This window comes from Caulobacter sp. ALps2 (assembly GCF_058681635.1).
This window is the reverse complement of record NZ_JBZWKE010000002.1, coordinates 171,566-229,236: the sequence shown is the minus strand read 5'-3', so window position 1 is coordinate 229,236 and position 57,671 is coordinate 171,566. Positions and strand designations below refer to the sequence as shown.

Genomic DNA, 57,671 nt, shown 5'->3' with positions numbered 1-57,671 from the left:
CCCAGCAGGCTGGCGCCCAGGATCACGCGCCGCTGCTTTTCATAGAGCGTGGGCCAGATGACGAGATTGGCCACACCGCTCTCGTCCTCGATGGTGATGAACATCACGCCCTTGGCCGAGCCCGGCCGCTGGCGCACCAGAACCAGCCCGGCGGTCTGGATGAAACCGCCATCGCGCCCTTCGCTGACCGCGCGGCAAGGCTTGCGACGCTGACGGGTCAGGTCTTCGCGCAAAAGCGCCAGCGGGTGGCGGCGTAGCGACAGACCCAGGTTGCCGTAATCCTCGACGATCTCGCGGCCCTCGGTCATGGCCTTCAGCTGCGGCGCCGGCTCATTGAGTTCGGACGCCTCAGGCTGATCGAACAAGGGCAGGGCGGTGTCGCGCAATGCCTTGATCGCCCACATCGCCTCGCGCCGGTGGAGGCGAAGGCTGGGCAGATAGGCGTCGGCTTCGGCGAGCTTCCCCAGCATCCCGGGCTTCAGGCCCGATCGACGCCAGATGTCGTCGATCGAGGCGTAGGGCTGGTCTCCGCGCGCGGCCACCAAGGTCGCGGCCTCTTCATCGACCAAGCCTTTGATCATCCGCAGACCAAGGCGGACAGCCAAGCGATCCTCCCGGCCCGTCGGCTCCAGGGTGCAGTCCCATCGCGAGCGATTGACGCAGACGGGCCTGACCTCCACCCCGTGCTCCACCGCGTCGCGCACGATCTGCGACACGCCGTAAAATCCCATCGGCTGGGAATTGAGCAAGGCGGCGCAGAAGGCGTCGGGGTGGTGGCACTTGAGCCAAGACGAGGCGTAAGCGAGCAGCGCAAAGCTCGCCGCGTGGCTTTCCGGAAAGCCGTAGGACCCAAAGCCTTCGAGCTGGGAGAAGGTCTTCTCGGCGTACTCCTGCTCGTAGCCGCGAGCCACCATGCCGCCGACGAGCTTGTCGCGAAAGTGCGTCACCCCGCCGGTCATCTTGAAGGTCGCCATGGCGCGGCGCAGCTGGTCGGCCTCGCCCGGCGTGAAGCCCGCGCATTCGATGGCCACCCGCATGGCCTGTTCTTGGAAGAGCGGCACGCCCAAGGTTTTGCCCAGCACCTTCTCGAGCTCGGGCGTCGGGTAGCTCACCGGCTCCAGACCTGCGGATTCCGACGATGCCGCCCACCTATTCCGAGATGATCGCGCCCACCATTCCGAGATGATGCCGCCCATCCGAGGGGTCTTCGTTGGTGGGTTTATATAGGGGGCTGGTCTAGGGTTAAGGTCAAGTCTGGGATGGCGGCGCGGAGCGGCGCAGTGACTCGCCGCTGAGTTCCAGGCGGTGGGCGTTGTGGACCAGGCGGTCGAGGATGGCGTCGGCATAGGTGGCCTCGCCGATGACGGTGTGCCAGTCGGCGATCGGCAGCTGGCTGGTGACGATGGTGGAGCGCCGGCCGTAGCGATCCTCGAGGATTTCGAGCAGGTCGTGACGGGCCTGAGCGCCGAGGGGCTCCAGACCCCAGTCGTCAAGGATGAGCAGCTGGGCGGCGCCGAGGGTCTTGAGGCGGCGGCCGGCGCTGCCGTCGCCATGGGCGAGCGCCAGTTCATCGAAGAGCTTGGGCACGCGCACGTAGAGGACGGAGCGGTTGTCGCGGCAGGCCTTGTGACCGAGCGCGCAGGCCAGCCAGCTCTTGCCGACGCCGGTTGGCCCGGTGATCACCAGGTTGTCGTGGGCATCGATCCAGTCGCCCTTGACGAGACTGGCCAGCAGCCCTCGATCGATCCCCCGGTGGGCGCGGTAGTCGATGTCCTCCGGGACGGCGTGATGGCGCAGCCTGGCGTGACGCAGGCGCGCGCCGAGCCGCTTGTCCTGGCGATGGACGGCCTCTCGCTCCAACAGCAGGGCCAGCCAGTCGGCATGGCCCAGGCCGGCGGCCTCGTCATTGGCGGCAAGCTCGTGGAAGGCCTTGGCCATGCCGTGAAGGCCAAGGTCGTGCAGTTGATCGAGCGTGGGGTGGATGAGCATGGATGTTCTCCTCAGTGGTAGTAGCCAGGACCGCGGATATTGGAGTGGAGGATGGCCAGGTCTTGATCTTCCCCCTCGCGGGCCCGACGGACGGGTTGACCGTCGAGCCGGTTGTCGAGGATCGATCTGACGGACCCATAGGTGCGCGCGCCGACCTGCAGGGCGCGTAGGCATGCGGCCTCCAGACGGGCCGGCCCGAAGGGCTTGGCCAGGCGCACGATGCCAAGACAGGTGCGGAAGCCCTGCTCGGGATGGGGGCGATGCTCCAGGATCAACAGAGCATCACGACCGAGGGGCCGATCCGCATCGCCTCCCGGATGATGCGCTCAATGGTCCAGTCGCTGTAGCGGCGATGACTGGAGGGCATGTGCTCGATGATGGTGGTGTGCTTGCCGTCGCCGCTGCCGCGCATGTGGGCGGCGATCCGCTCACCCTTGAGGAACACCTCGACCGTCCGGGGCGTCAGACGCACCTCGACGCTGGCCCGGGCGTGGCGATAGGGGACCGAGTAGTAGTGGCCCTCAACATCGACATGATAGTCGAGGCCGACCTTGCGCAGGCGCCACTCGGCCAGAACATAGGGCTCGGCCGGCAAGGGCTTGAGCCGTGGGGCGCCGATCTCCTCGAACAGTTGGCGACGGGTGCGGCCGACGTAACGCAAGACGCGCTGATCGTTGAGCCGGACTAGCAGCTCGGCGATGGCGGCGTTCACTTCGGCCAGGCTGTGGAAACGTCGATGGCGCAGCCGCCCCAGCAGCCATCGCTCGACGATGCGCACGGCGGCCTCGACCTTGGCCTTGTCGCGTGGGCGCCTGGGCCGCGCCGGCAGCACGGCGGTGTCGTAATGGGCCGCCATCTCGGCGTAGGTGCGGTTGACCTGCGGGTCGTAGAAGCAGGCCTTGATCACCGCGACCTTGGGGTTGTCGGGCACGATCAGGCGGGCCGCCCCGCCGAAGTAGGTGAAGGTCTGGGCGTGGGCGTCGATCCAATCGGGTAGGGTCTCGGTCCAGCTGGCGTGGGCGAACGACAGGCTTGAGCCGCCCATCACCGCCACGAAGATATGCGCCCCTCGCGTCCTGCCTGTCCGTGGATCGACGATCACCGGCACGGTGTCGCCGGCGTAATCGACGAACAGCTTGTCGCCGCCCAGGTGGGTCTGGCGCATGGTGACTGGAAGGCGCGCCTCCCAGCCCCGGTAGAGGTCGCAGAACCGGCTGTAGCGATAGCCGTCCGGGTTGGTCTCGATATACTCGTCCCACAGGATCTGCAGGGTGACGTGCTTGCGCTTCAGCTCGCGGTTCAGCGCCGCCCAGTCGGGCTCCCCCCGCCGCCGGTGACCCTGCTTGGTTCCGGCTTCGCCGTAAAGAAGCGTCTCAAGATCGGCGTCGGTCAGGTCCAACGGCAACGGCCACGCCAATCCAGACCTCTCAGAGCGCCGGAACATCTCCCGCAGTGTCGAGGGCGCCACCCCGGTTCGTCGCGCCACCTCCCGGGTCGCCAGGCCGGCGTCCCGGCTCAATCTCAACATCTCGCGCACGCGGCGCATGGCGATCCTCTCCGTCGGCATCGGCCCCTCCAAAAAGGAGGAGCCTAGAGCCAACGAAGACCCTCACGGCCCGCGCCCTGGGCGGCATCATCTCGGAATGCCGCGCGGGGATTAATCGGAACGGTGGGCGCGATCAGATCGGAATGGTGGGCGGCATCAAATCGGAATGACGGGCGCGATCAGCCCGGAATCCGCACTGAGGCCCTCTTTGCTCGCTGTGGGTCGATGTACCGCTGGCTCGCGACGGCGGCGGCCATGGTTTCAGCGATCGCCGTGGTGTTGTCATCCACCATTGTGAACGTGGCTGTCCCGGCGATCATGGGGCAGTTCGGCATCGATCAGACCCGGGTGCAGTGGCTCGCGACTGGTTTCCTCGCCGCGATGACGGTCACCATGCTGCTCTCTGCATGGTGCGAGCGCACCTTCGGTCATCGGCAAACCATGATGGTGGCCCTGGGCGTGTTCCTGTTCGGATCGGTCCTTGGCGGGCTGGCCCCGGATGATACGGTGCTCATAGTCTCCCGGGTGATCCAGGGCGCTGCAGCGGGTGTCATCCAGCCGCTGGCGATGGTCGTGATGTTCCAGGTGTTTCCCCCTGACAAGCGCGGCGCGGCTATGGGCATCTTCGGGATTGGCGTGGTGCTCGCCCCGGCGCTGGGGCCGTGGGTCGGCGGACTGCTGATGGATAGCTTCGACTGGCGGTTCCTTTTCTATTTGGGGATTCCCTTCGGCCTCGGCGGCATCACGCTGGCGAACCTTTTCCTGCCCGATCGTGATCCTGCGGCTGCGAAGGCCCGACTGGACTGGCCGGCCCTGGTGTGGCTCAGCGTGGCGCTGCTCGCGTTGCTGGAAACCATGTCCAGTGGACAGCGCCAGGGCTGGGCCTCCACGCCCGTCCTCGCGGGGTTTGCGATCACGATGACCTGCGCGGCGGCCTTTCTTGTCTGCGAAAGTCGGATTCCGCATCCGCTGCTCGACCTGCGGGTGTTCGCCAGTCCCCCCTTCGCTGCGGCCGCAGCGGTCAGCTTTGTGCTGGGGGCCGAACTGTACGGCACGACCTATCTGCTCCCGGTCTTCGTCCAGCAGATTCAAAACTTCACCCCAACCCAAGCGGGTCTGCTGCTGATGCCGGCCGGCTTCGTCCTGGTCATCGTCTTTCCCGCCGCAGGCATGATGAGCGACCGGCTGTCGCCAGGATTGCTGATCGGGGCGGGCATGGCGATTTTTGCCTATTCGTCGTGGCTAACGGCCCACGTGAGCGCCGACACAGCCTTCTGGACGCTCGCTTGGTGGACGGTGATTGGCCGCATTGGCATGGGCTTTGTGTTCCCCTCGCTGAGTTCTGCAGCTCTCAAGGTGCTGCCGCTGGAACTGTTATCCCAGGGCTCAGGCTCGATGAACTTCACCCGGCAATTGGGCGGAGCGCTTGGCACGAGTATTCTGGGCGTTATCATTGAGCGACGAACCGCGTTCCACGGCGACGCCCTCGCCGCGACCCAAACGTCGGATAATTCGACTACAGGCAACTATCTCATGGAAGCCGCGCGAACCGTCCACGCGATGGGACTCGGGCCTTTGGAGCAACTCCCGGCCGCCGGCTGGTTGCTGGGGCAAGGAGTTTACTACCAGGCGGCGGCGGCCGCCTACCGAGACGGGTTCCTGATCACGGCTATGGTCTTCGCTGCGGCCCTCGCGCCGACGTTCGTTCTTCATCGTGCTTTGAGCCGCGTCGCGGGGCGATCCCTGACAGGATCCGGTTCGGCTTCGGGGGGCGAGGCCTCGCGGGCGACGAAGGTATAAGCCCGGTTCCGGCTAGATGATCGGCGCCAAGCGCGAGGCAATCCTCTCGGCAGTCATCGACCTCATGAACCGGCCGGACCCGAAGGTGTCGCTCGTCCGGATCAAACCGCTGGATCTGTTGGGCGACCCCTCCGACCGTCAGCGCGCCGTAGGGATCGGCGGCGCTCCATCAATCGCCTTGTCGCCGATCACAACCAGTAGCGCAAACCTTTCGTCTTGAGCGCCGCAGACAAGGTCATCGTACTCGCCGCAATGTCCACCAAAAAATGGAATCAATCCAACATTCTAACGCTTGCTGCATTAAGTGTAAAAAGGCGGCGCAGTTGGTTGCTGCGCCGCCTAAGTATACCGCGCCCAGGAGGTAAGCACTAGGGCACGGCCGAGGGAGGCGGGAAGGTTGTGCCTTGCGCCTCTTCCCCAGGATAAAATAAAATATCGCGCATATCAACTATGCATTCGCTTAAACGATCGATATTTTCCCATATATAATATTATGGCGGTACATCTATTTCCCGCAATGCCTAAAATGGATAGTAACGGGTCACGATCACAAAATGATCGGCGGGAATTATCTCGGCAGGGTTAGTTAAGATAAATTTAGCAAGTGTTTTATTAAAAGTTATATTTCGATTTCTGGGGTTGAAGATGTTTAGTTTGTACTATCTCCGGAATTATAAATTCCGTTCTAGGGTTGGTGGTCCAGGCTTTCTAGAAACTCGACAGCAGCGTTGAGAAACGCGTCGTTGCGGTCCCCCGCCACCATGTGGGACGCGCCTGCGACATCGGTGAACTTTGCATTCGGCAGTAGGGCTACGAAGTTTTCCGCCGCTTCGAGAGATACCAATTCGCTCAGCCTGCCCCTGATAAGGTGCACCGGAAGCGTTAACCCGGGTAGCCGGGCTTGGAATGCGTCGGTATCCTGCGCGGTTCGTCCGCGATGGACGCCGGATACAAAGCCGGGATCCCAGTGCCAGCGCAGTCGTCCATCATCACATTGCCGCAGGTTTTTGGCAAGTCCAGATAGATCCTTTGGTCGCGGACGGTGAGGCAGATAAGCCGCGATAACCGCAGCGGCTTCTTCAAGGCTGCCAAAACCTTGCGCGACATGTGCTCCCATGAACTCCATTACTTTGGCGGCTCCGTCCGAGTCCATGCTCGGAACGATGTCGACAAGAGTGATTGAGCTGAAACTCCCAGGCGCGACCTCGGCCTCCGCGTAGAGTCCGGCAAGGCCCCCGAGAGATGCGCCGATAATCGCCGTACGCCCAGGCATCGTCCCCACTACATCTACGAGATCCTCAGCGAAGCGGTGAATCCTATAATCGCCTGTTGGCGACCAGCCACTGTCACCGTGGCCGCGCAGATCGAGCGCGATAACTTCCCACTCTCGATCCGCGAGCGCCGACGCGGTCTTTGCCCACGCATGGCGGGTCTGGCCGCCGCCGTGCGCTAGGATCACAGAGCCGCGGCCTCTAGCACCATAACGGTCGGCAGCGAGGACTATGCCGTCGCTTGTTTTGAAAGCGACTGGGGTAGGTCTATTCATATGTGGTTCCCACGACTTCACCCTTCATGCGTAGCATGTATATAGAATCTAAAAACACATATGTGTTGAAAAGCGCGGCAAGAATTTTGTGGCCCGGCGGGGTTCGTGGTGCAATCCGTTGCGAGCTAGGTTCGGTTGGAAGCCCGCGCGAGCGGGGCCTTTACTGACAAAATCGGCGTAGGTAACTATCCACCTTATAGTGGTTCAATCCGGTAAGCCGGGCCGGTAAATATGTTACATTCCTCTATATTTGTGAGATAGTCTCAGTATTTTCAATCCCACCGAGTACCGACTATGTGGGCTTTGAATGTTAAGCGGCGTTCAAAGATTATGTCGGATCTCGCGTCCATATTGGATATCAATCATTTTCGTCAAGTATGCTGGGTGACTGCTTTAGGTTCACGCTCCGATCAGGGCCATGGCCAAGCGCCTTTTCGCAATCCAGTCTTTTTTCCTCGTCGGCTTTTGCTGTCGTCGGCCCTTTCTCCGCCCATGCGCTCATCCTGGGGCGGGGCCTCGACAAGTCGATGTCCCAGCTGCGGTGCCGTGAGTCACCGCGTTTACAGCCGCTACATCCGCCGCCCATTCGACCTCCAGACCGCCGGAATCCGTGACGCTGCGGGTGCAGGTTAGGTGATTTCGGTGTAAGGCGGTGCTTTGCGGCAGGGGTATCTTCGCCGGGCAGTTCGATCCGGCGGTGTTGGCGCGGTGGCGCGACAAATAGGACGCTTGGGCCTGGGCCAGGAGCGAGCTTCGCCAAGTTGGCCTGTTTTCATACAATTAGAGCATAAATTTGTAGTTTTGCTAATATTTTAGTCGGAATTGGAATTCTGCAAAAAGGATTTTCGGAAACGTTACCTGGATTTATCTATTTGGTGATGGGTCTGGTCGGCAAGGCGCCCGAGGGCTTCTCGCAAAATCCGGATCAGTTCGGGGCGGCGGCCGCGGAAGAGGTTCTTTGGGGCGGCTAAGCCTATCGCTAGAGGCCGCGTTTGAGTCCTGATAGCGAGAGGGATCGCCAACATCGCCGCTTGGGCGTTGACCAGTCCGGAGTTGAAAGCGTACCCGCGCGCGGCGACGAGGGCCAGATCTGCTGCGAGTTTCTCCGGACGGGGTGCGCCCTCGTCGCTGTCCCAGACCGAAAGCGCCTGAGCTATTAACCGCGGTTGGCGATCCGTGGTCTCCATCGAAAGCAGCGCACTTCCCACGGTCGATCTTGCAAGGCATAGTCGAGTTCCCGCCTTAAGGTGGTACCGGACCGGAGTTGTGCCTTGGATCGCGCGCACATAATGGCAATAGCCGCCGCTACGAGCGCCCAGCACAACTGTCATTTGAGTTGCCTCGGCAATTTCGCGCATCTGTTGTTGGATAAGTCGTAACGACAGAGTCTCATCCCCCACCCAGTTACCGAGGAGTGAAACCCGGATGGACGGGAAGAAAGTCTTGTCTTCTATGGAATATTCTAGGTATCCAAGGTCGGTGAGGCTGCGTAGTAGAGCGCCGGTGCTGGAATGAGGATAGCCCAGAGATAAGGCGACGTCCTGGATATGCGCAGGACGGCGAACCTCGTCGAAATACTCAAAGATTTCCAGCGTCCGAGCTGCAGATTTTACGATAGACGGGTCGGGCTTTTGCATAGGTTGCTTCTAGATCACGAATGAATGACCGCATAAACGGCACGTCTCGGTCGTCTTGTGTGATGTGCTTCGTGCGAGCGAGTAGACTTCGTCTTGCGTGGCCATAGCCGAGTTTCTTCGTCTGGAACCAAGCTTCACCAGGCTCGTTTCGTTGCGTTGACGCGTGTTCACAAACGCCGCGCGATGTTTGAACGAGGACTCAATGCCCGCTTCGCTATCGATTGTTGCCTCTGGTCAGATGGTGGCCCTGCCCAGCCCTTCCGTTGCCCAGGCGCAATTAGAGGCCTCTGACCCGAGTTCAAAGAGCCGAGCTGAGAGTCAACGTCCGCTTACGTCTCCCGAAGAAAGCCGTGACAGCCTTAGGGGAGCGGTGACGACGCCCCTAAGGGATGTAAACCTCATCAAAACCGACATTCCTCCAATCCTATTGCAGGCGGTAATCAATCCTTACGCGCGATCAGGCTTGCGTAGTTGTGCGGCGCTTCGCAAGCAAATAATAGATCTCAACCAAGTGCTCGGAGACGACTTCGACTGACGTGACCCCCTGAAACTCCTCCAAAAATAACTAGAGTCCGCCCCAGGAAAGGGACGGACGAATGAAACGGTCACGGTTCACGGAAGAACAGATCATCGGAATCTTGCGGGAGCAGGAGGCGGGCGTGCCGGTGGCCGACCTGTGCCGCAAGCACGGGCTCAGCTCGCCAACCTTCTACAAGTGGAAGGCCAAGTACGGCGGGCTGGACGTGTCGGAGGCGCGGCGGCTCAAAGCGCTGGAAGACGAGAACGCCAAGCTCAAGCGAATGCTGGCCGACGCGATGCTCGACAACGTCGCGCTGAAGGATCTGCTGGGAAAAAAGTGGTGACGCCCGCCGCGCATCGGGAGGCTGCAGCCTATCTGCAGTCGGCCTACGAGATGAGCGAGCGGCGGGCGTGCCGGGTTCTGAGCGTGGATCGGACGAGCGTGCGCTACCAAGCCACGCGGCCCGACGACGGCGTCCTGCGCGAGCGGCTGAAGGCCCTGGCCCAGCAGCGCCGCCGGTTCGGCTATCGCCGGCTGCACGTGCTGCTGCGGCGCGAGGGCCACGCGGTCAACAAGAAGCGGGTCCAGCGGCTCTATCGCGAGGAGAAGCTGACCGTCCGCCGGCGCGGCGGGCGCAAGCGCGCGATCGGCACGCGGCGGCCCCTGGAGGTCCCGCTGGCGCCCAATCAACGCTGGAGCCTGGACTTCGTGTCCGACCAGATGACCGACGGCCGCCGCTTCCGGATCCTGACGGTGATCGACAACTGCACGCGCGAGTGCCTGGCCCTGGTGGCCGACACCTCGCTGTCGGGCCGGCGGGTGGCGCGCGAGCTGGACGCCATCATCGCCCAGCGCGGGCGGCCGGACACCATCGTCAGCGACAACGGCACGGAATACACCTCCAACGCCATCCTGGCCTGGACCGACGACAGCGGCGTGGGCTGGCACTACATCGCCCCGGGCAAGCCTCAGCAGAACGGCTACAACGAGAGCTTCAACGGCCGGCTGCGCGACGAACTGCTGAACGAGACCCTGTTCCGGTCGCTGCCGCACGCACGCGCCGTGCTGGAGACCTGGCGGCGCGACTACAACGAGCGCCGGCCGCACTCCAAGCTCGGCTGGATGACACCCAGGGAGTACGCCAGCGCCTTCTGCGGAGAGGCCGGCCGGCACGCTGCGCAGGCTGATAGCTCCGCGCACCGGCCTCTTGCCACCCACCAAAACCAAGGTTCAAATCAACCCAGGACTCTCGTTATGGCTGGATGAGAAATGGGGGTCACGTCAGATGAAGTGGAAGGGGCCGCTTGTCATTAAGTCTCGTCCTGGCCGAGTGCCCGCTGCCGCGCTATTCGTTAAGCCGTCGGACCGCTATACGGAGGCCTGCGGCGCCCGCAATAATCATTGCAGCGCCCACGCAGCCAACAATAAAGCTGATCATATCCTCCACTCCTTCTCGCGTGGCTAGATAACGCCGTCCAGAATGATCGGTTCATGAGCTCGCTGGCCTTGCGTAGCGGAAACGATGCGGGCATGCAGATCCGATGCCGCCCCTGACACTCTCGCAGAACGACTTTCGCCGCCTTGCTACGGTGCTCCGTACGTTGGCCCCTTCTGCCGCCCGGCCCGGTCTCAGAAAGCTAGGGCTGTTACGCGGAGGGGTTACCGACGACACGAGCGACGCGACATATGAGGGCTTTGTTACGGCGCTTGAGGCGCTCGGGCCCACATTTGTTAAGCTTGGGCAGATCATGGCGACCCGCTCGGATCTGCTCCCCCCCGAGTTGACCGAAAGGCTCGGCAGGCTGCACGATAGCGTCGCTCCGGTTCCCTTCGAACAGATACGTGAACAGCTGGCAATCGATCTTGGCGGAACGCCCGAAGATATCTTCGCTGAATTTTTCCCCACCCCAATCGCCGCCGCTTCAATAGCGCAGGTCTACGCCGCGCGGCTCACGACTGGTGAAGAAGTCGTCTTGAAAGTTCGCAGACCCGGTATCGGGGCTATCATGCGCGCGGACCTGCGGCTGCTCGCGGCCGCAGCGCGTGTCGTCGAGCGGCGCGCGCCGGCGCTTCGTCGCCATCAGCCCGTACGTGTCGTCTCCGAACTGAGTGAAGCTCTCCTGGAGGAGATCGATTTTCGAATCGAGGCGCGTAATCAGTCTGAGGTGCGCAAACGAGCGACGGTCTTCCATGTGCCCATAGTCCATGAGCGGTTTACCACTGAAAGGACCATGGTCAGCACCCGCATCCGCGGTCGCAGCCCTAACGCAATGTTTCGCAACGAGGAGCCTGCGTTGGCGCGTGCGTTGGCGCCCGAAGCGGCCCGGGGCCTACTGGGCATGATCCTGTTGGACGGGGTGTTCCACGCTGACCCTCATCCCGGAAATGTTCTGGTGACGCCAGACGGTCGTCTGGCGCTATTGGATTTCGGCTCGGTCGGACGCCTCTCGGTCAAGCGGCGAGAGCAGGTGCTAGTGGTCCTCGGCTCCCTGGTGGATGCCGATGTCGCCGCAGTGTCCGATGTATTAATGGAATGGGCTGGCCGCTCCGGACCGCCTCCGACCGGCCTTGAGCAAGGTATTGAGCGCTTCTTTCTGCGCTATGCAGCCGACTCCGGGCGGCCGATCCGGCTTGCGGAGGCTATTGGCGAATTCCTCTCCATCGCCCGCGACAACGCGCTGACCTTGCCGCCTGACCTGTTACTCCTGTTGCGGGCTCTCGGCATCGCGGAGGGACTGGCGAGGACGCTCGACCCCGAGCTGGATGTTGTCGACGCGATTGCGCCGGTGGTGGTCAAGGCCTTCGCGTCAAGGTTTGCGCCCAAAGCCCTAGCCACCCGCGCCTTCCGTGCATTCAAGGAACTCGATCAGATTTTGGCGACCGGGCCAGAAGCGATAAGACGCGGCATCGGCCGCCTCAGCCGAGACGGCCTCGTCATACGCGTCTCAAGTTCAGAATTAGCGGACTTGCCTCGCGCCGTGAAGCGGGCCGGCGAAAGCCTTTCTCTCGCGGTAGTCGTCGCGGCGCTCGTGGTCGCCGCCGCCATCGTAACGGTCGCGAACGGCGGCCAAGTCGCCGCGCCCGGACGAACCGCGATCCTTGTCGTTTCAGGGGTGGGTTTGGTGGCTTTCGTGGTCCGCTTGCTTAGGCGTGACTGACGCCTCACGCACGGGGACGCGCTTTGCTTCGCCATGCACCCAGGCGATCTTGACCAAGCTGACAGTTAGAATGCCGTCCTCAAGCGTCGCTGTCACCTTGTCCGGGTCGACCGGCTCTGGAAGATCGAAAGATGAGTCAATGGGACCCCCGATACCCCCGGACCGTCCCTGACGGCCCCCGGCCCGCAAGCGCAAACGCCTTGGGGTAACATCCAAGCGCAAATCCTGGAGGGCATGCCCAGGGACGTCGACCTCGACGGTTACGTCCTCAATCGTCTCCGCGACCGTAAAAGTCGGAGCCTTCTCAGTCGTAGCCTCGGCCGATGGAAAACCGCGCTTGGCCTCTAGCCTGCGTCCAACGCTGCGAAGGCCGCGGCCAATCAGGCTGTCGTATTCCAGCCGCGCGGAAAATGTCCTTCTGCCCAATTTTAACGAGACGTCGCCTATCATAATAAACTCCTCAAACCACTTCAGCCGGAGATTGCGCGCCGGATGGCGGCAAATTCATGGCGCGTAGAGAACGGTTGTGGGCGGGGGCGGATCCAAGCCGTCATCGCCTGCATCGTCCTTAAGCTGGCGCAGCCGCTTCATCTCAGATGGCATCAAGCTGGCGTATTTCTTGCGCCAGACGTAGAATGTCGCCTCGGAAATCCCGCCTTGCGGCAGACCTCGCCAACCGTGGCGCCCTCATCGACCTGACGCAGGATGAACGACACCTGCGCCTCACTGAACTTCGACCTCTTCATGGTCGCTCCTCACCATGTGGCCCTTGCCGCAAAACGAGAAAACTCTAGCTCAAACCGGTCCAGTTTTTCAGGAGCAGGTCAACCAACGGCGAGAAGGCCTCTCCGGCGCTCGTCTACTGGAACCGGGTGCCGGGCGAGCCGTCCGATGGGCCATATGGGGGGGAGCGGCAACGGTCCCAGCGACGCGTGCGTCATGCGCAATCTGACGACTTTAACGCCGACGCAGGACCATTAAATTCGGATGGAGGCGATAGTGGGTGAGATTGTCATGGACCGAAAATCAGTCTGGCAAGGTCCCCGGCGACATCTTGCATGATCGAGAATGGCGCGTGTGGCTGCAGCGCAACAGACCTTTTCGATCTTTTTACGTGTAAGGGTTTTTTCTTGCCCTGCCCACCAGAGGCCCTTAGTCGTGGGATGTCATTTCGAACAGTCGTTCGAATGCATCTAAAACGTAGCTGCGGGCGATCAACCGCTCGCGGCATAACAAACCAGGTGGGAAATGCGCATTACCCAGGTGCTTTGCGGCACGGCGTCCGCAGCCGTGCTCGCCGGCCTGTCCGTCGCGAGCGTCGCGCAGGCCCAACAAACCGAAACGATGACCGTCGACAGCATCGTCGTCACCGCCCAGAAGCGCGAGCAGAACCTGCAGGACGTGCCGGTCGTGGTCACCGCCGTCGGCGCCAAGCTGCTGCAAGACACCGGCGTCAAGGACATCAAGGATCTGACGATCCTGACCCCCGGCCTGACCGTCACCTCGACCACGTCGGAAGCCTCGACCACCGCCCGCGTGCGCGGCGTCGGCACCGTCGGTGACAACCCCGGTCTGGAAAGCTCGGTCGGCGTCGTGATCGACGGCGTCTATCGTCCCCGCAACGGCGTCTCGTTCGGCGACCTGGGCGAGATGGACCGCATCGAAGTGCTGAAGGGTCCGCAAGGCACCCTGTTTGGCAAGAACACCTCGGCCGGCGTCATCAACATCGTCACCAAGGAGCCCGAGTTCGGTTTCGGCGCGTCTGCTGAAGCCACCCTCGGCAACTTCAACGCCCACGGCCTGTCGGCCTCGGTGACCGGTCCGCTGTTTGGCACCGAGACCCTGGCCGGCCGCCTCTATGTTGCCGCCCGCGAGCGCGACGGCTACAATGATGTTCTGACCGGCAAGGGTCCCAGCAAGCGCGACCAGGACCAGGACCAGGGCTTCTACACGATCCGTGGCCAGCTCCTGTTCGTGCCCAATGATGAAGCCACCTTCAAGCTTATCGGCGACTACACCAAGCGCGACGAGAACTGCTGCGGCGCCGTGCAGATCCGCACCGGCCCGACCGCGCCGATCCTGAACGCCCTGGCCGGCGGCGTCGCCTTGGCCGCGACCGCCAAGCCCTATGATCGCGTCGCCTATTCCAACCGTGGCGCGCCCTCGTCCATCGAGGACAAGGGCATCTCGCTGGAAGGCAATATCGAACTGCCGATCGGCGAACTGACTTCGATCACCGCCATCCGCAACTGGCGCACCGACAACGGTCAGGACAGCGATTTCTCGACGGCTGACCTTGCCTATCGCAACAAGGACGGCACCAACTACAGCGAGTTCACGACCTACACCCAGGAACTGCGCCTGGCTGGCAAGACCGGCAATCTGGATTGGCTGGTCGGCACGTTCCTGGCGGACGAGCGACTGGATAACAAGGCCAACTTCCTCTATGGCAATGACTACGAGCAGTATCTGGGCCGCCTGCTGTCGCGCTCGGCCGCCAACCCTGCCGGCATCGCCAACTTCATCTCGCTGCTGACCGGTCGCGCGCCGAACACAACCTTCACTCCGGGCCAGGGCCTGTACGACAAGTACAATCAGCGCGCCAAGACCATCGCGCTGTTCACCAGCAACACCTACCAGTTCTCCGACGCCTTCAGCATCACCGCCGGTCTGCGCTACAGCATCGACAAGAAGGACTTGGACACCTACCAGACCACGTCCGATGGCGGCGTCGGCTGCGGCATCGGCCTGTCCACCGCTGGTCAGGCCCGCATCGCCGGCATCGTGGGCGCAGCGGCAACCCCAACGGTGGTCGGCAACCTCTGCCTTCCCTGGGCCAACCCGCTGTTCAACGGTCGCGGCACCCACCAGAAGCGCACCGACAAGGAATGGTCGGGCACCATCAAGGCCGCCTATCGCTTCTCGCCGGAAGTGTTCAGCTACGCCTCTTACGCGCGCGGCTATAAGGGTGGCGGTTTCAACCTGGACCGCACCCAGTCGTCGAACGGCCTGCAAAGCGGCGGTCAGGGCGTCGTGCCGATCTACGACACCTCGTTCGAGGGCGAGTTTGTCGACAGCTACGAAATCGGCCTGAAGAACACCCTCTTCAACCGCACTGTCCTGCTGAATGCCTCGATCTTCTACCAGAAGTTCACCGACTTCCAGCTGAACACCTTCCTGGGCACCTCGTTCGCCGTGGCTTCGATCCCGGAAGTAACCTCGCAGGGCGTCGACGCCGACTTCCTGTGGTTCACCCCGGTGCGCGGCCTGACCGTCCAGAGCGGCTTCACCTACGCCAAGACCGAATACGGCAACCAGAAGATCCCGAACGATTCGACCAACGCCCTGGCCCTGCTGCCTGGTCAACGTCTGTCGCTGGCGCCGGAATATTCGGCCTCGGGTTCGCTGACCTATGAGCGTCCGGTGGGCGACAACCTGAAGGCCCGCTTCAACATCGGCGCCAAGTACTCGTCGGAATACAACAGCGGTTCCGACCTGTTCCCGCCGAAGTTGCAAGAGTCCTACACGGTCGTGAACGCCCGCATCGGCGTCGGCACTGCGGATGACGCCTGGACCGTCGAACTCTGGGGGCAAAACCTGTTCGACGAGGGATATACCCAGGTGGGCTTCAACGCCTTCCTGCAAGGCTCGTCGGGGCTCAGTGCCGCCCAGGCAACTTATGTGCCGGCCAATGACACGATTACCTATGACGCCTTCCTCGGCGCGCCGCGCACCTACGGCGTGACGCTGCGGGCGAAGTTCTAACCGGGGGGATCCAGGGACCCGCTCTCCAAAGCGACCAGGGTCCTTGGCTTTCGGATGAGGAAAGGGCGATCCGGGCAACCGGGTCGCCCTTTTTGTTTGTGCGCCCAGCGTGGGCGCTTTCTTGTAGGTGCAACTCCCATCGTCAGTTGATCATAGGAGCGAAGTGAAGCGGAACTGCGGAAGGGCGACCGACCGTGGGGAGGAAGCGGGGAGCGAAGCTGCTGACCAGGGCGAGCGGGCAAGCACTCCCTCAGAGGTTGATTAGCGAATGCCCCGGCCTAGTCTCGCTGGCGGATAAGGCTCTGCATATCGGATAGGATCAAGCTAGAGCCGTCTTGCTGGCGGCGCCCACGCCGCCGACGTTGGAAATGACCCGCGACTGTCGCCAGCGCTATCACTGTCTCACAGGGCGCTGCCTGGACATCTATCCAAGGTGAGGTGGCGCCGTAGCCTCGCTCGGCCCAATCCCGCGCAAGATCCTGACTTGGCCAGACACCCCATGACACGCATCACGCCGACACGCGCAGACCATTCGTCCCGGCGTCAACAGCAGTCGCCGCAGGTCCTGTGCGCGCCAGGGCAAAGGCGTAGCCTGGCCATCGCCAGCAACGCTGCAACTCCCCGCTCAAGACCCCTCCGGTGCCCCATCCCGCGCCTCAGATGATCCTGCAAAGCAAGCGCGGGCGACCACCCAAAACCGATAGGCGGGCCTGGATCCGCGTCTTCAGCTTCGTGGCCTGTGATTTGCGCTCCGCATAGCACGAGTCGCTGAACTCCCGGGTCGCCGCGTTCTCCGCGGCCTTGACCGAGCTGAGCAGCGTGGCGACGAGGTTGTCCTGAAGCGCGTAGTACTGGTGAGCGACAAAGGCGATGAGATGCAGGCGCCGGTCCGCAGCCTTTCGGCGGCGCAGGTCATGAGGGTCTGATTTCATGACGGCCAGGGCGTAGCTGCGTGAGCTATTCTGATCCCAGCCCAAGATCTCGATCACCGGTTCGAGACGTTGGAACAGCTTCGACAGATCCGTGTGGTTGGCCAGCCGCGCCTTCACCGCCATGGGGCGAACGGATTGGGAGTTTTGCTTCAGGACCGCCAATCGGCTGCGCGTGATCCCATCGGTCTCCTCCTTCTCGTCCAAAAGCAGATCGATTTCGGCGGCGAGGTCCTTGGGCAGATGGGCCTCAACCAGAGCCATCTGGCGGGCCCGAAATTGGCCGATGGCGGCCTGAATCAAATCCTGCAGGCTCCGGTAACTCGGAGACGCGATCCGCTCCGTCGCCAAGTGCTCGACCGCCGCATAGAAAATGACCCTTGGTTTCTCGTGCGCCCTGACCCTTTGATCAATCAGCCGGGTCAGACGTGGCTCGTCCTGATCGTCCAGGGTCCGAAATCCGGCCAAGCTCTATGGCCCGATCGTGGCGTTGACGCGTCCTGGCGGCATAGGCGCCGCGTTCGAACACCTCGGAGCCATGGCCCAGCCGGGTGGCGACGTAGGCGATGTCGTTGTCGTGGAATTTCTCAGGAGCAAAGCACCGCCGGCTCTGACGGAAATAGCCGGCGTTCAAACAGAAGCCGATTTGGTGGACCGGATCGCGCAACTGCTCGGCCTCCCGTTGAAAGCCGACCGGCAGGTCGAAGGCGGCCTTGCGCTGGGCGGCGTTCATCAGCGGCGGAGTGTCGAAGGCACGCTGCTCGGCCGGCGACAGGATTTGCATACGAGGCATGGACGGTGTCTCTTTTGATCTGTTGCTTAGGTTTGCTATCCTTTATTTATGAGACGGTTTTTGATACAACTATCGGCACGCCCGCGTCGGCTTTCGCCGCTGTCACACAAACGACCGTATATGAAACGCCCATGAAGCTCGGATATGCGCGGATTTCCAAGGCGGATGGATCGCAGACCCTGGATTTGCAGACGGATGCGCTCGCCGTCGCCGGCGTCACTCCTGAACACGTCTACAAGGACGAGGCGTCGGGAAAGCGCGACGATCGTCCTGGCTTGGAAGCCTGCCTGAAGGCGCTCCGCGAGGGTGACACATTATATGTATGGAAGCTCGATCGCCTCGGCCGTGACCTGAAGCATCTGGTCACAACGGTTCGTGGCCTCTCGGAGCGCGGCGTCGGGCTGAGCGTGCTGACCGGCCAAGGCGCCAACATCGACACAACCACATCCAGCGGCAAGCTGATCTTCGGCATCTTCGCCGCGTTGGCCGAATTTGAAGGCGACCTCATTCGCGAGCGCACCATGGCCGGTCTCGCTGCCGCCCGGGCTCGCGGCCGCAAGGGGCTCACCTCAAGGTTTGTTCGCCAGAACACGCTTTGAAGAACGAACCATGAATATGGGCTATGCGGCGCGGTAGAGCCTGTCGGCGGGATCGTTGAGAGGCCTGAACCCGCCTGCGGTCGCGGCGTCGGCCCAGAGATAGTCGCCCGTCAGGCCGATATGGGCCCAACTCATTGGCGACAGGTGCGCCAGAAGCTCAGCTGGCGCGGCGACCTCCCTGTCCTGGAGATGCTCGACGGCGCGCTGCATATATAATGTGTTCCAGAGCGCGATGGCGGCGATCACCAGGTTCAGCCCCGAGGCGCGGTGCTCCTGGTTGTGCAGGGTGCGATCGGCGATCCGGCCTTGCTTGTGAACGAACACCGCCTGGGCCAGCGCATGGCGGGCCTCGCTCTTGTTGAGGCCAGCCTGGCAGCGCCGGCGTAACTGCGGGCTCTCCAACCAGTCCAAGGTGAACAACGTCCGCTCGATCCTGCCGACCTCGGCGAGGGCCATGTCCAACCGGTTCTGCCGCTTGAACGCCGACAGCTTTTTGAGCATCACGGACGGCGCGACGGAACCGGCCTTGATTGACGCGGCCAGCCGGACGATGTCGTCCCAATTTTCCTCGATCACATCGACCCGGATAGGGCGGCCCAGCAGGGGCTCGAGGATCTTGTGACGCGGCTTAGCGCCGATGATAGCCAGGCGGCGATCCTGCAGATCGCGAAGGCGCGGCACAAACCGATATCCAAGCAGATGACACAGGGCGAACACGTGGTCGGTGGCCCCGCCGGTGTCAGTGTAGTGCTCGCCGCCGCCGCGACCGATCAAGCCGTCGAGGACGTAGGGCGCCTCCGACGAGGTGGCCGATAGCACGCGGGTGTGAAACGAGCCGTGCATGTCCGACAGGTGGGTGTAGATCCGCAAGCCGGGCTCGGGCCCATACTTGGCGTTGACCTCGCCGGCCCCGCCGCGCCGCCGGCCGGAGCGGAAGAACTGGCCGTCGGACGACGAGGCCTGGCCGTCGCCCCAGTGGCGGGCGAACGGCTGAGCGTGGTGGACCTCGATGATCCTGGCCAGCGCCGCCTTGTAGTTCTCCTCGCTCAGATACCAGCTCTGGGTCCAGGCGAGCTGAGCGTAGGTGACGCCCTGGCTGGCGTTGGCCATGCGCTCAAGGCCCAGATTGGTCGCGTCGGCCAAAACGGCGGCCAGGATGCAACTGGGGTTGTCGTGGACCTTGCCCGACCGCAGCTCGCGGAACATTGAGGAGAAGCCTGTCAGGGCGTCGACCTCTCGCAGCAGTTCGGTGATCCGGACGCGGGGCAGCAGCGCGTCGATCGCCCGGTCCAGCGAGCGGGCCTCGTCGGGCGCGTTGGCCTTGACCGGCGTGACCGACAGCTCCTCGCCCTTCAGCGTCACCCCGACCAGGTCATCCTTCGCCAGCCGCCTGGAGAATACGGCAAGCCGTTGGTCCAGCAGGCCGGCCCGTTCAGCCAAATAAGCGCCCATCTCGACATTGACGGGCAGCGTCTCGGCCTCGGCGGCGACCTCGTCCTTGGGCAGCAGATAGTCGGCGAAACGCTTGTAGGAGCGCGAACCCTCAATCCAAACATCGCCTGAGCGAAGGCGATCGCGCAGTGTGGCGGCCACGGCGGTCTCGTAGAGCCGCCGGTTGATCGGGCCGCCGATCGGCTTGACCAAGGCCTTCCAGTGCTTGGACGCGAACGGCAGTGGCGCGTCGTCAGGGATCTCGCGCCGGCCGGACAGATTGAGGTCGCGCAGGATCTCCAGCGCCTTGAGCAAGGGCGCACCGCCAGTTCCAGCCCGAAACCGCATGTGCTCCAGGAAGGTCGGGACGAACCGCCGCAGCGCCCCGTAGCGGTCGGCGGCGCTGACCAACGGATCCTCGATCGCTAAAGCGGCCAGCGCGTCAACCTTGGGCTTGGCGGCCAGCACCTTCCACCAGCCGACCTGGGCGTCGATCCGGTCGAGCACGTCGCCGCCATCGACCCGGGCCTGATCAACGGCGCCGATCACGCCGCTGAACAGACGCATGATCTGGCTGACCTCGCGGCTGCTAGCCTGGTACTTCCGCTCGCGGCCGCGGCGGCCCTTGGCGAACAGCGAGCCGACCATTTTGTCGAACATATCGACGGCGGCATCGCTCAGGCGGCTTTCCAGGAAGATTAGTTGCGCCACGACGGTCGCGCGGCGTCGGCCAACGCTGTACCCGCTCAGCAGGAAGGCCGGGGCGACCGCCCCCTCGCGGGCGTATTGCTCGAAGCGGTGCTCGTGGATGCTGCTGGTGATCGCCGGATCGATGGCAATGGCCCGGACATAGGTCAGTCGCTCGATGATGCCAGCCATGCTGGCGGCGCTGGGCGATTCCGGAATTTCCCGCAGCCAGGCCAGCGGCGATTTGCGCAAAGTCGGATCGTTGATCAGCAGTTGGTCGATGCGTTCGAACTGAGACAAGGTGATCGAAGCAAGCAGATCGTCGGCCGCGTTGCGCCTTGCCTGGGCGCGGCCAGCCAGGCCGATGCGCTCCAAGGTTTCCGCCGGGGGTAGGATGATCCGTTGCCGGCGCAGCTCCGAGATCAGCGCCTCGACGATCGGCCCTCCCTTGTCGGTAGACCGCGCCGCGGCGCTGGCGGTTTGCACGGCATGGCGAAGATCGGTTCGGTTGAATGGCCGCAAGCCCAATCGGTCGTGAAGCTGTCGAACATGGGTCAGGCGGGTCTGCGGTCGCCGAGCATAGTCATCCAGCGCCGACGGCGCGACGCGGACCTGGTCGGCCAGGAAACGCAGCACGGCGGCCGGCACGGTCTCGCCCAGACGCCACCCGAACCCCGGATGGCGCAACAGCGCCATTTGCACCGCGACCCCAAGCTGATTGGAGGCGCCATGGCGCGCCTCGATCCATTCAAGGTCTTCGGCCGAGAAGGTGTAACAGCGCGCCACCTCCCGGTCCGTGACCGGAGGCTCGAACAGCCGGCGCCGTTCATCACCCGTGAGCAAGCTTCGCCGCGCTATGGGAATGTCCCCGCCGCTTCTGCGGCGGCTCACAATTCGTGAAAAAAGAGACGCTGACCAGCCCTAATAATATCAGCGGCTTGCGTGTCTCAGATTATAGTCTCAGAATCAGGCCCATGATTTGTGGATATGCACGGGTTTCGACCGACGGCCAGAGCGCCGCCGCCCAGATCGCCGAACTCACGGCGGCTGGCTGTGAGAAGGTGTTCAGCGAAATTGCATCTGGAGCCACGACTGACCGCACCCAGCTTAAAAAGGCGATTGCGTCGCTCGGCGCCGGCGACGTGCTTGTGGTCACACGCCTGGATCGGCTGGCCCGCTCCACCCGCGATCTTCTTAATGTGCTGGCCGCGCTCGCGGACAAAGACGCGCAATTTCGGTCAGTCCGCGACACCTGGGCTGACACTACAACCCCGCATGGCCGCCTGATGCTCACCGTCCTAGGCGGTCTCGCCGAGTTCGAACGGGAGCTCATCCGGTCTCGAACCAGCGAAGGACGGGAACGAGCAAAGGCCCGGGGCGTGAAGCTGGGGCGTCGCCACAGCCTTACTGTAGCGCAGCGCGCCTTTGTTGCGCAGCAACGTGCCAATGGCGAAAGTGTTCGCCACCTGGCTAGGGTTCTAGGTGTCAGCAAGGCGACCATCGGCCGTATCCCTGCGTCAGAGGCATAGGCTGGGTCCGCTGCAGGGCAATGGCCAAAAGTTCAGACTTGTTCACCGTTTGTGCTTTTAACCGAGGTTTAGCGCACAAACCTTGAGGTGAGCCCCAAGGGCGGGCGCCAGTTCGAGCTGACCAAGAATCAGATCCGCCTGGCGCAATCGGCGATGGCCAACCGCGACACCCACGTCGCCGACCTGTGCGCGGAGCTCAAGGTCAGCCGCGCGACGCTCTACCGATACGTCGGCCCCTCAGGAGAGCTTCGAGACCACGGGCGAAGAGCGCTGGCCGCTTAAATCCTATGTCGCATTTGGGACCTTTGCGGGGATAGACCCAGATTTGGACCGACCCATACAAGACCAAAAACAACCCCATGATTTCCGATAATGTTAATTATGCGTTTTTCTAACTATTTGTTTTGTATGGATATTAGGGCGCCTTAACTGACTGAATGCCAAGGCCCTCTCTCACTGCACGGCTGGCGCTACTGCAACCGTACCGGCCAGGCCGGACGCTGCAAGCGCCTCTGGTCCCATCATCATCTCATAGTGGGCCTGATGGTGGGTGACTTCAAATATCCGGCGAAAGACGTCCAGGTAACGCGCGATCACTGCGTCGTCCGCCGAGATATACAGGTCGTCGTTGAAGCTATGCGACCCGTCATTCACCCAAGAAAATAGCGAGCCGCAAATCTGCTGGTCGCGCCCGTCGAACAGCTCGACTATCTCATCCTTGTCGAGGTTGCCGAGAATTTTGAAATAATTTTCAAGGATCCGACGAAGAGTATTCTGAAGGGTAATCTTCGAACGCTCTGGCGATCTAACCTCCTGCCACAACAACTCGTAGGAGGTGCTGATCGGATTGTGGTTATAGCCAACGACGACGGATTCATCGTTTAGCTTCCTGACGATCCAGAACGTCTCATGGGCGCGGCATTCCTTCCCCCGCTTTGGGTCGAAGGAAACTTCCTTATGGAAATAGATATTGTGTGTCAGTACGAATACTTGCTTGATTAGTCCATCACCGCGGCAAGCCTCGTCAATAACCCGCTTAATTAGCGCGCTGACGATAAACAGTACATCGCTATCTAGGCTTGAAACCGGGTCATCAAAAACTATGATCCGCTCGGCATTCATTCCGCTTGTGGTCACGCTTCCGCGGATTAAGTGATAGAAATAGAGGAACGTGATGAAGCTGCGCTCACCTTCACTCAGGGTGGCCGCAGCTTCGCTCCCGTCGCCCCGAACAATTTCATATAAATTTTGATGCTCGCCGGCGGTCGCTAGGCGAAAGCCGGTGAAACCGAACGACTTAAGTATCGCGTTGATCTCGGTGACAGTCGGCTGAACGCTCGTGACGCCCTTTTCGAGCTCCGCCAGGTGGGCCTTGGCTTGGGCTAGCGCTTGCCGCTTGCCCGTCAGGCCCGAGTTCAAGCCCGTCACGGCTCGATCAAGGGCAGTTTTTGATGCGGTGTAGGTGGTAAATTCGAGCTTCGCGTCCTCGAGGAGGCACTTCCAGATCTGCGAGATCAGCGTTGCGCGTTCGTTTGTGAGATTGTCGACCATCGCGTTGTGAGCGGCGACTTCCACGTTGGCCGCTTCAATGGCGCCGAGCAGGGACGCCAAAACGTCACCCAGTCCGTCTAGCGTAATCTGAGCGCTAGCCTCCTTCCGCTTCCGCTCCAACTGGCGAAGGTTCAACTCCACCTTGCCTTTGAAGCGGTCGATGTTTGCCTGAAGGGCTGGCGTATCGAGATACCGATTTCCGGATACAACGTGGCCTTCAAGCCGGTCCAGAATCACTTTCGAAAAAGCTGCATACGCATCACGGGTACGTTCGATCGCCTGAAGGTCTGCGAGGTACGTCTCGTCAAAATACTCGTTTAGCTTCTGCGCCAGGTCATCGGCGATGTCCTGTTGGCAGAATGGACATTGGCCGCCGGATTCATTGATGTAGGTAAGTCCCTGCCGGACCCAGTCGCTATTGCCCAGCCTGCGGATTAACGCCGCAATGTCGATGTCGTCCTTTCCGACGACTTTTTTCGCGAGCACCGGCGTCTGTTCCAGGCCCAAGAGTTCGGCCGAGTCGAGGGCCTCAAGGGGCGCGATGCGCTCGAGGCCCTTTGCAAACACCGTCAGGGCGCGTCTTTTTAGATCGTCCAGCGCGACGACGCTGGCCGAGTTTTGCGCCCACTCGCCGAGGATTTTGTCGCAGAAGCTCGTCCTAGAATTACGAAAGCCCGTGAAGGCATCCTGGAAGTGAGGGTCGTGGGTGGTCTTGATGCTCCAGCACTTCTCTTCGAAAGCGGCGCGGAGCTGGCGCAGCTCGCCGAGTTTTCCCGAAGTTTCGTCTCCCAGGGTGCCTCTGAGGCCCTGAATTTCCTGGGTCAAAGACTGCACTTGCCGTGTCGCGACCTCGATCGCGGTAATGGTCTCCGCTTGAGCCTCCCCCAGGGTGAATATCCCCGGCATTTGGGCTGCAAAGTTGCGGTCAGCGAAATCACTATTGTAAACTAGACATTCGCGAGGGGCTCCGCCGCTCCAGGTCAGCTTGCATGCCTGCCGAACGTCGGGGTCCGCAATAACCCGAGAAATCGTCGTCTTTCCGGAACCGTTCGTCCCGAAAACGAAGTTTATGGACTTCAGATTGTCTAGGACTTGGCCAGCGGCTGAGTAAGTGGCCTCACTGGCGACTTTGATTTCTTGAAGCATCACTTCCCCCTGTGCGCACCGGCTTTCCAGCTCAGCCCCGCGAAGTAAATCCCGATTGCTCAAGCCAGAAGAGGTTCTCAGCGACGCGTGTCACTTCTCGCAGCTCTTGGTCGTCGCAATCCTTGAATAGTGCCTCGGCCAAGGTCAGCCGCTTATCGAACGATACCCTGCTGAAATTGAACGACGGATGGGCTGCGAGGATGGCCGCCTTCGCGGCGATCTCGGCGTTGGCGGCTTTGGCGCCCGCCTGACCTTGGGTTTCTGCATCCGCCCGTGCCGCATCGAGCATCTCGTCAACGGCCTCATCAAACGCATCATGCCAATCGGCTGACGCGACGGCCGTGTGCAACACGCCATCGACCATAAATGCGGCCAAGGTTGTACATATTTCCCCGGCCCGATCCGCCACTCGCCGGTGAGCCGCTTTCAGCGAAGCCGGGAGTTTCTCAACCCCCAATTCGGCCAGCGATTCTGCGGCGTCGTTGATGGCCTCTTCCGGATCGAAGGGGACCTCGATCATATATACGGCCTTCGGCCGGGCGATCCCCAACAACCGGGCAGCGTCCTCTTGTCCAAGTCGGATCATCGGGACTGAAAGGCGGTCGACCTGCTCGGGGACTCCCTCAACCAGACAAGCCTGCGCCGCCTCCGCGGCCCCGCGAAGCGCTGCCGCCAAATCTACTGCTGCATTTCCTGTCATCGCCGTCCCCTATAGTCCGACCCGTTGGCTGATGACGCTTCCCTGCGGCTGGCGGACCACGTCGAAGCCCATCGGGATCTGCTCCTTCACGGCCTCGACGTGGCTTATGACCCCGACCGCGCGATCCTGGCCCACCAAGTCACGCAGGGTATCAAGGGCGACATCGAGGGTCTCGTCATCGAGGTGGCCGAACCCTTCATCAATGAAGATCGCGTCGAGTTTGACGCCGCCGGCCTCAGCCTGGACGACATCCGAAAGCCCGAGTGCTAGCGACAGAGATGCGAGGAACCCTTCCCCACCGGATAGCGTATGAGCGTCGCGCTTCTGATCGGTGTGGGCGTCGTAGACCTCGATATCCAACCCTGCCCGGGCCCGGCCGTCGCCTCCTTCGTACTTCCGTAACAGCGAGAAGCGTCCGCGCGACATGCGCGCAAAGCGCTGGTTGGCCGCTTCGAGCACCAGGTCGAACGTCGCGGCGATAGCGAAATCGCGCAGGCGCAGGCGATGGGCGTTTCGACCATCGGTCAGCTGGGCCAGCTCACCGAGGACACGATACCGCTCCGTGGCCTCGGCGAGTTCTGCGGCGAGGCGGGCAACAAGGGCCTGAGTGGCTTCAAGCTGCGACAACCTCATCGTGGTCGTGGTGAGGAGTTCCTCAGCCTTGGTTAGAATCGCGTCGGCGTCCGTCAGCGCGGCCGAGCTGGCCTCCAAGTTGGGGCGATCCAGACCAGCAATGGCCGCAACGGCGCGGTCCTTCCGATCTTGCGCGGCGGCCAAGCCAGCGACGTGCTCGGTGATCGTCGAGGCTAGGTTCTGGATGTTGGGGATATCTGCTTTGGCCGCCGTGTAAGCAGTATCACTCAGCCCAGCTGTCGCCTTTGCGGCCACGAACGAAGCCCGCTGCGTATCGCGCGCCGCGGTCAGCTCCTTCACCCGAGCCTCAGCGTGGCCGAGCCCAGAGCGTGCGGCCTGGGCGGCCTCACTAGCGCGCCGCTCGTTCTCGACCGCCAATTGGTGCGCGTCGTTCAACTGGTCCCGGTGTTCGATAGCCGCATGGACGCGAAGGGTGACCGCCGCAGCGTCGCGCAGATCTTCGGGCACGTCCGCGAGCGACGCCGCCAGCGCGGCTGCCGCCGAAGTCGCCGCCTTATCAGCTGCGACATGCTGATCGCGAGCGGCGGCGAGCGCTGAGGTTGTCGAGGCCAGGTGCAGTTTGGCGGCATCGACGGCGGCCTGGACCGTGGCAATGTCCGGGCCCGCCTGCAGTGCTTCGAGTTCTGCATCCGCGGCGACGATGTCTGCCGTGAACGCAGTGACATCCCGCTCAGGCGCCTTCAGCGCCGCCAACGTAGAGACGGCCTGCGTCCATTCGCCGTCAGCCCTCGCCGCGACCTGCGCGGCCTGACGTTCGTCCGCGTCCGCGGCTTCTCGCGCGCTGCGAGCTTGGCGCCACGCGGCGTCGAGGCCGAGACCCTCGCCGACCCCACCGGCAGGCAGAGGGTGCTCCGTGGCTCCACAGACCGGACATGGCGCCCCATCCTCGAGTTTTGCTGCCAAGTGCGCAGCCTGCGCCGAAGCAAGTGCTTCTTCGGCAGTAGATTCGGCCACCCTGCAGGCCGCGAGGACGCCGGCCAGTCGTTCATGGTTGGCCGAAGCGGCCGACCTCGCGGCGGCGAACTTCTCGCCAGCGCCGGTGGCGTTCGCGAACTGAGCGGCCTCTTCCCGCGCCTGTCTCAAGAGCTGCAGAGCGCCCTCAATCTGCGAGATCCGCAGCACAGTCTGCTGAACGCTAGTGAGCTCCGCGTTAGCCGCGCCGTTCGCCTGCTCGGCGACATCATGGTCATCGGCCGCCAGCTTGAGAGCGGCCTTCGCCTCTAGAGCGGCTTGCGACGAGCTGCGCGCCGCCTCTCGAAGCGGTTCGGCGCCGGCCACACGCTTCTGCACACCCTCGAGTTGGGTCACCGCCGCGATAGCGGCGTCCCGTACGGGTTGACGGGCAGCGGAGGCTTGCAGGCCTGCCATCGCCTCAGAAAGCAGGCGCGCCGACTCACTCGCCTGGTCTGCCGCGAGAGTCCGGGCTGCCACGCCGGCGGTTAGATCATTGTCGGCCTCATTGGCCCGATCATCGGCGGCGACACAGGCCACAGCGCGCTCAGCGGTCGCTTTGCGCAGGTTGAGGGTGTCAATCTCGGGCGCGCGGGCGAGGACCCCATTAAGGCCGTCCAGCGCCGCGTCGTGTTCTGTGAATCGATCCTGGATCTGCTGAGCCGCTTGCAGCGTTGCGCGGGCCGTATCCCGGACCCCGCGCGCAGCGTCGCGGCCCGCCGTCTGTACGCCGACATCGGCCGTTAGGGTTTCGATCAGGGCCGCCAGCGCATCGGTGTCGGACACGGCATGGGCTTGCAGAAGCCCGTTGATCGCCGACCTGCCCGTCTCAACTTCATTACGCAGCTCAGAGGCTTCGGCCTTCAGCCGTTCAACAAAGCGCTCGTAGAGGGAGACGTCGAACAACCCCCGCAGCACAGTGGAGCGCTGGTCGCTGGAGGCCGTCAGCAGCTGGCGGAATTGTCCCTGGGGTAACAGCACCACCTGACGAAACTGGGCGGCGCTATAGTTCAAGATCGACCGCATCCGATCGGCCACGACCTCGACCTTGCGTTCCTCCATCACGACGCCGGGGTTGTCGGCTTCGATGTCATCGACCTCAATGTCGGTCGCGTCGTAGAGGGCGGCCCAGTGCTGGCGCTCGACAAGGGCATCGCCCCGTTTGCCTCGGACCGTCTGACGCGGTCGCCGCACGACATTATATCGCTTGGCCCCGACCTCGAAGATCAGGCTCACCTCGGTCTCAATATCGGGCGTGGCATGGTGTGAACGCAGGTCGTCGCCTTGCCGCTCCTGGCCTGACGATTCTCCGAAGAGTGCGAAGCAAATGCCATCCAGGATCGAGGTCTTGCCCGCTCCTGTTGGTCCGTAGATGCCGAACAGGCGAGCGCCCAACGCCGGGCGGAAATCGACGGTCTGCGTGTCGGGGAACGGTCCAAAAGCCGTCAGGCGCATTTTGATCGGGCGCATGTCAGACCTCCTCGCTCTGGAGGTCGGTCAGGGCCTCGTCGATCATGCCCGTCTCGACGTCGTCAGGCCCCCTCCCGCGCACCGCATCGAGAAAGCCGGCCACCAGCTTCACCGGGTCTTGCCGATCAACCGCCGCTGCGCCGGCGCCCGGGCCGACAGCGGCGAGGCGGTTCAGGCGTTCCAACTGCAGCACGTGGGGATAGACCGCGCGCAACTGACCGATGGCATCGATGAGTGCGCCCTCGTCGGTCAACACCGCCTTGATCAGAGCACCCGCCCCGAGCGCGTCAGGCGCGCGCCCGGCCGCGACCAGGTCCGCCAACTTTCCGGTCACGACCCGCAGCGGACGCGGGCTGACCAGCGGAAGCTCGGTCACTCTAGCCACTCCGGCGGCGTCCAGCTCCACCAGGCTCAGAGTCTTTAGCTCATCAGCCTCATCGAATCCGAAGCCCATCCAGGAGCCGCAGTATCTAATGTGAGCGGCGCCGGCCTCTTGTGCGCGATGAAGGTGACCTAGAGCGACGTAGGCCGCGCCATCGAACATCGCTGACGGGACCGTCTCGATACCGCCCACCTGAGCCAAGGGCCGCTCGGTTTCGGTGATCCGTCCCCCTTCCACAAAGGCGTGGGCCGTCACCACCCATCGCGCGCCTGGCGGAACATGCAGGCGGGCCTGCGCCAGTTGGGCTGAGAGGGCGTGGGCGCAACTGGCGATGCCGACATCGTCGAACGCCTCCCTCGCCGCGAAAATCTCGCAGTACGGCAGCGCCGAGAAAGCCACCTGCCCGTGCTCATCGCTCAAGACCAAGGCGTGGGGTCGGTCTCGCAAAGGGCCCCGGATCAACACGCGCCGCGGATCCTGCAGCGCCGAGTTGAAGCTAACGCGGTCGGGGGCGTCGTGATTGCCCGCGATCGCTACGATCGCAGCGCCGGTCTCGGCGTAAACGCGGGCGAGGAAATCGTTGAACAGCTGAACCGCTTCTTTGCGCGGCACCGCCCGGTCGAAGAGGTCGCCGGCGATGATCAGCACGTCGACGCGATGTTCGACGATCGCTGCGAAGACCTGGTCGAGGAGCTGGGCCTGGTCGTCGAGGAGGCTCTCCTGCGCCAGCGTCCGGCCCAGATGCCAATCTGATGTGTGCAAGATCCGCATCTGAAGCCCAACCTCCCGTCTATATAGTTTCTATATGGACTAGAGCTTGGCCGTCAACTAGACTCTCGGCATGTCGTCTCCCACGCCGCGATACGCGTATGAAGCTAGGCAAAGGTTTCTCGACGGACTTCTCTTTTGGGAAGGCCGGGTCAATCGCCGCGACCTGATCGACACGTTCCGGGTGTCGCAGCCGCAGGCGGCGCTGGACCTCAAGGCATACCTCGCCGCCCTGCCCTCAGGACAGGTGATCTACGATACTCGCCAAAGACGATACGAGGCCGCGTCGACGTTTGAACCGCTGTTCGGTCCGCCCGCCCTCGAGTCCTGGCTGGAACGGTCACGGCAGGCTGGACTGGCGGTTGAAGTGCTGCCGACTTTGGACAGGCCACTCGATGTCGGCCTGATGGCGCGGCTGTACCGGGCCATCCGGGATCGCAAGACAATCCATGTCGCCTACCAGACCATGCGACGCGCCACAGCGGAGGATCGGTCGATCACGCCTACAGCGTTCGTGTCAGACGGTCAGCGCTGGCATGTTCGGGCCTACTGCCACCTGCGCGAAGACTTCAGAGACTTTGTCCTTTCGCGGATCGCCATGGCGCCGAACCAAGCTCAGGCGGAGTCTGCAGCCGTCGATCTGCCGCTCGATACCGACTGGTGCTCTTGGGTGACCCTCACCCTGGCGCCGGCCGCTCACCTTGAGGAAAACCAAAAGCGGGCGGTGTGCTGGGACTACGGGATCGACGGCGAACTGTCGGTCACCGTCCGGCGGGCTCTTGAATTCTACGCGATGCGTCGCTGGGGCCTCGATCGGCCGGAAAGCCGCCTAAGCGTGGTCGGGCGCACTGAATCTGCTCCAAACCCGGAGGATCACTCGTGAGCTCGGCAACCGCCCAACAGGCCCTGGCGACCGACTGGCCGCGGATGATCCTTCGCCGCGTCGATCCCACGCGCAACATGTCGAGGTTCTGGTCGGCGCGACTCCAGCCAAGCCTCTTTGACGAGGTGCTGCTGGTGCGCAACTGGGGGCGCATCGGCTCGCGGGGCCAAGAGAAGTCCTACTGGTTTTCAAGCAGGCAAGCCGCCATAGCGGCGTTCAATAAAATAACGGCCGCTAAATGCCGCCGCGGTTACGCCAGCGACGAGGAGTGCAGAAGCTCTACATCTGCGGCCGTCGGATACGCCCGTCGAAGCGAAGGACCTCCGAGACACCAGGATGCCGGCGCAGCCTAATGCCCAGCCGAACCATGGTTTCGCTACCCTTCGTCAGGAGTCTCGCCGTGTACGGCCTCGGGTGATGGGCCCGCGTAGTCACTGGATTGTTCGACCGCCGCCAGCGGGGCTTGAATGGTCTTTGTACGGCGCGGCTTTGAGGTTGGCGTCCTGGCATTCCGATCGCCTGAAAGCTCAACAACGACCGTCTTGGCGAGCTCCGGCCAAAAGAGCTTCAAACGACGGGACAGGACCGACAGCATCCCGGCCTCGGAGTCGATGTTGGACAGGGCCGCGGCCGGTGCGACTTCAAGGGCCCAGTGCGACATCGATGGCGCGTCCGTGCCAATCATCTTTCGCAGAACGATTGGAGACGGGGTCTCCGGCGACGTCGCATCGGGATCAAACACGTAGATCCAGGCTGGGCAGGGATCGAGGCGCACACGTCCGGGGGCCAGAAGGCTATGCGTCCCATCCGCCTCCGCGACGAGTTCGGGCGCACCGAGATGTCTTTGCCAGCTGTCCCAGACCGACTGGGGCACAGCCAGGACACAGCCAGCGCAGCGGTCATGCTGCCCTAGCTGGAACTTGAACATCATCTGGTAGAACGTCCGCTTAAAGACGTTAGCTATGTTCGGCCCTTCGACGCCTTCAGACAGCCACCACTGATTGTCCTGAACGGTCGGCCCAAAACGCGTCGGATGCATCCGCAAGCCCTCTCGGAGATTGCGAACGGCATCACGGTAGGAGCCGTGGAAATCCATCGTCTGGATTTCCAAAATTCCGAAGCGGTCAATGTGAGGCGCCCCCTCCTCCATCGTCAGCTCGACTATGGTGACGTCGAAGGAAAACTCCGGCGATCGATCTGTCGGCGGGATCGAGAGCTCACCGCCGGTTTTCTTGTCGAGGTAGATAAAGACCGGCTGCCGCGCTTTCAGCCGATCCACGATGTCGGTTCGGACGTCGTCGTGCTTCAGCGTCACCGCGGGCGTGACGAATGGCGTCACCGTCTCGGGGATCGAGAAGAGCTGGCGGGTCGCGCGCTCAACAAGACCATCACTCAGGGCGCGGTAGGGACAGACCAGCCAATCTTGCCGGGGCCCATTGCTGACGCTGCTGATCGTGCAGACGCCGCGCGCCGCGGCGGCCTTAATACAAGGCCGATCCTCGTTGGTGGCGCCGCTCAAGAACGGACAGCGTTCCGACTGCTGATCGGCGACCGAGGCGGTCGTCGAGATGACGTTGGGATGGACCCGATGCCCAAACCATTCGCTGACGAAATTGCCAGGCGTCTCGGTGCGCGGACCTCGAGCCATCTCTATTCCGCCGCCCTGATCGAGGCCGGCATGCGGTATCGAGACTTGACGGGCGCTGCGTCCTCATCGGTGGCGCTACGCAACATCTTCGCCAACTCGACGGCGACGGCGCGGCCGAGCAGAGGCGGCACGGCGTTGCCGACCTGATCGTACTGCTGGGTGTAGCTGCCCTCGAACACGAACCAGTCCGGAAAGCTCTGGATACGGGCCGCCTCCCGAATGCTTATCGTCCGGTGTTGCTCTGGATGGGTGTATTCGCCGGACTTGGGATCGCGGAAGCGCGTGATGATCGAGCGCGCCACCCCGTCCCACTTCATCCGGCGATAGCGGCGCGTGTGATCCTTCCGATGCGCCCGCTGCATCCCGCCAGGCAGCAAAGCGAGCGGAAGATCACGCCAATCCTGCCCCGGCTTTAGCGAGCGGATGCGTGCGAGATTCTGCGCGGCCAGGCGTGCGGCATAGTGATTGCCAAGATCATTGGGTTGTTGGTCCCGCATCGCCACTTGGTAGGCCGTCTTCGGCCCCCCTTCGTAGCGATCTTTGCACTCTCCCGCCTCGATGGCCGGCAAGTCCCCGATAGCGTCCCCGATCGTCAGGAAACCCTTCGTCTCGGAAGCAGAAATTGTGCGGTTGGGGAGAAGATCGCCGATGCCCGAAGATCCATGCGTCGGTTGCGGGAAGCCCCCACGCCGGCCTTGGTCCAACCGCCAAGCTATGAAGAACATCCGCCAGCGCATCTGTGGGACGCCATACTGGGCTGCCAGCAGCTCAGCGCATTCGACGACGTAGCCGGCTTCGTTGAACAGTCTGCCGATCTCTCGAAGCACGGCCCCCTGTTCGAGTGTCGCCAGGCCCGGCACATTTTCGATAACCACACACCGTGGCTTCAGCTCCTCCGCGATACGGATGAAGTGCCGGACAAGGCCGTTACGAGGATCCCAGATTTGGCGTTGGCCAATGATGCTGAAGCCCTGACACGGGGGTCCACCCACGAGCAGGTCGAGCTCTCCAGCCTTAAGCCCGGTACGCTCAAGGATTTCCGGCCCACTGAGGTTCTCAACACTGGTCCGGACGAAGGGGACCTGCGGCAAATTTCGATTGTGTGTCGCTTCGCACGCCACGTCCCAGTCCGATGAAAGCCGAACGTCGAAGCCTGCATCCACCAGCCCCAGCGTGAGGCCGCCGGCACCGGAGAACAGATCGACTGCTGTCGGCGCCCCTGCTGCGGGGCGCTTGGTGTGCCGGCGGATCAAGTAGGGATTCGACGCCGTCACTGCTGGACGTCCCGAAAGAGCCCTGGCTGAACGTCGAAGCGCTCCCGATCCAGATGATCTCGGATGAGACGAGCGATCAGGGTCGATTTCTTATGGCCCTTCGATCGGCAGTAGGCCTCAAACCGCTCACCTTGGGCCGCCGGCAGAAGAACATGCACACGTGCAACGTCAGCCATGGCGCAAGCGTCCCCCGAATCAGACTGTGATTTCCGCATGCTGAAGCCTCGGTGTAAACAACTGGCCAGAAATGCACACTTCTGCACACCGGCTGGCGTAAGGAGAACATAAGCGGAACATGCGGCTTCGCCAACGCCCTTTGGCAATCGGAAGGCTTAGCGTCAGATTTGTGGGCGGCCGCTCATCTAGGCCGGATCGACGCTGGGAGCCTCGTGCAGATGGTTCGCCAGCTGCCGCAGGAAGGCTCCCACGCTATTGTAGATTTCGCGCGCCTGGACGTCGTCGTAATCGGCGCGCGCGTGCATGGCGTGATTGCGCCAAGCGTTCTTGATGAAGCGAAACTGAGTCGCCGCCTCAGCCATCCACTGCTCGGCGACCGGGTCGCGATCTTCACGTCGTTGGCGGATTTGCACCTCGATCTGATTGAGGAGCGTGTTCCAGTTGGCGTTGGGCGCCAAACCGCAACGCTGGGCGAGGGCCTGCAAGGGAACCTCCAGCGCCCGCATCAGATGCATGACACAGGCGGTGTGGCTGCGCATCGCCAGGCAGCGCGCCGCCTCGCCGACATCGACTTCGCTCGCCGGAAAGGCTTCCAGGACAGCGATACCGAACGGTGGATCGGTTTGATCCAGCAGCAAAGCCGACCCGGGCTGCAGGACAAACATCGGCCGCGCCTCCAGCTCATCGCGGAAGGTCTTCAGCAGATACTCAAGGGACGCAATCAGCTCTGTAAGCTGGGCGTCTGTGAGCTGGAGGCCGCCCCCAGCTGGCATGGGAAAGCGCTCCATCACTGCGCCAAACTCCGCAGCGGCGGCGCTACAGGCGACGAATCCCAACTCGTCAGCTGCGCGCTTGAGGAAAGTCGCTGCCTGGATCGTGACGCCAATATCACCCAACGCGACCACGAGACGGTCATGGTCGGTCTCGCGCATTTGCCGTTGAGCGACCTGCAAGTACTTGCAGGACCCGCCAATCGCGGACGCCGAGGCGAACAGGTTTCCCGCAGGAATTCGAATCATTGCCAGAGCTTACCCTGCTGCGCAGGCTCAAGATTGAATGAAGGCTGCAAGGAGCCTGGCCGCCAGGCCAGGCGGGACGCGCCGTCGAGCGGCCGGCGGCGCCTGAAGGCGCCCGCCAGGGGCGGACCCGTAGGAGGCGCGGCACGCGGCGGGACCGAGCACGCCCGACGGCCGCTCTCCGTTTCCGGGGCGTTGCGGGGTATCCCCGCAGAAGGGGTCGGACGAGACTAGAGGCTCGGCCGCAGGGGAAAGCTTTCCCCAATGCGCCCTACGGCCTGAAGAACAGAAGTCCCAGGCCAAGCAGGACGACAACAGCCAGAACGATCCCGCCGTAGATCCACACAGGCTGCGGGCGGCGAAGGCGCGCGCCCCGACTAAGACGAGTGGTCGACTGGATCATGAGGCCATCTAACGCCACAGGGCCGGAGCGCCAAGACACCCCCTCCCCTCGCGGTCACCATACGGTCCGTCTTTGCATGGATTCTTAATGACATTCCTTGCAAACTGGCTGCGGAGGCCTAAGTTGAAGCCATGAGCAAGTTCGACCAGTTCAAGGCCAAGCTCCGCCCGGGGCAGACGTATCGCCGGGCGGACCTGGCCCAATGGTCGACGGCGGTCGATCGTCACCTCAAGGAAGCGGTGCAGGCCGGCGTGCTGACCAAGCTGGCCGGCGGCCTCTACTATGCGCCCAAACAGACGGTGTTCGGGAAGGCCCCGCCCGAGGACGACACCCTGGTGTCGACCTTCCTCAAGGGCGGTCCGTTCCTGCTGGCCTCGCCCAACGCCTACAATGCTCTTGGGGTCGGCACGACCCAGCTGCACAACAAGACCGTGGTCTACAACCACAAGCGCCACGGGAAATTCGCGCTCGGCGGCCGCACCTACGATTTTCGGATGAAGCCCGCGTTCCCGAAGAAGCTCACGGCTGAGTTTCTGATGGTCGACCTGGTCAACAACCTCGATCAGCTCGGCGAAAGCGCCGAAGACGTGCTCGAGCGCGTCAGGGCGCGCCTGGCCGCCAGTGACCGGGCGCGCGTGAAAAAGGCCGCCCAGTCCTACGGCTCCGAGCGGGCCAAGAAGTTCTTCGCCCGCGCGCTGGCTGAAGTTGGGGCCGAGGTCGGAGCCCAGGATGCCGCGTGACTTCCTGCACAACCATCGCCAGTTCGCCGATCTGATCCGGATCGTCGCCGAGGCGCAGGGTATCGCGCCGGCTCTGGTCGAGAAGGACTATTGGATCATGCAGAGCCTCTACGGCCTGCAGCAGCTGGGCCTGACCTTCGAGCTGAAGGGCGGCACCTCGCTCTCCAAGGGCTACGGACTGATCAGTCGTTTCTCGGAAGACATCGACATCCGCATCGAGCCGCCGGCCGACCCGCCAGTGATGATCGGCCGTAATCACGACAAGGCGGCTCACGTTCAAAGCCGCAGGGACTTCTATGATCGGCTTGCGCAGACCATCGTCATCGACGGCATCACCTCGGTCGAGCGCGACACGGCGTTTGATGACCCTCGCCAGTATCGCAGCGCCGGCATTCGCCTGACCTACGCCAGCATCAATGGATCGGTGGAAGGCCTGAAAGACGGCGTGCTGCTGGAAGTCGGCTTCGACGATGTCGCGCCCAACGAACCGCGCGACATCAGCTCGTGGGCCTATGACTTCGCCGCCAGCCGGGTCGAGATTCTCGACAACCGCGCCCTGAGCGTCGCCTGCTACCACCCCGGCCACACCCTCGTGGAAAAGCTGCAGGCGATCTCCACCAAGTTCCGCCAGCAGCAGGAGACCGGCGCGTTCCCGCCCAACTTCATGCGCCACTACTACGACGTCTACTCCCTGCTCCAGGATCCGACCGTGCAGGCGTTTATCGGCACGCAAGGGTATCTCGACCACAAGGACAAGCGGTTCCCGAAGGCCGACAATCCGGTCATCGCCGAGAACGAGGCCTTCGTACTCAGCGACCCAGAGACCCGGGCCACGCTGCAGAAGGCCTACATCGCCTCAAGCGCGCTCTATTTCCGCGGCCAACCAGCCTTCGACGAGATCCTGGCCGAAATCGCTAAGTGGGCGCCCAAGCTGTAAGTCAGTAGCCTCCCGCCACCATCAGGCCGGGACCATCGCTTCACCGAGGACCAAGGCTTTCAGCGACGCCATGGTCGCCAGACGGTCCGCCGCGACGTCGATGCTGGCGATCGTCAGCCGTTCATCGGCGCCGGCGACATTGAGGCGGTGACGTGCGAGCGCGCCCTCTCCTTCAAGGTCCGGATGATGCGGATAAAGGAGCATAAGGCGCGCCGAGTCATAGAGCCGGGCATAGGCCATGAGCTGGTAGACATCAGCTTGGGAGACGCCACGCTTTGGGTCACTGCCGGCGGCGCTCAAACGCTTCCATTTGATGTCGATCACCAACACGGTGCGGCCGTTCCGGCGCACCATGCAGTCGGGCTTGGTGCGGAACAAGGGTCGCCCCAGCGTGCCGTCGGGCGCAATCTCATTGAGGCAATAGCGCAGCCCACCTTGCGAGACGACCTCGTAGCCCTCTGGGGCCAGGGCCTTGCGCAGCAGCGCCGCGACATAGGCCTCGAAGAGGTCGTTCATCGGAAACAACAAGGTGACGCCGGCCAAGTCGCGCAGATCGTTGGCCCTATGGGTCGCCTGCCAGTCGCGGCGAAGAAACAGCCGCGCCAGGGCCAGCAGCGAGCGCCAACGGCGGTTCGATCGGTCGATTGCGATCTTGTCCCAGGCCAAATGATGCGGGTGGACGTCGGCGACATCGGCCAGGGCGACGCGGAGCTCTGCGAGCCTGCGCACGGTTTCGGCGCGGCGGGCCTGTCTGGCAAGGAATACCACGCACGCCTTCATCACCTGGAGCAGCGCCGTGTCCGGCGACAAGATGTCGAACTGGCAGGCGAGCCGGTCCGGCCGCACCGCCAACGTCGTGAACTGGCGGGTGACATCGAGCCGGCCGCGCAGGGTCGGCAGGTCTTCCTCGCACCGAAGATACTGGCGCGGTAGCCCGCGTCTCACCTCATTGGTCAGCTGGTCGGCGAAGGCGCGGATCAGGATGTCCAGCAGGGTTTCATCTTGCCGCGCCATGGCGGCGTCACGGCCAAGATTGATCTCCAGGCCCAGGGCCACGTCCAACATCTGCACCAGGCGATGGCGCAGCCCGGCGCGGCCCTCCGAGGACACGGCGTCGCCGAGCTGGTCGATCTTCGGCAGGATCTCCAAGCTACAGCCTTCGCCCGCGACGATGCCGACCACCTGTTGGCTCCTAAGCCAACGATGATGATCGATCAGGATATTGGTCCCCTCAGCGCCGCCAAGCGGGTGCGACCGCGCCGCGGCCAGCAGCTGATCGGCCTGGCGGCGGGAGAAACCGCCCTCCCCGACCGCAACCCGATCCCATTCCAGGACCGAGAGATGGGTCATTCGGCCGCCGCCGCTTCGGCCGCGCCGGCGGCCTCCTCATTGGCGGGAGCGCTCACGGCCGCACGGCCGAGCAGACGTTGGTAGGCGTCTGGCGCGAAGGACGGGCGCACCGACCAGCGCCAGCGATCCTCGCCGTCGAAGCCCGGCGGCGGCGGGATGCGGTCGCAATTGAGGAAGGCTCCCTCCTTGGCCCCCTCCCGCTCGCCCAACACCATCGCCAGCCGCGACCAGTCCTCGAAGAAATACTCCTGCAGCAGCGGAATGACGCGATCGCGCATAACCGCATCGACGTCGTGACGATCCTGGCAGGCCATGAAGAAGGCGTGGCCGACCTGGTGCTCGCGGTCGAACAGATACTCGATCCGCTCATTCACCGCCTTCAGCACCGCGACCAGATCCACCCCCGTGCGCCGGGCCGCTGCCCTCAGCAGATCGGGGTCGGGCATGATCTCCTCGAACGTGAAACGGCGGCGAAGCGCCGTGTCGAGAAGCGCGATCGAGCGGTCGGCCGTGTTCATGGTGCCGATCAGGTGGAGGTTCGCCGGCACGCCGAACATCTCCCCGGAATAGGGCAGCTTGACCCGGATTTCGTTTTCCATGCCGAGACGCTTGTCGGCCTCAAGCAGGGTGATCAACTCGCCAAACACCTTGGAGATGTTGGCGCGATTGATCTCGTCGATCACCAGCACGAACGACGGGGCCACGCCCGGCGCAGTGGCCTCTGCGTCCCCCGGAGCGCCAATCAGCCGCGACACCGCTTCCATCCGGATGCGGCTCGCATTGATCGGATAGAGGGTTCGCATCGTGAAGGCCCCCTCCACGATGCTGTCCAGCGGCAGGGGCTTTTCAAGCTTGAGGAGCCAGTTGACCTCGCGACGATGATTGTACTCGCCGTCAGGGTTGGCCACGAAGGTGTAGTCGCCCGTGACCTCGCCAATCGCCCTAAAAGCGGTGTTGCCATAGGGGACGATGATGATGTCGCCTTTCTTCATCTCCGAGCGGAACGGGTGAAGCTGAGAGACATTGCTCGGCTTGCTGTCGGCCGGTCCAACCTCGGCCCACTTGGCGCGAACCGCTCCAATGTCCTCATAGGCCGCGTCGCTCCAGTCGACCTCACCGCCCCAGCCCAGGACGACATAGTCGCCCGCGATGGCCTCGTCGTAGATGTGATCCTCGGTTCCGATCGCGCCCAGGCCCATCTTCCAGAATCGACGGCCGGAAAGATCCAGGCCGCCAGCCCTCCGCGGCGCGGCCGCCGCCAGACGCGCCTGATCGGCCAGGGCCGCCATCTCGCGGAACACACCGTTGCGCGGCTCCAGCCGGAAACCAGCTGAGCCGCTGATGTCGGACGCCGCCGTCTCCGGACGCAGCCCCTCAACAAAGTCCTCGTAAGAGAAGCTCTGGTGGAACGTGACGAAGCCGATCCGCCCCTCCCGCTCAAGCTCGCCGTAGCGTCGCACCAGATCACTACGCTCATCGGGCGTATCGCCATCGCACAGCCGCACAGCCTCCAGCGCGGTCCGGTAGGTCTTACCGGTGCCTGGTGGTCCGTAGAAAATCAGGTTGGTGGGCTTCGTGACCGCCAAGGCCGCACTCTCAGTAGTCAGGCTCGAGCCTGCCCGAAGGCTAAAGTGGTAGGTTGTCGTCGAGCTTTGCCCCGGCCCCTCTACTCGCGGCGGCTGCACATTGGCCAACTGCTGAAACTTGGCGCCGCCCAGCGCTTGGCAGACGTTGGCGTGAGCCTGGTCGAGGCCCAGGGCATTGTGCAAGTCGCCTGCGCGAATGGATACTTCGGCCTCGCCCTTCAGGCGCGCCGGATCGATATAGAGCTTGAGCGCCGCGGCCCGGATGTCGTCAGCGTCGCTTCCAACCTCAGCCGCATCATCTTCAACGTCGTCGGCTTCCGGATCGTGGGCGTTGGGGTCCTCTCCGTTTGCGAACCTGCCGTAGAGACGGGTCACCGCCACCAGGTTGCGCAACTGACCATCCGGATTCTCCGCCTGAGGGACAAGACTTACCGGCGGCGCGCCCTCGCGGGAGCCAATATAGCTGCTCAACTTGGCGAGCATGGCGGGCAGTTCCCCCCGCGAAATCAGTTCATCAATATCCGCGTCAGGAAATCCCATGGCGGCCAGCGAGCGCTCGACCCGCTTGAGCCTCCCCCGGCGGTGTTGAATGGCCTTGGCGGTTAAGGGCTGACCACGCCAGCGGCGAGCCTGAAGCCAGGTCTTAAACTCATCAGCCTTCACGGACCCAACCTCACCCCAACAGCAGGTTGCAGACTAACAACGCCCACTCGCCCGACAATACCAATGTTCGATTGTTCCCTCCGAGGGCGGGTGGTCGCGAAATACTCAAAGCAAAAATGAAGATCCCATGGGGCGGGGTAGCGCTCCGCTCGGCCACCGGCAGAGTGAGGGCGCTATGTCCAACCCGCCGGAGCTCGCCCGATGCATGACCACCTAGAACACACCGCCATCCGCACCGACCTCGGCGCGATCTTTGTCTCGCTGGAGCTCAGCCGATCGATCTGGCTGATCACCTCCCTCTCGCCTGGCGCAGGCGAAAAACTATCCCGGCACTCAGTTCCCGCAGGCGACGTCGGTGGTTTGCTGGCCCGGCTCGCTCAGCTCAAGCACAAAGCGGCCGACCGTCTAGATAGGGAATTCCCCTTCATCGTCATCCAAGAGGCCGGTCTTGACGGGTTCTGGATCCATCGGGTCCTGGAGAGCGAAGGCATTGAAAGCCATGTCGTCGATGCCGCGTCGGTCCTGGTGTCGCGCCGGCGGCGCCAAGCCAAGACGGATCGGATCGACGGCGAGACGCTGGTGCGTACGCTTTTGGCCTACAAGCGCGGCGAGCCCCGGGTTTGTTCAATGGTCCGACCGCCCTCCCCCGAGGAGGAAGATCGCCGGCGGATCTGTCGTGAGCGGAAGACGCTGCTCGCCGAGCGCATCAAGCACACGAACAGGATCAAGGGACTGCTCTGTGCACAGGGCATCTTCGACTATGATCCACTCCTTCGGAACCGGCGTGCCCGACTGGACGGCCTACAGACCGGTGACGGTCGAACCTTGCCCGCGCGGCTAAAGGCGCAGATCGGCCGGGAACTGGATCGGATCGAATTGCTGTTGGATCAGCTGAAGGCCGTCGAGGTCGAGCGCGATGCTCTCATCCAGCCTGCCGAGGAGACCGCGCCGACGCCGGCGGTGATGCTGGCGCAGTTGAAAGGCATAGGCTCGCAGATCGCCGCCATCTTGTGGTCCGAAGCGCTCTACCGGAAACTCGATAATCGGCGACAGGTGGCGGCCTACGCCGGCCTGGCCCCGACGCCCTGGAAAAGCGGATCAATCGACCATGAGCAGGGCGTGGCGAAAGCCGGCAATCCTCGCCTGAGAACGACGATGATCCAAGTGGCGTGGCTGTGGACACGGCATCAGCCCACATCGGCCCTGAGCCAGTGGTTCTTCGAGCGGGTGGCACGCAACGGCGGTCGGATGCGCAAGAGCAACATCGTGGCGCTGGCCCGGAAGCTCCTGGTGGCGTTCTGGAAGTACGTCAGCAGCGGCGTTGTTATCGAGGGAGCCGTCATGCAGGCCACCTGACAACGACCACCCTATCCCAAGGGCCTGATCAGTCCTGAGGGATCCAGGTGGACGAACCGATTGCAGCCGTGGCCTTCAACCAGCCGCAGATGAAGAATGGTCCCGTCCTCCTGAGCCGCCGCCATCGAATGCGGGAAATTGGTTCGCCGCCACAACGCGGCCACCGAATGTGAGGTTGATCTGGTTGAGGCCAGGTCGCGGATACGGCTCAGACCGCGGATTCTGAAACTCCGATGAGGCTCGCCACACGCTGCTAGCCTTGGCCAGGCGACAATGCTGGAGCGTCCGGATGCGACGCCCCAGCCGTCAGAGCATGTAGCCGACGTCGGATGCGCCGGTCGGATAGGCGAACATTGTGGACCGGACGTCGGCCGCTGTAAGGCCGTGGCGGATCGCCAACCCGAAGATGTTGATGACCTCGTCGGCCTGAGGTCCCACGAGATGGGCGCCGAGGATCAGGTCGGTATCCTCGTCGATCAGCACCTTGTGGCCGTAGATGCACTCGGCCAAGCGGCGTGCGCTGAACCAGTCCGGCGTTGAGGCGGCGTTGACGCGGAAGCGGCGCCCGCTGCGATGTGCAGCGGCCTCGTCCATCCCAACGGACGCGATCGGCGGCACTGTAAAGGCCACGCTCGGTACGCCGCGATAGTCCGGCTCGCGCGCGGGCCCGCCAAGCAGATTGGCGGCGACCACCTTGCCGTCGTGGCTGGAGACTGGCGTGAGCGGTGGCCCCACCCCGGCGGCGTCGCCAGCGGCGTAGACTCGCGGGTTGGAGGTGCTCTGGAGATGTCCGTTGAGCAGCAGGCGTCCTTCCTTCACCGCAACCCCGCCGGCGGCGAGATTCAACGCCTCGAGGTCGGGGCCGCGGCCCGCCGCGTGGACCACCAGGTCAGCGGAAACCTGGACGTCCGGTCCGTCGCGCCGCGTCCCGTGGACAGTCAGGTCGTCGGCGTTCTGCTCAACGGCGGAAACGCTCACACCGGTCTCGACGGTGATCCCGAGCTCACGGAAGCGCGGAGTCAACCATCCAACAATGTCGGCGTCGAAGTGCGGCAGGAGCCTTGGGCCTCGCTGCAGGATCACGACCTCTGAGCCAGCGCGCGCGGCGAGGTGGGAAAATTCGGCCGCAATGTATCCGCCCCCGATCAGGACGATGCGCCGTGGAAGGCTCGGCAGCTCAAGGAAATCGTCGCTTGTGGAAACCAGATCCGCCCCAGGAATGCCCAGCGGGATGGCGCGTGCCCCGGTCGCGATCAGGATGTGGCGGGCCATCAGCCTGCGCCCGTCCACCTGGATCGTCTCGGGGTCCGCGAAGCTGGCAAGCCCGTGGAAAGAATCGATCCCCAAGTCGGCGTATCGATCTTCCTGCTTTGCAGGGATCGGATCGGTGAACGTTCGCTTGAAGGCCATCAGTTCTGGCCAGTCGATCGACAGCTCGCCCTGGACTCCATGCCCGCGCATGCGTTGCGCAGCATCGATGGCCTCTTCGCCGCTGACCAGCATCTTCTTGGGATCGCAGCCTCGCAGCGCGCAGGTGCCGCCGAACGGAAGATGGTCGATTACCGCAACCGACCAGCCGGCAGCGCGGACCTTTGCGATGGCGACCTGCGCAGCCGTTCCGCTGCCGATGACGATCAGGTCGTAGGCGTCCATGTCGTCATCTCCAACCTGCCGGCGCGGAGCCCGCCCGACCAATGTCAAACGCTTGCCAACGAGGCTCAGCCGCAGCAGGCCTTGCCGCCATCCTCCTGGATCGGCGGGCACGGCACGTCGCCGTAGGAACAGTACACGCAGCAGTCGCCGGACTTCGGCTTCAGGACGGCGCCGCAACCTAAGCAGTCGTAGAAATACTGGCAGGCGTCGGTCGGCATAGTCTCGGTCGCCCGGTGACCGCAGTGCGGACAGGTAAGGGTCGAGCGGGCCTCGATCTGCACGTGGCTCATCCGCGGGCGCTCCGGATGAGGGACAGCGCCCAGGGCTCAACAATGGGCTGCCAGGTCAGGGCGAGGAGGCAGAGGGCCGTGGCCACGCCCAACATGGCGGTCCCCAACCGCGACGGTGCGCGACAGGCGGCATCGGTGCGACACATTCGGGCACGCCGCCAAGTCAGAACCCAACCCACGCCGACCACGCCCAGCGCGGCGAACGTGATCCAAGTCCGCTGACCGGCGATCCATCCAAAACTTCCGAGGCCTAGCCCTGCTAGAGCGAGGGACATCGGCAAGACGCAGCAGGCGGCCCAGGCGAAGACCGCACCCGCCGCAGCCACAACGGCGGCCCAGCTCAGGGCGGTCTCGGCAGGCTTCCCGCCATCTCCGTCCGGTCGTGCTCGAAGCCCGCTACTCGCCGTCATGTCATCGTCTCCTGGCGCCATGAGAACGAGGATGCCATCTGTAGCGGCTACAGACTCAAGCCCTAAACGTAAAGTCATGCTCCGATGACCGACCAGGCGATCCAGATCGGCGAGCTCTCACGCCGGACACGCTGCAATATCGAGACGATCCGCTACTACGAGCGGATCGGCCTGATGCCAGCCCCGCCGCGGCGGGGACGCTATCGCAGCTATGGCGCCGAAGACGTCGGCCGGCTCGGCTTCGTGCGCCGGGCGCGCGAACTGGGCTTCACGCTGGACGAGGTGCGTGCCCTACTGCGCCTCGCCAGCGGCGGAGAAGCGTCCTGCGCCGAGGTGAGGACCCTGGCCGCGTCGCACCTGACGGATGTCCGCGCGCGGATCGCCGACCTCAGGCGCATGGAGCGAGTCCTGGCGGACTCGGTGCGAGCCTGTGACGCTGGACAGGACTCAGGCTGTCCGCTGATCCAGTCCCTATATGCGGAACGCGGGCAGTCGAGCGACAGCCTTGACACTAAAATCCCCATGTGAGGCTGCAAGGAGCCTGGACGCAGGCCAGGCGGGACGCGCCGTCGAGCGGCCGGCGGTGCCTGAAGGCGCCCGCCAGGGGCGAACCCGTAGGAGCCGCGGCACGCGGCGGGACCGAGCACGCCCGCCGGCCGCTCTCCGTTTCCGGGGCGTTGCGGGGCAGGCTGCGCAGAAACTCGGCCGAGCTATCTTGCCCAACGAGTGAGCCGCAGCGCAAACAGCCCGTGATGAGGCGTTATCCCGCCCCTCGGACGGTGTTTGCGGCGTGGAGGATATTGAAGGCGGGGATCGAGAGCGCCGCTTCCGCCTTCACCGCTCTAAGACCTCTGGTTAGGAATCTTCCGCCGCCCGACATCCGCTTGATGGTGCCGAAGGGATGCTCGACCGTGCATCTTCGGATGGTCATGAGGCTGGGATTGGTATGGATGCGCTCCTCCATCCGATCGAGCGCGCTCTGATCGACAAGCCGATGGATGGTGCGCTGGGCGCCAGGGGTGCATTTTGATTTGATCGGGCAGCTGCCGCAGGCGGGCGTTCGATACCTTATTGCCCGGTTGCGGGTGTGAATGCCGGAGGGGTTTAGCGTCTGACCGGCCGGGCAACGAATGCTGTCGCTCACTTCGTCGTAGGTGAAGTGAGCCTGCCGGAAGTGGTCCGTGCTCATTGCGCCTCGCTTGATGGGCGCAGCCACTTCAATGTGGTCGCGCTCGCATCGAGCGATCTCCTCAGCGTTGGATAGCCGCCGTCGGCGAGCACCTAGAGGTTTTCAACCTCCAAAACCTCTTTGGCTGCGACCGCCATGGGATGGAGCAGATGGCTGTCGTTGGCGTCGTTGCAAACGTCGTGGTGGATGATCAGGCCGCTCTCGACGTCAACGACGCTTTGGAGATTCTACGAAGGGCTCTTCGGCGCATGGCCGTAGCCCATCGGCCGGGCCTCTGGTTCACCGAAGACCATGACCTTCTCATCGCAGCCCTCGAGCTCCTGCTGCCGAAGCACCAGGCGTTGCTTGCGGCGCTGAAGAGAGCCTAAGGCGATCGTCGCTGGGCGCAAGCCGCACCCGCCAAGACATTAGTCGAGGAACTGCAGGGGCGTGGGCGCCTTGAGTCTCGGCCTCCAGGAAGCACGCCATGCACATTGAAAAGTTCGTCCACTCCTGCCTGCGGCTGACCGTCGGTGCAGACGCCCTGCTCTTCGACCCGGGCAAGTTTGGGTTCATCGACGGCCGGGTCGATCCCAAGACACTGGCGGGCGCCAACGTCGTGGTGATCACCCACGCTCACCCGGATCACCTCGATCCGGCGGCCCTCAAGACCATCCTGGCCGGCGGCGGACAGGTCGTCGGAAACGCTGAGGTTCGCGATAAGCTGGCCGACGAAGGCCTCGCGGTCGAGGTGTTCGACGAAGGTGTCCGCCGGTTCGGGGCCTTCGAGTTGCGCGCCATCCCTGTCCCTCACGAACCGATCCTGGCCAAGGATACGCCGCGGGTAACCGCCTTCCTGGTCAACGGCCGCGTGCTCAATTGCGGCGACTCCTTCGACGATGCGCTGCTCCCCCATGCCGGCGTCGAGGCGCTCGCCCTGCCCGTCATGGCCCCATACCTGACGGAGCTGAAGGTGATGGCCTTCGCTAAGGCCATGCGACCCAAGTTCGCCCTGCCCCTCCACGACGGCCATGCCCGCGATTTCTTCGTGGAGCAGCGCTACGACACCTACGAGCCCTTCTTCCGTGAAGCCGGCATAGAATTCGTGCGGCTGGCTAAACCTGGCGACGCCTTCGATCTAGCTGAGTGACAGGCCGCTAGCGCTGGGTCTGCACCACAATCCCGAGTTCATCGGGCTTGCCTTCGGCGATCACCAGATAGCGGCGCGGCGCCGGCGTGTCGGCGCTGACCACATTGCGTAGCGGTCCCACCGCGTTGACCACGGCCGACCCCGATGGGCTTGTCATGAAGCCGGCCAGGGCCTGCAGCTTTCCCTCGCCCTTGGGATTGTCGGCGATCGCCAGCACATAGGCCGCCTTCGGCTTTAGACCCACGGCCGCCGCCTGCAGGATCTGCACTTGGCCCTGGTCGAACAATGTCACCTGGGTGGGTGGTCCGCCCGCGGCGCCGGCGAGAGTCAGGCTATCGGATTTAGCGGCCAAGCCGAGCGGCTGGAGGTTGGCCGTACCCGGGCCAGTGGGAACAGCGTTGGGGACATAGGCCACGCCCTGAGGCGCCTGGCCGATCGGGATGGTGGCGATCACGGTGTTGGTCGCCGTATCGATGGCCGCCACCGCGTCGCCATTCTCCAGGCCGACATAGACGCGCGAGCCGTCACCGGACGGCCATAGGCCATGCGGCAGCGCGCCGACCTTGATCTCGGCCACCTGGGCGAAGCTGTCCGTCCGGAACACTTTCACCGCGTTCTGCGTGCCGACGGTGACATAGGCGAACTGGCCGGCGCCATTGCGCACGGTGTTGACGTGGTTGGTGATCGGGCCGGTGTCGAGCGTCTTCAGAACCGCGAACGGCGGCTTGGCGTCGAACACCATCACCTTGCCGATGTCCTTTAGCGTCAACCAGACCTGCTTGCCGTCCGGGGTGGCGGCGATGTCCGGGCAGAACGGGCTTTCTTGTTTCACCCGGCCGACGATCGCCTTGGTCTTGGTGTCGATCACCACGGTCTCCGGGGTGAAGCTCGAGCACACGTAGGCATACCGGCCATCGGGGGCGAAGATAGTCATGCCCGGGCCGTTGGGCACTTTGATCCGCGCTGTCTCCTTGTAGGTCGCGCCGTCGAGCACCTGCAGATAGTCCTCACCGCGCACCGCGACCCAGACTTCCTTGCCGTCGGGGGTGAAGAAGGCCTCGTGCGGCGAGCGGCCGACATATGCCGTGTGCTTCACCGCGTTGGTCGCTGTGTCGATGAAGGTCACTGAATTGGAGCCGATGGAGATCACCGCCAAGGTCTTGTGGTCCGGCGAGAAACCCATCCCATGGACCAGCAACTGGCCCTTGTAGAGCGGGCTCAAATTCATGGGCGTCTGGTCGCCTAGCTTAATGACGCCGAGCAGCTTGTTAGCGGCCGGGTCGATCACCGAGACGGTGTTTGAGAACTGGTCCGACGTATAGATGCGGTCGCGGTTGCTCACCGCAATGTCGGGCGCGCTTGCGGGTCCAGGCGCTTGCCCGGCCCAAGCCGGCGCGGCGCTGGCCAGCAACAGGATGAAGGCGAGACTGCGGGTCATTGCGGGTGTCCTTGCGGATGGGTGGCGGGGGCCTCGTCCAGAATCTGCTGCATCACGGCGATCTCCTGGGCCTGTTCGACGATGATGCCCTGGGCCAGGCGACGCAGGCGGGGATCCTTGCCGTACTGCAGCTGGACCTTGGCCATATCGATGGCCCCCTGGTGGTGCGGGATCATCATGGCGGCGAAATCGCGGTCAGGATCGCCGGACGGCGGCAGCATCATCGCGTGATGCATTCGCGTCATGGCCTCGGCCATCCGGGCATCGAACCCGTCAGCCGCCGCGATAGCGCTGGAAGCGCCCGCGACCGACACGAAGGCCGCAAGACCCATCCAGACACGAGGTGAGCGGCGACTAGGCAGCGCAGGCGGTTGCATGGGTGGTTCCTCAAAAACGCGATCGCACCTTCGACGCGCCAATTCATGCGGTCTAACGGGATCGTCGACTAAGAATGTTCGAAACGACCGAACGATCCTGGCGTTATGATCATGAAAACCAGGATCAGCTCGTGACCCTCGAACAGCTCCGCATCTTCCTCGCCGTCGCAGAGCGCCAGCATGTCACCCGGGCGGCCGAAGCCTTGAACCTGACCCAGTCGGCGGTCAGCAGCGCCATCACCACCCTCGAGGGGCGCCACGGCGTCGCCCTGTTCGACCGGGTCGGCCGCAGCATCGTGCTCAATCGCGCCGGTGAGGTGTTCCTGGCGGAGGCCCGCAAGGTCCTGGCCCAGGCGCAGGCCGCCGAGGCGGCCCTGGCAGACCTCAGTGGGCTGGAACGCGGACGCCTGTCTATCCACGCCAGCCAGACCATCGCCAGCTACTGGCTGCCGCCGCGCTTAACGCTCTTCCACGCCGCACATCCCGGCATCGAGATCGACGTGGCGATCGGCAACACCGCCCAGGTCGCCCGCGCGGTCGCGGAGGGGGACGCTGAGATTGGCTTGGTCGAAGGCGAGGTGGACGATCCGGTGCTGAGCCGTTCAGTGATCGATGAAGAGCAACTGAGCCTTGTCGTCGCCCCATTGCATCCCTGGGCTTCCGCCCACACGAGCGCCGATCATGACCTGACCAAAACGGCTTGGGTTTTACGGGAACCCGGCTCCGGCACCCGTGCGGCGTTCGAGCACATGCTGGCCGCTCGCCACCTGTCTCTATCCGACCTGAAGATCGCCATGGTCCTGCCGGGCAATGAGGCTGTCCGCTCGGCCGTCGAAGCGGGGGCGGGCGCCGGAGTGATGTCTCAGACCGTCGCGCGACTGGGCGTCGCGCGCAAAGCCCTGGTTGAGATCGCGTTCGATCTGCCGCCTCGGCAGTTCTACCTATTGCGGCACAAGCAGCGCTATCGCAGCCGCGCGGGAGACGCCTTCCTGGAGATGGCGAAGCCGTAAGGCAAGATCGTTCGGAACTATCGAACGAACATACACAAACGTCTCGTTGGATAAGAATGGTCTGACAGCCCAGGGTGTCGGTCAAGGAGCGCGCCGCCAATCGGCCTCCACTCTAACGGAGTGACCCTAATGACCACCTTGACCGCCTTAGCCCCCTACCCCGTGTTCCGCGACACCACTCGGGCCAGCCGCCCACCGGCGCAAATGGTTGCAAGCGCTGACCGTGAGTTCGAAGACCTGCGCCGCGACGCGCCGGACCTTGGGGTCAATGGCGTCCATCCAACGGCCGTCAAAGCCCTGATCGGCGTCTATGGCGTGCTTCTGTTGACCTTCTGGGCCTTCTTCGGCGGGCCGGAGACGGCCCTTACCCTGGGCATCATCACCGTTCTGGGCGTCATGTTCTTCGGTCTGCTAGGTGTAGCGACGCGCAATAATGAACGGCTCGACGCGAGATTCACGGCGCTTTTCCATGCTAATTGGCTGAGACGGATCAGGTCATTCGACGCAAATTGTGTGAGATGCAAGTCAAATTGACTGATACGGACGCGCGCTATTTGAGACTGACGCGCGATCCCTGAGACGCTTGGTTATGCCGGATGTTTCTCTGTTCGTTCTTCTTGGCGTACTTTAGCGAACAAACCTTGAGGCCGACCGCCGCCGCCTCCGCTGCCTCAGAGAGGCAGGCCGGCGGTCCTCATCTCTTCCATCAACTCGGCGGAGCGGACGGGATCGAGCCCACCCCGGAAGAGTTGCCGGATCTCCTTGGGCTTGGCGTCGAAGAGTTCGGCCAGGGTCTTGAGATCATAGCCATGCCGATTAAGTTGGGGCTCCAAGTCGTCGACGCGTCGCGACAGCACCGTATCGACGATCGTTCTGTCGATCGGCTTCACGCCGGCCTCGAAACCAGCCTCGAACGCCCGGACCAGCGTGCTGCTCAGCTGCAAGGGCGTCTTGAGCTTCACCGCGAGCAAGGTCGCGGCCTCTTCGGTCAGAACCTCATCCGGCTCGATGCCGGCCTGGAGCGAACTCTTCAGCGTCCAGTCGATGAAGTCGTGCTGGCGCTCGCGTAGGCCGCCAAATTCAAAGACGGTGGCGCGGTCGCCCACCTCCTCCATGCTGGGACGTCGAAGATCGTTCTTCAGCTTGGGGTGGCCGACCAGGACGACGGAGAGCTGGCCGCCGCCCTCGACGACCAACTCGATCAGGCGTTTCAGCGCGGTCAGGGTCTTGGGGTGCAGGCCGTGAGCGTCGTCGATGAACAAGGCCACCGGCTTCTTGGCCTTGCGGAACAACTCCTGAAGGTCGCGCTCGCGCCGTTCGCTCTGGCGCGAGATCACCACGCCCTTGTCGGACGACAGATCGTAGAACAAGGCGGAGATCAGCAGCGGGACGGTGATCTTGACCTTGTCGACGGTCAGGGACCGGGAGACGATCACGCGCCCCTCGCGTTCGAGATCGGCCCGCAGGCGACGCGACAGCACCGTCTTGCCCGAGCCGATGACGGCGGTCAGGGCGATCAGCCGGCCATTGATGATCGCCGTGCGCAGATCTCGCAAGATCTGGACGTGGTGGTCGGTCTCGAAGAAGTCGACATCAACCGGCGAACGCTCCAGGCCGTAGAACTCCATCACTTCGGTCAGCATCCGTAGAGCCCTCCTCGGCGGCCTTGGGGGAAGTGTTCGCGGACGGCCGCCAGAATCTCCGGCCTGGCCAGCGTGCGGTCGAGCAAGTTATCGACAAAGCGTCGGTCGTCTTCCGACAGCTTGGCCAGCGGAAAGCGGAGTTCGTCGGCTATGGCGCGCCGAGCGGCCAACACGCTCGGAAAAGCCAGCTCATGAAAGGGATCGGGATCGCGGAACGGTTTTGCAGGAACGGGATCAGGTTCGGACCGGGCGCCGATCATCACCACGTCTTGGTCACCGCTCAGCGCCGAACGCGGCAAGCTGAGCTTGGCTGCCAAGTCGCCGACCTTGTCCGCCCGGATCTCGCGGCGGCCTTTGCGGTGCTTTCGATAGCGATGCAACGGAATAGGACCGCTGACGGGGTAATAGGGTCCAAATCGCTCCTCGCCGTGCTCGACGAATAGTTCCTGGTCGAATAGCCCCCACCAGACGACCACCGTTTCGCCGGCCAGATCCGGGTCGACCTCATAGACGACGCCAGCGACGGTAATCCGGCAATCGATCCCGACCACGCGTCGCTCGGGTTCCCGGGCGAAGGTGCAAAATCGTTCCCAGGCGCACATCTGACGAACCCCACCGGCAGGAAGGTGGCTCAGCCAATCATCGAGGCGGCTGTGGGGCTCGGTGCGATGGTCGCGAGCATTGTAGTTGGCGACATAGCGGGCCAGCCAGCGATTGGCCTCGTCCTCGGTGTCGGGCTGATGGAAATGATAAAGGGTTTCGTGCGCCTCCTTCAGGGTGCGGAAGGGGCGTTCGACCTTGCCCTTGGCGCGGGCCGTGGTTCGCCGCCCATCACTGCCCGCCGGCATATGAACCTTCACCTCAATGCCGAGGCTGTCCATCACCCGCTGAAACACCGCCGATTTCGAGACCGGCCCGCTGTCGACATAGAGTGTCGTCGGAATGCCTTGGAAGGGATCGGCCGTGTCTATCTTCGCCGCCATGGCGTTGAAGAGGAACCGCAGCGCCGACTCCGCGTCCTCGCCATGGACGCAACGATATTCCAGATAGCCGACCCCGGAGCGGTCATCGATGACGCTGAACAACATCAGGGTCGGAGCCCTGCCGTGATCGGGATCGATCCAAGGCGGGGTGGCCAGTTGCTTTAGCTCCGACGTGCTCATGTCGAAATGCCACAGCGCGTTGGCCTCTTCGGCTTGGAAACGCACGGCGGGTGGCGGCCGGCTCATGCGCGCACTATCATAACCCAGTTGGCGCATATGGCGATTGAGCGTCGAAGCGGTCAGCTGGCCAGGCGGGAGTTTCCGCAAACCGTCGGGGGTCTCGACGCCGTGGTTTTCGAGAAGCTCAAGGATCCTGACCGTCGAGAGATGGCGGCCCTTTCGGTTGGTCGTTCGGACCTTCATGGCCGCGACGATCGCGCACCAGGCTTCGATCTCGTCGGCCGGCATCACACGCGGCTTACCATGGTCGGCACGACGAGCGCCCCGCACCTTTCGATCGCCCCTAAGAAGTCGGTAGAGCGTCGCTCGGCTGACGCCATAGAGCGCGCCGGTCGATTGGAGTAGTTGCTGGCGGTCGGGATGCCGGCCAGGCAAGGCGGCCAAACGTCGTCGGAGGCTAGCCAGCGCCTCGACCGGGACGCTGGAGCCCGGCGACATCAGCCGGCAGCTTGCAACTGGCGCGGCCTTGCGGCCGCGGGGGCATCGAGCAGGGCTTGTCCCGCCGCCTTGGGTGTTCCGTCGCCGTTGACATAGACATAGAGCGTGGTGGTGGTCAGCCCCAGACGGCGGGCGACCTCCGTGGCGTTGGCCGCCGGATCGGCCAGGGCGGCCATGGCCATCATCAGGGTCGCGCGGTCCATCTTGCGAGGACGCCCGCCCATGCGTCCCCGGGCTCTGGCGGCGGCAAGGCCGGCATTGGTCCGCTCTGAGATCAGCTCGCGCTCGAACTCGGCGAAGGCGGCGAAGATGCCGAACGCCAGCCGACCATTGGCCGTCGTCGTATCGATCTGGGCCCCGGCCCCAGCAATCACCTTCAGGCCAACGCCGCGCGTCCGCAGCTCATCGACCGTATTGACCAGGTGGCGAAGGTCGCGCCCGAGCCGGTCGAGCTTCCAGAGAACGAGGGTGTTGCCCGGCTGAAGCGCCTTTAGGCAAGCCGTCAGGCCTGGGCGGTCATCGCGCCGACCAGAGGCCAGGTCCTCGTAGATCCGCTCAAGCGCAACGCCGGCGGCGGCCATGGCGTCGCGCTGCGGGGCCAGGGTCTGGCTGCCGTCCGACTTGGAGACGCGGATGTAACCGACCAGCACGCCTGAGCCCCGTCAGAAAAGACCGGGTGAAGGGTGCAAGCTTGCGATCATTTCCGCAACGGGTTTTCTGGTGATGCAAGTGCTTTCTCGGTGCGTCTACGGTGACCGTAAGGAAACCGGCCGTTTTCCTGGGGGGTGACGCGGGCGAGCCCATTGGCGTGATTAGCGTCTCAATGACGTCTCTGGTTTCGCGCGGCGCTGAAAGGCCAGGGCAATTTTTGCTGCGATTTCGTTGAGCTGCGCGAGGAACTGTTCGCCTGGAACTCCATGGTCCTGCACGAGGTGCATTTCGAAGGCTCGGCGAACGTGGCGCGCCGGTCGCACCGCTCGCGAGCGCCATCGAACGTGACTTCGGAAGCCACGATAGCTGGGCGGCGGAGTTCGCCGGCATGGGCAAGGCGCTCGGCGGCGGTTCCGGCTGGGTTCTGCTGGCCTGGAGCGAGCGCGACCAGCGGCTTGTCCATCAGTGGGCCTCCGACCACACCCAAATCGCCGATGGCCGGCCGCTGCTTGCTTTGGACATGTACGAGCACGCCTATCACATGGACTACGGGGAGCTCACGTCGACGCCTACATGAAGGCGTTCTCCTGGGGAGGCGACAACGCGCGCTTCGCCCGCGCCGTCGCCTGATGCGCATCGATGTCGAATCGTGAGCGGCTGTGGCCCTGACGGGCTGCGCGGCGCCAATTGGACGAGCAGGCCCTTCCAATCGCGCTTGCAAGGCGGTAGCTATCGCCCACCGGGCCATCGCGGATCGCCCGGTTAGACGGCCCGGTCGTCCAAGATCCGCTCCTTGGAGCGTGCGCGTAAGGCGCGCGCAGGGGAGCGTGTGCCTTGGATTTCGGTTTGTGCGTCGAGCCCGCGTGGGCTTCTTTTTTCCTAGCAAGCGAACGTCACCGCGAAAGCCGGGTCGGTCCGCCTTGCTTGGGCGATTTCGCGAGCCATCCTTCAGCGCGGCCACGCAATCGCGCGTGCGATCTGAGCCACAGCGGAGTGATGGCATGACCGCGTCTGCCGAACTCGATATGGCTGCCGAGCCGCAGCCGCCGGCGCTGAGCTATCCGCAGCTGTTCTTACGCTTCCTGCGATTCGGGCTGATGGCCTGGGGCGGGCCGGTGGCCCAGATCGCGATGCTACGGAAGGAACTGGTCGAGGAGGAACGCTGGATTTCCAGCGCGCGCTTCAATCGCCTGCTCGCTGTCATGCAGGTTCTCCCTGGGCCAGAGGCCCATGAGCTCTGTGTTCACCTTGGCATGCGCGCCAAGGGCCGGCTCGGAGGCATGCTCGCGGGGCTGGCGTTCATGCTTCCCGGCTTCCTGCTGATGTTCGCCTTGTCCTGGCTCTACTTCGCGATGGACATCCAGTCGTCTGCGCTCGGCGCCGCCTTCCTCGGCGTGCAGGTGGGCGTCGTCGCCATGATCGTGCGAGCGGTGCACCGGATCGGCGAACATGTGCTGAACGACCGGTGGCTCTGGGGCCTGGCCCTCGGCGTCGGGTTGGCATCGCTCCTAGGCGCGAGCTTTTGGGTCGTGCTGCCCATCGCCGGGGTGGTCTATGCGCTTGCTGCATCGGGTCGGCAATCTCTGGCGCTCGTGTGCGCGTTCATCGGGGTCGCCCTAGCGACCGCCGTCATCTGGTGGTCGCCGGGCGTTCAACCGGGCGATGTGCAAGCCGTCGGCGCATCGGCTGGTCCGGTGGCTCTCTTCCTCTCCGGTCTCAAAGCCGGGTTGCTGACGTTCGGCGGAGCGTACACGGCCATCCCGTTTCTCCGGAACGACGCGGTGGGGCGGGGTTGGATGACCGACGGTCAGTTCCTCGACGGTCTGGCGCTCTCGGGCATCCTGCCGGCGCCGTTGATCATCTTCTCCACCTTCGTGGGCTACGTCGGCGGCGGCCCGATTGGCGCCCTAGCCATGACCGCCGGGATTTTCCTGCCCGCCTTTGCGTTCTCGCTGATCCTCTACGATCGTCTGGAAGCCGTCCTGGAGGTCAAGCAGCTGCACGCGCTCCTGGAGGGCGTCGCTGCCGGCGTGGTGGGCCTGATCGCCGCAACGACGCTGCAGCTCGGGCAGGCGACGGCGGAACGGGTCCCGGTGCTCTGGCCAGCCCTGGTCATCTTTGCTGGCGCGCTTGCCATCCTTTATCTTTGGAAGAGCAAGCTCAACATCGTGGCCGTGATCTTCGCCGCCGGGGCGGCGGGCTGGTTCGCCTATGGGTGAGCAAAGCCCCCCCCGCGGGGTCAGACGCCAGTCTGGACGCCCACGTCCCCATAGCCGGCCCAACAAGTTGTTGACTGTCGAAACCGTGTTGATGAGCCGCAGCGCACGGGCGCTGCGGCGAACGAGGAGAATATCTATGAAGCGAATTACGCTGACGCTGACGCTCGTCGCCGGCGCCTTTTTTGGCCAAGCCGCGAGCGCGGCCCCTGACTGGGCCGCCGTGGGCCGCGCACTGGGCAAAGAGGGCGCTGTGCAGCCCGGCGGAGTCTATCGAGTCGGGATGCCGCGGACCGATCTCAAGGTGACCCTGGACGGGGTGCCGATCAGGCCTGCGCTGGCGCTCGGATCCTGGCTTGCGTTCCAGGACATGGGCGACCACGCCATGGTCATGGGCGACCTGGTTCTCACGCACGAGGAGGTGAACCCGGTCATGAAGGTTCTCGTCGAAAACGGCCTCGAAGTGACCGCGCTCCACAACCACCTTCTGCGGTCCTCGCCGGCCACGATGTACATGCACGTAGGTGGTCACGGAGATCCGGTGAAGCTTGCCGCGGCGCTGCAGAAGGCGATCACGCAAAGCAAGACCCCGATGGGGGCGGCATCCACGGTCGCGCCCGCTACGCCCGCTCCCGCGATCGACACGGCCGGCCTTGACCGCACGCTGGGCTACAAGGGCAAGGCCACGGGCGGCATCTACCAGTTCAGTGTTCCGCGCGCGGAGCCGGTTCGGGAAGCCGGCGCTGTGGTGCCCGAAGCCATGGGCTCGGCCACGGTCATCAACTTCCAGCCCACCGGCGGCGGCAAGGCCGCCATCACCGGTGACTTCGTCCTGACGTCCGACGAAGTGAACCCGGTGATCCGGGCGCTTCGGGCGAACGGCATAGAGGTCACCGCGCTCCACAACCACATGCTGGACGACGAGCCGCGACTGTTCTTCATGCATTTCTGGGCGAACGACGACGCGCTGATGCTCGGGCGCGGGCTTCGGTCGGCGCTGGATCACGTCAAGGCCGCCAAGCCATGAGGACCTGGGCCGGCATGGCGGCGACGGCGGTCTTGGCCGCCGCGCTCTCCAGCGGAGTGACTTGGGCCGTGGCGGGCAAGGATCGTGAGCCGACAGCGTTGCAGGGGGTAGGCCCGAACGGGCCACCGCTCACCATGACTGTGGCGGGGCTCCAGGCCGTTTGCGAGGTCAATGGCTCAGACCCTCGGAGCTGGTGCGCCGGCTACCTCATGGCCGCCGCCGACACGCTGCAGGCTTTCGGCGCAGGAGGGCACAAGGCCGGGACCTGTGCTGTCTCCTACCGGGTGGAGGATCTGGCGCCCCTCTACACGGGATGGGCGCGCCGATCCCCGCAGGCTGCGGATCTGCCGATGCTCGCCGGGGTCAGTCTGGCATTCCGCGAAGCCTGGCCCTGCCCCTAAGGCTTCACGGGGACACTCGGACAAGGCGCTAGGTCTCTTGCAAAGGCGCTCGCCCCGGCGTTTACGTGCGTTTCGAGGTGATACTCGTTCCGACCGATCCAGTTCAGATATCCGGCGCGCAGCGGTCGTCGGATTGCGGAGGATCGTCGCACACGCCATGGCGATCACCCGCAATGCCTCCCGCTCTGAGACGCGTCTCACCGACCGTGGGTCGGTCTCAAATAGTGCGCGTCGGTCTCAATCATTGTGATCTCAGTCTCACACAATGTGCGCCCCGGAGCGGCGAACGTCTCAGCTAATGTGCGTCGAAAGGCGTCATGAATCTCGCGTCGAGCCGTTCACTATTGCGCGTCCCTACAGCTAGGATCGGTTCGCAAGCCTTGGCGTAGCACCACGCGTCGACCCGCCCATGCCCCACGGAGACAGACCATGTCCGACCAAAACACCCAAGGCCGAAAGGCCAACGAAGCCGAGGCTCCAGGTGACTTCACGGCCCTGGGCGGGAAGAAGGTCCAGCGCGAAACAGTCCTTCCGTGACGTTGAAATCAGCTGGTCGTTGGAGAAGGTCATGCGCCCCCGCAAAGTCGTTTTCTTGATCTAGGGGTGTTCTGCAGTCAGCTCAATCAGAGGCTGCGAGACGGTCCGCCGTTGGAGCCCACGGGCGCACGGCCGACACTCCATCGGCGAGTGAACACCAACTTCAGTTCCCGACACAGTTGTGATAGAACCGCGTTCTTCGACCGGGGGGTTCCAAGATGCGCATGATGTTTGGAGCGGCCCTCGCCGCCGCCGCCGCCGTGCTTGGCGGCTGTACGACGACGCTTTCGACCACGCCCGATCGGTCGACCACGGCCAATCGCGGCGACGCCATCTTCGGCGTGCCTTACGCCCTGCCGATGGCGCGGTTCGACGTCACCTTCACACGCGCCCTCAGCAAATGCCCCACGGAGAGAACGGTCGTGCTGGGCGGACAGACCTTGACCATGCTGGAC

42 protein-coding genes and 8 pseudogenes (2 of these 50 running past the window's edge) are annotated in these 57,671 nt (G+C 63.7%); 23 read left to right on the top strand and 27 right to left on the bottom strand.

The window, feature by feature from the left end:
* The 3 genes and pseudogenes from ACW173_RS26080 to istA form a co-directional block, all read right to left on the bottom strand.
* Window positions 1-1,124: pseudogene (locus ACW173_RS26080) on the bottom strand (helix-hairpin-helix domain-containing protein) (its annotated part extends 151 nt beyond the left edge of the window); the annotation flags it as partial.
* A 124-nt stretch (window positions 1,125-1,248) separates the two neighbouring features.
* Entirely contained in the window at window positions 1,249-1,989 is a 741-nt protein-coding gene (gene istB / locus ACW173_RS26075) for an IS21-like element helper ATPase IstB (protein ID WP_062094408.1), read from the bottom strand.
* 11 nt (window positions 1,990-2,000) lie between these two features.
* Window positions 2,001-3,535, bottom strand: a pseudogene (gene istA / locus ACW173_RS26070) (IS21 family transposase).
* 225 nt (window positions 3,536-3,760) lie between these two features.
* On the opposite strand from istA, the gene ACW173_RS26065 reads away from it, so the two are divergent.
* Window positions 3,761-5,335 (top strand): DHA2 family efflux MFS transporter permease subunit, encoded by a 1,575-nt coding sequence (locus ACW173_RS26065; protein WP_062094406.1) that lies wholly within the window; start codon window positions 3,761-3,763, stop codon window positions 5,333-5,335.
* 16 nt (window positions 5,336-5,351) lie between these two features.
* A complete protein-coding gene (locus ACW173_RS26060; protein ID WP_062094405.1) occupies window positions 5,352-5,555 on the top strand; it encodes a hypothetical protein in 204 nt (67 codons plus the stop codon).
* Window positions 5,556-6,020: 465 nt separating this feature from the next.
* Here the strand turns inward: ACW173_RS26060 and ACW173_RS26055 are convergent, their stop codons facing one another.
* Together ACW173_RS26055 and ACW173_RS26050 are read right to left on the bottom strand one after the other, a co-directional pair.
* Entirely contained in the window at window positions 6,021-6,794 is a 774-nt protein-coding gene (locus ACW173_RS26055; protein WP_231737338.1) for an alpha/beta fold hydrolase, read from the bottom strand.
* A 941-nt stretch (window positions 6,795-7,735) separates the two neighbouring features.
* Window positions 7,736-8,518, bottom strand: coding sequence for an IclR family transcriptional regulator (locus ACW173_RS26050; RefSeq protein ID WP_012275076.1), 783 nt, complete (start codon window positions 8,516-8,518; stop codon window positions 7,736-7,738).
* Between the two features lie 596 nt (window positions 8,519-9,114).
* On the opposite strand from ACW173_RS26050, the pseudogene ACW173_RS26045 reads away from it, so the two are divergent.
* The 3 genes and pseudogenes from ACW173_RS26045 to ACW173_RS26035 all read left to right on the top strand — a co-directional run.
* Window positions 9,115-9,267, top strand: a pseudogene (locus ACW173_RS26045) (transposase); the annotation flags it as partial.
* Complete coding sequence (locus ACW173_RS26040) at window positions 9,195-10,304, top strand: IS3 family transposase (RefSeq protein ID WP_492086119.1); 1,110 nt, start codon at window positions 9,195-9,197, stop codon at window positions 10,302-10,304. The pseudogene ACW173_RS26045 and the gene ACW173_RS26040, both read left to right, overlap by 73 nt.
* A 482-nt stretch (window positions 10,305-10,786) precedes the next feature.
* Window positions 10,787-12,196, top strand: a complete 1,410-nt coding sequence (locus ACW173_RS26035) for an ABC1 kinase family protein (RefSeq protein ID WP_231737335.1) — start codon at window positions 10,787-10,789, stop codon at window positions 12,194-12,196.
* Here ACW173_RS26035 and ACW173_RS26030 read toward each other — a convergent pair.
* Window positions 12,146-12,646: an Hsp20/alpha crystallin family protein gene (locus ACW173_RS26030; protein WP_082749379.1), complete on the bottom strand. Its 501-nt coding sequence runs from the start codon at window positions 12,644-12,646 to the stop codon at window positions 12,146-12,148. The two genes, ACW173_RS26035 and ACW173_RS26030, sit on opposite strands and share 51 nt — an antisense overlap.
* A gap of 111 nt (window positions 12,647-12,757) precedes the next feature.
* Window positions 12,758-12,942 (bottom strand): annotated as a pseudogene (locus ACW173_RS26025) (transposase); the annotation flags it as partial.
* Between the two features lie 502 nt (window positions 12,943-13,444).
* Here ACW173_RS26025 and ACW173_RS26020 point away from each other — a divergent pair.
* Window positions 13,445-15,961, top strand: a complete 2,517-nt coding sequence (locus ACW173_RS26020; RefSeq protein WP_492086118.1) for a TonB-dependent receptor — start codon at window positions 13,445-13,447, stop codon at window positions 15,959-15,961.
* Between the two features lie 656 nt (window positions 15,962-16,617).
* On the opposite strand, the gene ACW173_RS26015 is transcribed toward ACW173_RS26020, so the two are convergent.
* Together ACW173_RS26015 and ACW173_RS26010 are read right to left on the bottom strand one after the other, a co-directional pair.
* Window positions 16,618-17,358, bottom strand: coding sequence for a DUF4158 domain-containing protein (locus ACW173_RS26015; RefSeq protein ID WP_082749616.1), 741 nt, complete (start codon window positions 17,356-17,358; stop codon window positions 16,618-16,620).
* A complete protein-coding gene (locus ACW173_RS26010; protein ID WP_062097688.1) occupies window positions 17,300-17,674 on the bottom strand; it encodes a DUF4158 domain-containing protein in 375 nt (124 codons plus the stop codon). The genes ACW173_RS26015 and ACW173_RS26010 overlap by 59 nt, the downstream gene beginning before the upstream one ends.
* Window positions 17,675-17,814: 140 nt before the next feature.
* On the opposite strand from ACW173_RS26010, the pseudogene ACW173_RS26005 reads away from it, so the two are divergent.
* Window positions 17,815-18,246: pseudogene (locus tag ACW173_RS26005) on the top strand (recombinase family protein); the annotation flags it as partial.
* 57 nt (window positions 18,247-18,303) lie between these two features.
* Here ACW173_RS26005 and ACW173_RS26000 read toward each other — a convergent pair.
* Window positions 18,304-21,258, bottom strand: coding sequence for a Tn3 family transposase (locus ACW173_RS26000; protein WP_492086229.1), 2,955 nt, complete (start codon window positions 21,256-21,258; stop codon window positions 18,304-18,306).
* A gap of 38 nt (window positions 21,259-21,296) precedes the next feature.
* Between ACW173_RS26000 and ACW173_RS25995 the strand changes: the two genes are divergently transcribed.
* Together ACW173_RS25995 and ACW173_RS25990 are read left to right on the top strand one after the other, a co-directional pair.
* Window positions 21,297-21,929, top strand: coding sequence for a recombinase family protein (locus tag ACW173_RS25995; RefSeq protein WP_492086117.1), 633 nt, complete (start codon window positions 21,297-21,299; stop codon window positions 21,927-21,929).
* 96 nt (window positions 21,930-22,025) lie between these two features.
* A pseudogene (locus ACW173_RS25990) lies at window positions 22,026-22,211 on the top strand (hypothetical protein); the annotation flags it as partial.
* 171 nt (window positions 22,212-22,382) lie between these two features.
* Here the strand turns inward: ACW173_RS25990 and ACW173_RS25985 are convergent.
* From ACW173_RS25985 to ACW173_RS25970, 4 genes are all read right to left on the bottom strand, one after another.
* Entirely contained in the window at window positions 22,383-24,626 is a 2,244-nt protein-coding gene (locus ACW173_RS25985) for an AAA family ATPase (RefSeq protein WP_492086116.1), read from the bottom strand.
* A gap of 31 nt (window positions 24,627-24,657) precedes the next feature.
* Window positions 24,658-25,146, bottom strand: a complete 489-nt coding sequence (locus ACW173_RS25980; protein WP_492086115.1) for a hypothetical protein — start codon at window positions 25,144-25,146, stop codon at window positions 24,658-24,660.
* Window positions 25,147-25,335: 189 nt separating this feature from the next.
* Entirely contained in the window at window positions 25,336-28,401 is a 3,066-nt protein-coding gene (locus tag ACW173_RS25975; protein WP_492086114.1) for an AAA family ATPase, read from the bottom strand.
* A gap of 1 nt (window position 28,402) precedes the next feature.
* On the bottom strand, window positions 28,403-29,554 hold the full coding sequence (locus tag ACW173_RS25970) for an exonuclease SbcCD subunit D (RefSeq protein ID WP_492086113.1): 1,152 nt from the start codon (window positions 29,552-29,554) through the stop codon (window positions 28,403-28,405).
* Window positions 29,555-29,624: 70 nt separating this feature from the next.
* Between ACW173_RS25970 and ACW173_RS25965 the strand changes: the two genes are divergently transcribed.
* On the top strand, window positions 29,625-30,434 hold the full coding sequence (locus ACW173_RS25965) for a helix-turn-helix transcriptional regulator (protein WP_492086112.1): 810 nt from the start codon (window positions 29,625-29,627) through the stop codon (window positions 30,432-30,434).
* 44 nt (window positions 30,435-30,478) lie between these two features.
* Complete coding sequence (locus ACW173_RS25960) at window positions 30,479-30,787, top strand: WGR domain-containing protein (protein WP_492086228.1); 309 nt, start codon at window positions 30,479-30,481, stop codon at window positions 30,785-30,787.
* A gap of 23 nt (window positions 30,788-30,810) precedes the next feature.
* On the opposite strand, the gene ACW173_RS25955 is transcribed toward ACW173_RS25960, so the two are convergent.
* From ACW173_RS25955 to ACW173_RS25945, 3 genes are all read right to left on the bottom strand, one after another.
* The gene (locus ACW173_RS25955; RefSeq protein ID WP_492086111.1) at window positions 30,811-32,082 is read right to left on the bottom strand and encodes a hypothetical protein; all 1,272 of its coding nucleotides are present in this window, start codon (window positions 32,080-32,082) and stop codon (window positions 30,811-30,813) included.
* Window positions 32,083-32,084: 2 nt separating this feature from the next.
* Complete coding sequence (locus ACW173_RS25950) at window positions 32,085-33,335, bottom strand: DNA cytosine methyltransferase (RefSeq protein WP_492086110.1); 1,251 nt, start codon at window positions 33,333-33,335, stop codon at window positions 32,085-32,087.
* A gap of 383 nt (window positions 33,336-33,718) precedes the next feature.
* A complete protein-coding gene (locus ACW173_RS25945; RefSeq protein WP_492086109.1) occupies window positions 33,719-34,465 on the bottom strand; it encodes a hypothetical protein in 747 nt (248 codons plus the stop codon).
* Between the two features lie 618 nt (window positions 34,466-35,083).
* On the opposite strand from ACW173_RS25945, the gene ACW173_RS25940 reads away from it, so the two are divergent.
* Together ACW173_RS25940 and ACW173_RS25935 are read left to right on the top strand one after the other, a co-directional pair.
* A complete protein-coding gene (locus ACW173_RS25940) occupies window positions 35,084-35,692 on the top strand; it encodes a hypothetical protein (RefSeq protein WP_492086108.1) in 609 nt (202 codons plus the stop codon).
* Window positions 35,682-36,629 (top strand): nucleotidyl transferase AbiEii/AbiGii toxin family protein, encoded by a 948-nt coding sequence (locus ACW173_RS25935; RefSeq protein ID WP_492086107.1) that lies wholly within the window; start codon window positions 35,682-35,684, stop codon window positions 36,627-36,629. Before ACW173_RS25940 ends, ACW173_RS25935 begins: the two co-directional genes overlap by 11 nt.
* Before the next feature lie 21 nt (window positions 36,630-36,650).
* Here the strand turns inward: ACW173_RS25935 and ACW173_RS25930 are convergent, their stop codons facing one another.
* Together ACW173_RS25930 and ACW173_RS25925 are read right to left on the bottom strand one after the other, a co-directional pair.
* Complete coding sequence (locus ACW173_RS25930) at window positions 36,651-37,979, bottom strand: McrC family protein (protein WP_492086106.1); 1,329 nt, start codon at window positions 37,977-37,979, stop codon at window positions 36,651-36,653.
* Window positions 37,976-40,228, bottom strand: a complete 2,253-nt coding sequence (locus ACW173_RS25925) for a DUF8426 domain-containing protein (RefSeq protein ID WP_492086105.1) — start codon at window positions 40,226-40,228, stop codon at window positions 37,976-37,978. The genes ACW173_RS25930 and ACW173_RS25925 overlap by 4 nt, the downstream gene beginning before the upstream one ends.
* Window positions 40,229-40,429: 201 nt before the next feature.
* Here ACW173_RS25925 and ACW173_RS25920 point away from each other — a divergent pair, with 201 nt between their 5' ends.
* Window positions 40,430-41,584, top strand: coding sequence for an IS110 family RNA-guided transposase (locus ACW173_RS25920; RefSeq protein WP_492086104.1), 1,155 nt, complete (start codon window positions 40,430-40,432; stop codon window positions 41,582-41,584).
* A 306-nt stretch (window positions 41,585-41,890) separates the two neighbouring features.
* On the opposite strand, the gene ACW173_RS25915 is transcribed toward ACW173_RS25920, so the two are convergent.
* Window positions 41,891-43,237, bottom strand: a complete 1,347-nt coding sequence (locus ACW173_RS25915) for a dihydrolipoyl dehydrogenase family protein (RefSeq protein WP_492086103.1) — start codon at window positions 43,235-43,237, stop codon at window positions 41,891-41,893.
* 65 nt (window positions 43,238-43,302) lie between these two features.
* Complete coding sequence (locus ACW173_RS25910; RefSeq protein WP_137803526.1) at window positions 43,303-43,527, bottom strand: GDCCVxC domain-containing (seleno)protein; 225 nt, start codon at window positions 43,525-43,527, stop codon at window positions 43,303-43,305.
* 494 nt (window positions 43,528-44,021) lie between these two features.
* Between ACW173_RS25910 and ACW173_RS25905 the strand changes: the two genes are divergently transcribed.
* Window positions 44,022-44,465: a MerR family transcriptional regulator gene (locus tag ACW173_RS25905; RefSeq protein ID WP_137803524.1), complete on the top strand. Its 444-nt coding sequence runs from the start codon at window positions 44,022-44,024 to the stop codon at window positions 44,463-44,465.
* Window positions 44,466-44,697: 232 nt separating this feature from the next.
* Here the strand turns inward: ACW173_RS25905 and ACW173_RS25900 are convergent.
* A pseudogene (locus ACW173_RS25900) lies at window positions 44,698-45,488 on the bottom strand (transposase); the annotation flags it as partial.
* A gap of 104 nt (window positions 45,489-45,592) precedes the next feature.
* On the opposite strand from ACW173_RS25900, the gene ACW173_RS25895 reads away from it, so the two are divergent.
* Complete coding sequence (locus tag ACW173_RS25895; protein ID WP_137803523.1) at window positions 45,593-46,255, top strand: MBL fold metallo-hydrolase; 663 nt, start codon at window positions 45,593-45,595, stop codon at window positions 46,253-46,255.
* 7 nt (window positions 46,256-46,262) lie between these two features.
* Here ACW173_RS25895 and ACW173_RS25890 read toward each other — a convergent pair whose 3' ends face one another.
* Both ACW173_RS25890 and copM read right to left on the bottom strand, forming a co-directional pair.
* Window positions 46,263-47,693: a YncE family protein gene (locus ACW173_RS25890; RefSeq protein ID WP_291841690.1), complete on the bottom strand. Its 1,431-nt coding sequence runs from the start codon at window positions 47,691-47,693 to the stop codon at window positions 46,263-46,265.
* Window positions 47,690-48,025, bottom strand: coding sequence for a CopM family metallochaperone (gene copM, locus ACW173_RS25885; RefSeq protein WP_291841730.1), 336 nt, complete (start codon window positions 48,023-48,025; stop codon window positions 47,690-47,692). The genes ACW173_RS25890 and copM overlap by 4 nt, the downstream gene beginning before the upstream one ends.
* A gap of 119 nt (window positions 48,026-48,144) precedes the next feature.
* On the opposite strand from copM, the gene ACW173_RS25880 reads away from it, so the two are divergent.
* Window positions 48,145-49,080 carry a LysR family transcriptional regulator gene (locus ACW173_RS25880; protein ID WP_291841689.1) on the top strand — a complete coding sequence of 312 codons (936 nt, stop codon included), beginning with the start codon at window positions 48,145-48,147 and terminating at the stop codon, window positions 49,078-49,080.
* 129 nt (window positions 49,081-49,209) lie between these two features.
* A complete protein-coding gene (locus ACW173_RS25875; protein WP_492086102.1) occupies window positions 49,210-49,614 on the top strand; it encodes a hypothetical protein in 405 nt (134 codons plus the stop codon).
* 137 nt (window positions 49,615-49,751) lie between these two features.
* On the opposite strand, the gene ACW173_RS25870 is transcribed toward ACW173_RS25875, so the two are convergent.
* Genes ACW173_RS25870 through ACW173_RS25860 form a run of 3 tightly spaced genes read right to left on the bottom strand, consistent with a single transcriptional unit; the run spans window position 49,752 to window position 53,034 of the window.
* Window positions 49,752-50,723: an ExeA family protein gene (locus ACW173_RS25870; RefSeq protein WP_492086101.1), complete on the bottom strand. Its 972-nt coding sequence runs from the start codon at window positions 50,721-50,723 to the stop codon at window positions 49,752-49,754.
* A complete protein-coding gene (locus ACW173_RS25865; protein ID WP_492086100.1) occupies window positions 50,717-52,384 on the bottom strand; it encodes a transposase family protein in 1,668 nt (555 codons plus the stop codon). The genes ACW173_RS25870 and ACW173_RS25865 overlap by 7 nt, the downstream gene beginning before the upstream one ends.
* On the bottom strand, window positions 52,384-53,034 hold the full coding sequence (locus ACW173_RS25860) for a recombinase family protein (RefSeq protein WP_492086099.1): 651 nt from the start codon (window positions 53,032-53,034) through the stop codon (window positions 52,384-52,386). The genes ACW173_RS25865 and ACW173_RS25860 overlap by 1 nt, the downstream gene beginning before the upstream one ends.
* A 240-nt stretch (window positions 53,035-53,274) precedes the next feature.
* Between ACW173_RS25860 and ACW173_RS25855 the strand changes: the two are divergent.
* The 5 genes and pseudogenes from ACW173_RS25855 to ACW173_RS25835 form a co-directional block, all read left to right on the top strand.
* Window positions 53,275-53,665 (top strand): annotated as a pseudogene (locus tag ACW173_RS25855) (superoxide dismutase); the annotation flags it as partial.
* Window positions 53,666-54,036: 371 nt separating this feature from the next.
* Window positions 54,037-55,254 carry a chromate efflux transporter gene (chrA, locus tag ACW173_RS25850; RefSeq protein ID WP_171012804.1) on the top strand — a complete coding sequence of 406 codons (1,218 nt, stop codon included), beginning with the start codon at window positions 54,037-54,039 and terminating at the stop codon, window positions 55,252-55,254.
* A gap of 136 nt (window positions 55,255-55,390) precedes the next feature.
* Window positions 55,391-56,278, top strand: a complete 888-nt coding sequence (locus ACW173_RS25845; RefSeq protein ID WP_101711774.1) for a DUF1259 domain-containing protein — start codon at window positions 55,391-55,393, stop codon at window positions 56,276-56,278.
* Between the two features lie 209 nt (window positions 56,279-56,487).
* Entirely contained in the window at window positions 56,488-56,679 is a 192-nt protein-coding gene (locus ACW173_RS25840) for a hypothetical protein (RefSeq protein ID WP_137803289.1), read from the top strand.
* Window positions 56,680-57,434: 755 nt separating this feature from the next.
* On the top strand, window positions 57,435-57,671 hold the start of the coding sequence (locus tag ACW173_RS25835) for a hypothetical protein (RefSeq protein ID WP_492086098.1). 594 nt of this gene lie beyond the right edge of the window; the window shows 237 of its 831 coding nt (coding positions 1-237); the start codon lies at window positions 57,435-57,437; the stop codon falls past the right edge of the window.

Excerpts from the sequence above, each read along its gene's own strand:
- istB (WP_062094408.1), bottom strand. The coding sequence starts at position 1,989 with ATGCTCATCCACCCCACGCTCGATCAACTGCACGACCTTGGCCTTCAC.
- ACW173_RS26065 (WP_062094406.1), top strand. The coding sequence starts at position 3,761 with ATGTACCGCTGGCTCGCGACGGCGGCGGCCATGGTTTCAGCGATCGCC.
- ACW173_RS26060 (WP_062094405.1), top strand. The coding sequence starts at position 5,352 with ATGATCGGCGCCAAGCGCGAGGCAATCCTCTCGGCAGTCATCGACCTC.
- ACW173_RS26050 (WP_012275076.1), bottom strand. The coding sequence starts at position 8,518 with ATGCAAAAGCCCGACCCGTCTATCGTAAAATCTGCAGCTCGGACGCTG.
- ACW173_RS26035 (WP_231737335.1), top strand. The coding sequence starts at position 10,787 with ATGGCGACCCGCTCGGATCTGCTCCCCCCCGAGTTGACCGAAAGGCTC.
- ACW173_RS26030 (WP_082749379.1), bottom strand. The coding sequence starts at position 12,646 with ATGATAGGCGACGTCTCGTTAAAATTGGGCAGAAGGACATTTTCCGCG.
- ACW173_RS26020 (WP_492086118.1), top strand. The coding sequence starts at position 13,445 with ATGCGCATTACCCAGGTGCTTTGCGGCACGGCGTCCGCAGCCGTGCTC.
- ACW173_RS26010 (WP_062097688.1), bottom strand. The coding sequence starts at position 17,674 with ATGCAAATCCTGTCGCCGGCCGAGCAGCGTGCCTTCGACACTCCGCCG.
- ACW173_RS25985 (WP_492086116.1), bottom strand. The coding sequence starts at position 24,626 with ATGCTTCAAGAAATCAAAGTCGCCAGTGAGGCCACTTACTCAGCCGCT.
- ACW173_RS25980 (WP_492086115.1), bottom strand. The coding sequence starts at position 25,146 with ATGATCGAGGTCCCCTTCGATCCGGAAGAGGCCATCAACGACGCCGCA.
- ACW173_RS25975 (WP_492086114.1), bottom strand. The coding sequence starts at position 28,401 with ATGCGCCCGATCAAAATGCGCCTGACGGCTTTTGGACCGTTCCCCGAC.
- ACW173_RS25970 (WP_492086113.1), bottom strand. The coding sequence starts at position 29,554 with ATGCGGATCTTGCACACATCAGATTGGCATCTGGGCCGGACGCTGGCG.
- ACW173_RS25965 (WP_492086112.1), top strand. The coding sequence starts at position 29,625 with ATGTCGTCTCCCACGCCGCGATACGCGTATGAAGCTAGGCAAAGGTTT.
- ACW173_RS25960 (WP_492086228.1), top strand. The coding sequence starts at position 30,479 with ATGATCCTTCGCCGCGTCGATCCCACGCGCAACATGTCGAGGTTCTGG.
- ACW173_RS25955 (WP_492086111.1), bottom strand. The coding sequence starts at position 32,082 with ATGGCTCGAGGTCCGCGCACCGAGACGCCTGGCAATTTCGTCAGCGAA.
- ACW173_RS25945 (WP_492086109.1), bottom strand. The coding sequence starts at position 34,465 with ATGCGCGAGACCGACCATGACCGTCTCGTGGTCGCGTTGGGTGATATT.
- ACW173_RS25940 (WP_492086108.1), top strand. The coding sequence starts at position 35,084 with ATGAGCAAGTTCGACCAGTTCAAGGCCAAGCTCCGCCCGGGGCAGACG.
- ACW173_RS25935 (WP_492086107.1), top strand. The coding sequence starts at position 35,682 with ATGCCGCGTGACTTCCTGCACAACCATCGCCAGTTCGCCGATCTGATC.
- ACW173_RS25930 (WP_492086106.1), bottom strand. The coding sequence starts at position 37,979 with ATGACCCATCTCTCGGTCCTGGAATGGGATCGGGTTGCGGTCGGGGAG.
- ACW173_RS25920 (WP_492086104.1), top strand. The coding sequence starts at position 40,430 with ATGCATGACCACCTAGAACACACCGCCATCCGCACCGACCTCGGCGCG.
- ACW173_RS25915 (WP_492086103.1), bottom strand. The coding sequence starts at position 43,237 with ATGGACGCCTACGACCTGATCGTCATCGGCAGCGGAACGGCTGCGCAG.
- ACW173_RS25910 (WP_137803526.1), bottom strand. The coding sequence starts at position 43,527 with ATGAGCCACGTGCAGATCGAGGCCCGCTCGACCCTTACCTGTCCGCAC.
- ACW173_RS25905 (WP_137803524.1), top strand. The coding sequence starts at position 44,022 with ATGACCGACCAGGCGATCCAGATCGGCGAGCTCTCACGCCGGACACGC.
- ACW173_RS25895 (WP_137803523.1), top strand. The coding sequence starts at position 45,593 with ATGCACATTGAAAAGTTCGTCCACTCCTGCCTGCGGCTGACCGTCGGT.
- ACW173_RS25890 (WP_291841690.1), bottom strand. The coding sequence starts at position 47,693 with ATGACCCGCAGTCTCGCCTTCATCCTGTTGCTGGCCAGCGCCGCGCCG.
- copM (WP_291841730.1), bottom strand. The coding sequence starts at position 48,025 with ATGGGTCTTGCGGCCTTCGTGTCGGTCGCGGGCGCTTCCAGCGCTATC.
- ACW173_RS25880 (WP_291841689.1), top strand. The coding sequence starts at position 48,145 with ATGTTCGAAACGACCGAACGATCCTGGCGTTATGATCATGAAAACCAG.
- ACW173_RS25875 (WP_492086102.1), top strand. The coding sequence starts at position 49,210 with ATGACCACCTTGACCGCCTTAGCCCCCTACCCCGTGTTCCGCGACACC.
- ACW173_RS25870 (WP_492086101.1), bottom strand. The coding sequence starts at position 50,723 with ATGCTGACCGAAGTGATGGAGTTCTACGGCCTGGAGCGTTCGCCGGTT.
- ACW173_RS25865 (WP_492086100.1), bottom strand. The coding sequence starts at position 52,384 with ATGTCGCCGGGCTCCAGCGTCCCGGTCGAGGCGCTGGCTAGCCTCCGA.
- chrA (WP_171012804.1), top strand. The coding sequence starts at position 54,037 with ATGACCGCGTCTGCCGAACTCGATATGGCTGCCGAGCCGCAGCCGCCG.
- ACW173_RS25845 (WP_101711774.1), top strand. The coding sequence starts at position 55,391 with ATGAAGCGAATTACGCTGACGCTGACGCTCGTCGCCGGCGCCTTTTTT.
- ACW173_RS25840 (WP_137803289.1), top strand. The coding sequence starts at position 56,488 with ATGGCCGCCGCCGACACGCTGCAGGCTTTCGGCGCAGGAGGGCACAAG.